The organism is Bacillus cereus group sp. N21, from assembly GCF_016483395.1.
Classification (GTDB): domain Bacteria; phylum Bacillota; class Bacilli; order Bacillales; family Bacillaceae_G; genus Bacillus_A; species Bacillus_A pseudomycoides.
On record NZ_JAEHBX010000025.1, the window covers coordinates 1 to 57,194 of the forward strand.

Here is a 57,194-nt window from a genome sequence, read left to right on the forward strand (position 1 = left end):
TATATTTCTTAGCTATAGCTGTTTGGCTACCTTCACCATTTAAATAACTTTTTACAACTTGTATCTTTAATTCATCTCAAATCCGCGTGAGTATCTTGTGCTACAATACCACCGTGGTCTCCAATACTTGCACCAGTGTTTCCGTCAGCTAAGCCCCAAGGTTGTCCATGGTCATAAGCAGGTGCGGGTGTATCGCCTCCATTATCGGCAGGTGCAGGTGTATCACCTATATTTAATGCTAAATCAGGTCTTTGAGGTGCAGGTGTGTCACCTTTGTTCAATGACGAAAATCCTGGGTTGTTGCTAACACCAAAAGTCATAATTCCAGCTAATGCTAATCCTGTTATTGTTAATCCAATCTTTTTCATTACTTTAACGCCCCTTTAGCTAATAATTTTTTTCTCGCTTCATTACTCATGTAGAAATATTTGCTTGATTTTAAATGGTTTTCCTCAGCATAAAATTTATTTGATAGTCGTTCGGTGTATTCCTCAATACAATCCCATAGTTCTTCTTTCCTAAAGTATGAAAATCTTGCCAATATAGCAGTTTCTAATTCTAGAGTATCGGATGACTTGTTTGGTTTTTCTGAAATCTTAAAGCGATATTGATACTCTTTGTTTTCTAACTCGTTACAGATATTTAAGCCTTTTTCGATTAATTGAGATGCGATTTCCATTTCACCTAATTTTATATTTTCATCAGCTTGTAAATATAAAGCTTTAAAATGGTTTGGCATATTTTCCGTAACTTCTGATAAGTGACGAATTGCTAAAGATGAAAGATTTTGATTCGCATACATTAATCCGATGTTATTTCTAACACGTAGTAGTAATGTTTTTTCATTTTTCTTGTTTAGGCTATCTATAGCAGTGTTAAAGCTTTCTTCGGCTTGTTCAAATTGTCTTAAATCTATACAAGATAGCCCGAAAATGTTATCACATAAAGCTACATTGATTTCGTAGCCCGCATGTTTAGAAAATATATCTTTTGCCATTCGTATGTGGTCAATTGCTAAAAGTGGTTTGTAAACTTGATAATAGAACGAAGCCAAACGATAATTAAACTCCGCTTCCTCTAATTCGTTGGATACAACATACATTAATAGCTTTTCTGCTTTTTCAAAATGTTCTCTCGCTTCATTGTAGTCTGCAAGAATTGTGCTGTGAACTGCTTTGAAGAAGTGGTAATAATAAGAAAGAAAGCTGTTATTAGGTATTTTGAAGGAATTAATTTTATCGAAGTTATCTTTTGTGATGTTAAGTCCATCTGTTAATACTTTATATCTAAAATCTAGTAACGAATAATATAATGATAAATGTTCATCTTCCTTGATATTGGAAAGTCTATCTTCTATTTCTTGTTTTAACTTGGTTGCCTGTATATTTTGTTGTGACAACATAGATTGATACCAGTCATTTAGCAACTTTGTAACCTGTTCATTCCCCTTCATTTGAACGTTCATGAAATCCTCTATCATTTTTTGAATATTCTTATAAATAATAGCAAGAATAAGATGTAAAGAAATTAAATTTACATATTTCTCAATATTTATGTAACAATTTTATGTTCAATTAGATAACTGACCATATTCATTCTACCTGTTTAGTAAATTCAAATATTTGGCACAGTAAAATTTTCTTATAAAATACTGTATAAAGAAGGAAGGTCAATAAATTTTGAGATGGGGGTCTTACTGCCCGCGAATAGTGGGATAAATATATTTCTGAAGTTTATGTAAGAATCTGCTTATGATATTATGATATATATATGGGTGGAAATATGGTGAATAGAGAAAATAAACAGTCCTGCAAAACAGGACTGGATTATTCTTCATCTTCATCTTTATTTTGTTTTTCTAGCTCAACTAACTTTTGAACTAAAATGTGCTGCGGCATATGCATAATTTGCTCAAGTGGAACACCTAGAGCTTTTGATAAACGAATTGCAGTATCCGGAGAAATTTGTAATGGTTTCATAGAAGTACCTCCTTTTTCGTATAGTATAGCATAAGATTGGGGGAGTGAGGATGACTCTTATATTCGCGCACCGCGGTGCGGCGGGGGCGTATCCAGAAAATACAATGATTTCATTTAAAGCTGCGGAATCGTTTCAGGCAGACGGGATAGAATTAGATGTTCAATTTACGAAGGATAAAAAAGTTGTTGTGATTCATGATGAAACTGTCAATCGTACAACGAATGGAAAAGGTGCCGTTCGTAATTACTTATATGAAGATTTGCGAAAATTGGATGCGAGTCACCAGTTTTCGGAAAAGGTAGGTTTTTGCAAAATTCCTTTATTAGAAGAAGTGCTAGAATGGCTAAAATCGAATTATTTGTTGCTCAATATTGAATTTAAAAATAATAAAATTCCATATTGTGGTTTAGAAGAAGAAGTTATAACACTTATACGAAAGTTTGGCCTAGAAGATCGAGTTATTTTTTCTTCTTTTAATCATTACAGTATGAAAAGATGTCATATGATGGCTCCGGATATTCAAACGGCCATTTTGTATCGAGAAGGTTTACATAGCCCGTGGGCGTATGCGCGAAAAATGGGGGCTACTGCGATTCATCCGAACTATCGTTATCTTCAGGATGCAATAGCTGAATTAACAATGGAGAGCGGAGTTGAAGTGCGGCCTTATACAATTAATGATGAAACGGTTATGCGTAAGTATTTTGATATGAACATATCGGCGATTATTACTGATTATCCAGAAACAGCGAGAGTGTTATTACAAGCGAAAAAATGAGACCTTTCACTAGAAGGGTCTCATTTTTATGTTCTTTTATCTTCTGAAACGAGCTTGTACTTTGTTTCGTTTACGATCACGATGTACAACAAAGCCTCCAAAGATATAAAAACCGATTGCAAAGCAGAATACACCTATTAAAAATTGTAACCATAATACAGGGATTGGAGATAAAAGAATACCAAATACAGTATCTCTCATCAATTTTATACCTAGCACTGCTAATGAGATGGGGATGAGTGCTAATAGAAGAGCAAGGTAACGCTGCATAGATAACGCTCCTTTTCAGATAATTTTGTATATATCAAATGATGTTATATAGAAAGGGGATTTGTCAAGTGATTGCTGAACGAGTAAGATAAAGGTGTGAAAAATCTTGCAGAGATACTTCGAGAGGAAGTGGGATGTGTGAAACAAAAAGTATTAATTATTGGAGCGGGCGAAGGCGGAAGTACGATTCTTGGTTTGCTGCAAAATTCGAATATATTTAAAGTCGTTGGGGTTATCGATATAAATCCGAATGCAAAAGGATTACAGATTGCGCAAGAACAAGGTATTGCAGTTGGAGAAGATTTAGATTCTTTTCTTACAGTGGATGTGGATGTAATTTTTGATATGAGTGGTGATTACCATTTACATAAGGTTTTATTCGCAAAAAAGCAAGAAAATACACTCCTTATACCAGGGGATGTTGCGAAGATCGTTACGAAGTTGGCACATGAGAAAGAGGATTTAATTGAAAAACTGAAAGGCCAAACGCAGCAAGGAAATTTGATTTTAAATTCTACTCATGATGGAATGATTGTCATTGATTCAGAAGGTTATGTGAAATTATTTAACAAAAGTGCAGAACGTATAACGGGTTATAAAGCGAAAGAAGCGACTGGGAAATATATTTTAGAAGTAATTCCGACTAGTAAGTTACTTCGTATTATACGAACGAAACAAATAGAAGTAAATCATGAATTGACGTTAGGAAATGAAAAGAAGATTATTACAACGCGTATTCCTATTTTAAAAGAAGATGGAGAGGTGCAAGGGGCATTTGCAATTTTTAAAGATATTACAGAAGTTGTAGATTTAGCGGAAGAAGTTACAGATTTAAAAGAAATTCAAACCTTATTGGAAGCGATTATTTATTCATCTGAGGAAGCGATTTCTGTTGTAGATGAGAAAGGAAGAGGTCTTGTCATCAACCCTGCTTATACAAAGTTAACAGGCCTTACAGAGGATGACATAATTGGAAAACCTGCAACGACTGATATTGTAGAGGGGGAAAGTATGCATATGAAAGTACTTCGGACGCGTAGGGCGGTACGAGGGATTCATATGAAAATTGGTCAGAAAAAACGAGATGTCATTGTAAATGTCGCACCGGTTATTGTTGATGGTATATTGAAAGGTAGCGTTGGTGTTATTCGTGACGTATCCGAAATTCAAAAATTAACGCATGAATTAAACCGGGCAAGACAAATTATTCGGACGCTAGAAGCGAAATATTCTTTTGAGGATATTGTAGGAACGTCTGATGAAACGATGGCTGCAATAGAGCAAGCAAAGCTGGGAGCAAACACACCAGCAACCGTATTACTTCGCGGGGAGTCAGGGACTGGTAAAGAGTTATTTGCGCACGCTATTCATAACGGGAGTAATCGGAAATACAATAAGTTTGTTCGTGTAAACTGTGCTGCTATCTCGGAAACTTTATTGGAAAGTGAATTATTTGGTTACGAAGAAGGAGCTTTTTCTGGTGCGAAAAGAGGCGGTAAAAGAGGTTTCTTTGAAGAAGCAAATAATGGGAGTGTTTTTTTAGATGAGATTGGGGAACTGTCTGCGAATACGCAAGCGAAATTATTGCGCGTTTTGCAGGAAAAAGAAATTGTAAAAGTTGGAGGAACAAAACCAATTCCTATTAATGTTCGGGTGATTGCAGCGACGCATGTAAATTTAGAAAAAGCAATTTTGGAAGGTGAATTCAGAGAAGATTTATATTATCGCCTAAATAAAATTCCAATTCAAATTCCGTCTCTTCGTCAGCGAAAGGCAGATATTCCAGCTATATCAGAACGATTGATTCAAAAAATTAATCAAGATTATGGCCGGAATGTAGAAGGGTTAACAGAATCGGCTATTGAATATTTGCGATCGTATGATTGGCCGGGGAATGTCAGAGAGCTTGAGAATATTTTGGGACGGGCGATTATTTTTATGAACTATAATGAGATGTATATTGATGTACATCATTTGCCTTCTTTGCATAAGGAAGACCAAGTGGAATTAAAAGGAAATAATTTATTGCCGGAATTAGAAGAAAAGCCCCTTGAACATTTGGTTACGGAGTTTGAAGGGAACATCATACATGAATATTTAGAGAAGTTTGGTGGGAATAAAACAAAGACAGCGAAAGTGTTAGGAATCTCAGTTCGAAATTTATATTACAAGTTAGAAAAGTATGACCATGCAAAAAATAGCATGCAATAAATTGCGTACTGTGCAATTTATTGCATGGTACGCAAAAAACAACAATTTAAGACAGAATATTATGTAATTTTCTAAAGTACTGATTTCACTGTATTTTGTATGCGTTTTCATAATTGGTATGACCAATTTGAAAAGTTGGCACGATATTTGCTTATTAAATAGACGAGGGACGACGGAAAGGGTTGATTACAAGATATGAAGTTAAAACACTTAATTGATCAAGCAGCAGGGCAGCCTAAAAAAACTGTGGCTGTAGCAGTGGCTGAAGATCATGAAGTAATTGAAGCAGTTGCTAAGGCAATTCAATTACAGTTAGCTCAATTTCGTCTATATGGAAATCAAGAAAAAATTATGGGTATGCTACAAGAGCATGACTTACAAGTTTCAGAACACGTTCAAGTGATTGCGGCATCATCAAGTGCTGAGGCCTCGGAACTTTCTGTTAAAGCTGTAAGAAATGGTGAAGCAGACGTACTTATGAAGGGGAACATCCCAACAGCAAGTATTTTAAAAGCAGTATTAAATAAAGAGTGGGGACTTCGCAAGGGTAGTGTGTTATCACATGTTGCAGCGTTTGAAGTTCCAAATTACGATCGCTTTATCTTTGTTACAGATGCAGCGATGAACATTGCACCTGATGTAGGGCAAAAAGCTGCTATTATACAAAATACTGTTGAAGTTGCCCGGGCAATAGGAATCGAATTGCCAAAAGTGGCTCCGATTGCAGCGGTGGAAGTTATTAATCCAGCGATGCAGGCGACAATCGATGCAGCGATGTTAACCCAAATGAATCGTCGTGGACAAATTAAAGATTGTATCGTCGATGGACCGCTTGCTTTAGATAATGCTGTATCACAAATTGCAGCAGAGCACAAAGGCATAGTAAGTGATGTAGCAGGTAAGGCAGACATTTTACTCGTCCCAACGATTGAAGCTGGAAACGTGCTATATAAATCGCTTGTCTATTTTGCAAATGCAAATGTAGGAGCGATGATTGCTGGCGCAAAAGCACCGATTGTTTTAACATCTCGTGCAGATTCAGCAGAAACAAAAGTATATTCATTAGCTTTAGCAGTTGCGACTGCTTCTAAATAAACCAAAAGGGTAAAACAATTAGGGGGAAATGACAATGACATTAGAAATCTTCGAATACTTAGAAAAATATGATTATGAGCAAGTAGTATTTTGTCAAGATAAAGAATCTGGATTAAAAGCAATCATTGCAATTCATGATACAACACTTGGACCAGCCCTTGGTGGAACAAGAATGTGGACATATGATTCTGAAGAAGCGGCGATTGAAGATGCATTGCGTCTTGCAAAAGGGATGACATATAAAAACGCAGCAGCTGGTTTAAACCTAGGTGGTGCAAAAACAGTTATCATCGGCGATCCACGTAAAGATAAAAGTGAAGCAATGTTCCGTGCATTAGGACGTTACATCCAAGGTTTAAACGGGCGTTATATTACTGCAGAAGATGTTGGTACAACTGTTGATGATATGGATATTATCCACGAAGAAACTGATTTTGTAACAGGTATTTCACCTTCATTCGGTTCTTCTGGTAACCCATCTCCAGTAACTGCTTATGGTGTTTACCGCGGTATGAAAGCAGCAGCGAAAGAGGCATTTGGTACAGACAGCCTAGAAGGTAAAGTAATTGCTGTTCAAGGTGTTGGTAACGTAGCATATCACCTATGCAAACATTTACACGCTGAAGGTGCACAACTAATCGTTACAGATATTAATAAAGAGGCGGTACAACGTGCAGTAGAAGAATTTGGTGCAACAGCAGTTGAACCAAATGAAATTTACGGTGTAGAATGTGACATTTATGCACCATGCGCATTAGGTGCAACAGTAAATGACGAAACAATTCCACAACTTAAAGCAAAAGTAATTGCAGGTTCTGCAAATAACCAATTAAAAGAAGATCGTCACGGTGACGCAATCCATGAAATGGGAATTGTATATGCACCAGACTATGTAATTAATGCAGGCGGTGTAATTAACGTAGCAGATGAATTATATGGATACAATAGAGAACGTGCATTAAAACGTGTAGAGTCTATTTATGACACAATTGCAAAAGTAATTGAGATTTCAAAACGTGATGGTGTACCAACTTATGTTGCAGCAGATCGTCTAGCTGAAGAGCGTATTGCAAGCTTGAAAAATACTCGTAGCACGTTCTTACGCAACGGCCATGACATTATTAGCCGTCGCTAATCTATCATATACAACTTCTACAAAAGCTGTGGTTACCTCTTACGAGGTTTCCACTTCCTTTTGAATTTATAGGTGGAGGTAGCAACATTGTCCTTAAATCGAATCCTTGTTATTAATCCGGGTAGTACATCCACAAAAATAGGTGTTTTTGATAATGAAAGACCCGTTTTAGAAGAAACCATTCGTCATGATGTGGATAAAATCGGTAAATATAAACGAATTATTGATCAATATGAATTTCGAAAAGAAACAATTTTAGAGGTTTTACATTCTCACGGTATTAATATTTCGAAATTAAACGCTGTTTGCGGCCGCGGGGGATTACTTCGTCCCATTGAAGGTGGTACGTATACAGTGAACGAAGCAATGTTAGAAGATTTGAAAAATGGATATAGCGGTCATCACGCTTCAAATCTTGGAGGTATTTTGGCGTATGAAATCGCTTCAGGATTAAATATTCCAGCATTTATTGTCGATCCAGTTGTTGTTGATGAAATGGATCCAATTGCTCGTATTAGTGGTATTTCTGGCATGGAGCGAAAAAGTATTTTTCATGCGTTAAACCAAAAAGCTGTGGCGCGTAAAGTTGCAGAGGAACTTGGTCGTAAATATGAAGATTTAAACCTATTAATTGCGCACATGGGTGGCGGGATAACGGTTGGTGCTCATAAGCAAGGAAAAGTTATTGATGTAAATAATGGTTTGAATGGTGAAGGTCCATTTAGTCCAGAACGTGCTGGAACAGTGCCGGTTGGACAGTTAATAGAAATGTGTTTCTCAGGTGAGTATTACCGCGATGAAATGATGAAAAAGATTGTTGGACAAGGCGGATTAGTAAGCCTTATTGGTACAAACGATGCAATTAAAGTTGAGAACATGGTTGAGAAAGGTGATCCTGAGGCAACACTTATTTATAAAGCGATGGCATATCAAGTTGCGAAAGAAATCGGCGGAGCTAGCGCGGTTCTTCATGGGAAAATAGATGCAATCGTTTTAACAGGAGGACTCGCATATAGCAAAATTCTTGTTGATGAGATCAAGGAGCGCGTTCATTGGATTGCTGATGTGATTGTGCATCCAGGTGAAGATGAATTACAAGCATTAGCAGAAGGGGCACTTCGTGTATTACGTGAGGAAGAAGCTTCAAAAGAGTATGTTGTACGAGAAAAAGAAACGGTAGCTAGGGGTTGAGATAATGGCAAAAGAATATGATTTAGTCATCGTTGGCGGCGGTACTGGCGGATATGTTGCTGCTATTCGTGCATCACAATTAGGGCTAAAAACAGCGCTTGTTGAAAAAGATAATCTTGGTGGCACTTGTTTACACAAAGGTTGTATTCCTAGTAAAGCATTGCTGCGCAGTGCTGAAGTATATGCAACGGCGAAAAAGAGTGAAGAGTTTGGCGTTGTAACGAGCAATGTAGAGTTGAACTTTGCTAAAGTGCAAGAGCGTAAAGAAAAGATTGTAACGCAGCTTCATAAAGGCGTTCAGCATTTAATGAAGCAAGGTAAAATTGATGTGTTTGAAGGTATCGGCCGCATTCTTGGACCTTCTATCTTCTCTCCAATGCCGGGAACAATTTCGGTTGAATTTGCAAGTGGAGAAGAGAATGAAATGTTGATTCCTAAAAATGTGCTTATTGCAACAGGTTCTCGTCCAAACTCTTTACCAGGGTTAGAACTAGATGGAGAATACGTAATGTCATCGGATCATGCCCTAAAAATGGAAACGCTTCCGGAATCAATTATCATTGTTGGTGGTGGCGTAATTGGAATTGAGTGGGCATCTATGCTTGCTGATTTCGGTGTTGAAGTTACCGTATTAGAATATGCAAAACATGTCTTACCGCTTGAAGATCAAGATGTTTCGAAAGAAATGCAACGTCTCTTGAAGAAAAAGGGAATTAAAGTGGTAACAGGTGCAAAAGTATTACCAGAAACATTGGTAAAAGATAATGGAGTAGCAATTCAAGCCGAACACAATGGTGAAAATAAAGAATTCAAGGCAGAAAAAATGCTTGTATCTGTAGGAAGACAAGCCAATACGCAAAATATCGGCTTAGAGAATACAGATATCATTGTGGAAAAAGGATACATTCAAACAAATGAGTTTTATCAAACGAAAGAATCACATATTTATGCAATTGGTGATGTAATTGGCGGTTTACAACTTGCGCACGTTGCTTCTCATGAAGGTATTGTTGCTGTAGAACATATTGCTGATAAAGAAGTTATGCCAATCGATTACTCTATGGTATCGAAATGTGTATACAGTAGTCCAGAAGTAGCTTCTGTTGGTTTAACAGAACAGGAAGCAAAAGAAAAAGGCTATAAGTTAAAAGTAGGTAAGTTCTCATTCCGTGCAATCGGAAAAGCACTTGTATATGGAGAATCAGATGGCTTTGTGAAACTTGTAGTTGATGAAGAAACAAATGATATTCTCGGTGTTCATATGATTGGCCCACATGTAACGGATATGATTTCTGAAGCGGGTCTTGCAAGAGTACTTGATGCAACACCTTGGGAAGTTGCACATACAATTCATCCGCATCCATCATTATCAGAAGCAATTGGTGAAGCTGCATTAGCAGTAGATGGAAAAGCGTTACACGCATAAAAATGTGGATTTAGGAGGTTATGAAAATGGCAGAAGTAAAAGAAAAGCGCCATGAAGAGCTTGGCTTAAGTGATGAGCAAGTAGTAGAAATGTATCGTACGATGTTGCTTGCACGTAAAATTGACGAACGTATGTGGTTGTTAAACCGTGCAGGGAAAATTCCATTCGTAATTTCTTGTCAAGGACAGGAAGCTGCACAAGTAGGCGCAGCATTTGCACTTGATCGTGAAAAAGATTATGCATTACCATACTACCGTGATATGGGTGTAGTACTAGCGTTTGGTATGACAGCAAAAGAGCTTATGTTGTCTGGCTTTGCAAAAGCAGGAGATCCAAACTCTGGTGGCCGTCAAATGCCTGGTCACTTCGGTCAGAAGAAAAACCGTATTGTGACAGGTTCATCACCAGTTACAACACAAGTGCCTCATGCAGTAGGCATTGCACTAGCAGGAAAGATGGAAAAGAAAGATTTAGTAACGTTTGTTACCTTCGGTGAAGGTTCTTCTAACCAAGGTGACTTCCACGAAGGTGCTAACTTTGCTGGCGTACACAAATTGCCTGTTATTTTCATGTGTGAGAATAACAAATATGCAATTTCTATCCCTGTTGAAAAGCAATTAGCATGTAAAAATGTATCAGATCGTGCAATTGGTTACGGTATGCCAGGATACACAGTGGACGGAAATGACCCACTTGCAGTATATAAAGCTGTAAAAGAAGCAGCGGATCGTGGCCGTCGCGGCGAAGGTCCAACTTTAATTGAAACAGTATCATATCGTTTAACAGCACACTCTAGTGATGACGATGATCGTGTATATCGTGATAAAGAAGAAGTAGAAGAAGCGAAGAAAAAAGATTCCATCTTTACATTTGCTGCTTACTTAAAAGAGGTTGGCGTGTTAACAGAGGAATCTGAAAAACAAATGTTAGATGAAATTATGCATATCGTAAACGAAGCAACAGAATATGCAGAAAATGCTCCGTATGCAGCACCTGAAGATGCATTGAAGCACGTATACGCAGAATAGGGGGGAACGTTTCATGGCTGTAATGTCTTATATTGACGCGATTACATTAGCAATGCGCGAGGAAATGGAACGCGATGAGAAAGTATTTGTATTAGGAGAAGACGTTGGTAAAAAAGGTGGCGTATTTAAAGCGACAAATGGATTATATGATCAATTTGGTGAAGATCGTGCGCTTGATACACCGCTTGCAGAATCTGCAATTGCAGGGGTAGCAATCGGGGCAGCGATGTACGGAATGCGTCCAATTGCTGAAATGCAATTCGCTGATTTTATTATGCCAGCAGTAAACCAAATTGTTTCTGAGGCAGCAAAAATTCGTTACCGTTCTAATAATGACTGGACTTGTCCGATCACTGTGCGTGCACCATTTGGTGGCGGCGTTCACGGTGCATTGTATCACTCACAGTCTGTAGAAGCAATGTTTGCAAACCAACCAGGTTTAAAAATTGTTATTCCTTCTACACCATATGATGCAAAAGGATTATTAAAAGCAGCAATTCGTGATGAAGATCCAGTACTATTCTTTGAACATAAACGTGCATATCGTTTAATTAAAGGCGAAGTACCAGAAGATGATTATGTATTACCAATCGGAAAAGCAGATGTAAAACGTGAAGGTGATGATATTACTGTCATCACATATGGATTATGTGTTCACTTTGCTCTTCAAGCTGCTGAAAAATTAGCGAAAGATGGCATTTCTGCTCACATTCTTGATTTACGTACTGTATATCCATTAGATAAAGAAGCGATTATTGAAGCAGCTTCTAAAACAGGTAAAGTTCTTCTTGTAACGGAAGATAACAAAGAAGGAAGCATTATAAGTGAAGTAGCAGCAATTATTGCAGAAAATTGCTTATTTGACCTTGATGCACCAATTGCACGTCTTGCAGGTCCAGACGTTCCAGCAATGCCATATGCACCAACAATGGAAAAATTCTTTATGGTAAATCCAGATAAAGTTGAAAAAGCAATGCGTGAACTTGCGGAATTTTAATCGGGGGGACTATACATGGCTGTAGAAAATATCACAATGCCTCAGCTTGGGGAAAGTGTAACGGAAGGTACAATTAGTAAATGGCTCGTAAATGTTGGCGATCACGTAAATAAATATGATCCGCTTGCAGAAGTAATGACAGATAAAGTAAACGCAGAAGTACCATCTTCTTTCACAGGAATTGTGAAGGAGTTAGTCGCTGCTGAAGGTGATACACTTGCTGTAGGTGAAGTCGTTTGTGTGATCCAAGTAGAGGGCGCGGATGAGGTAGCTGCGACAGCTGTAGAAGAGAAAACAAAAGAGGAACCAAAAACAGAAGTGGCTTCAGCTGAAAAAGCACCAAAAGTGAAGCAACCAACTGATGGCAAACCTCGTTTCTCACCAGCTGTATTAAAACTTGCAGGTGAGCATAATATTGATTTAGATGCAGTAGAAGGTACGGGTGCAAATGGTCGTATTACACGTAAAGATATTCTGAAGCTTGTGGAATCTGGAAACATTCCGGTAGTTGGTGCGAAGAAAGAAGCAGCACCTGTATCTATGCAGGCATCACAAGAAGCACCAAAAGTGACTGCACCATCAGCTCCAAAAACAGAAGCGGCAAAACCTGTATCTGTACCGACAGTACCTGGCGATATTGAGATTCCGGTAACAGGTGTACGTAAAGCAATTGCTGCGAACATGCTGCGTAGTAAACACGAAGCACCTCACGCTTGGATGATGATTGAAGTAGATGTAACAAATCTTGTATCATACCGTAATTCAATTAAAGGCGAATTTAAAAAGCGTGAAGGCTTCAACTTAACATTCTTTGCATTCTTCGTTAAAGCAGTTGCACAAGCATTGAAAGAATACCCACAAATTAACTCAATGTGGGCTGGTGACAAGATTGTTCAAAAGAAAGATATTAACCTTTCTATCGCTGTTGCAACAGAAGATGAATTATTTGTACCAGTTATTAAACAAGCAGATGAGAAAACAATTAAAGGTATTGCTCGTGAAATTACTGAACTTGCAGGAAAAGTTCGTACAAAATCATTGAAAGCAGACGAAATGCAAGACGGTACATTTACAATTAATAACACAGGATCATTTGGTTCTGTTCAATCTATGGGTATTATTAACCATCCACAAGCTGCTATTTTACAAGTAGAATCTATTGTAAAGCGTCCAGTTATTATGGATAATGGTATGTTCGGTGCACGCGACATGGTTAACCTATGTTTATCCCTTGATCATCGTGTACTGGATGGCTTAATTTGTGGTAAATTCTTAGGACGTGTAAAAGAAATTCTTGAAAATGTATCAGAGAATAATACGTCTGTATATTAATAAAAAGCTCGCGTCTGCGAGCTTTTTACTTTAGAAAAAATATATTTCTTCACTTTTTATCCCACAATAAAAAATGCCTTCCATTAATGTGACAATGAATAATAATGTATTATGAATTTACGAAAATACATTGCTGATATCCAGTATATAGATATACAATAAGAAAAGAATATTTTTTTGGAAAATCTTACTGATGAAACTGTAGTATAATGTATTGTATTGTTTAAAAAAGAAAGTTATTCTATATAAGTATTTTATAGATTAATGTGCAATCAGTCGTCAAAATATAAAGAATGTTGACTCCTGGTTTTTTATTTTGCCTTAACAATGTTTCAGGAGGATGTCATGAAGAGAAGTACCGAATTTCTAAAAAGTTTAGATGTAAAATTAATTTTAATTTTGTGTATATTATGCGTCACGAGTATAGCTGCCATATATAGCAGTCAACAAACAGGACAATATGGAAATTCAAATTTTGCAATGAAACAAGGGATTAACTATGTAATCGGTATTGTTTTATTACTACTTGTTGCAAGTATTGATTTAGATCAACTGCAAAAATTAGCGTGGCCATTTTATATTGTTGGGTTTGCTTCGATTATTATACTTAAGATTTCACCATTTAAAGCTTTAACCCCTGAAATATTAGGGGCAAAAAGATGGTTTAAAGTCCCAGTTCTTGGGGCGATCCAGCCATCAGAGTTTTTCAAAATTGCGTTGCTTATTTTAGTTGCTAGTTTAGCAGTCAAGCATAATGAAAAATATATGGTACGGACTTTTCAAACGGATTTAAGATTAATAGGTAAAATTATTTTAGTATCGATTCCACCTGCTCTACTTGTATATAGTCAGCCTGATACAGGGATGGTTTTCCTATATGCTGCAGGGATTGCATGTATTTTGTTTATGTCAGGTATTCAAAAGAAATTAATTGCAATATGTACAGTTATTCCACTGACCATATTGTCCACGTTAGTATTTATATTTTTGAAATACCCAGATATTTTTTTCAACAAATTGGTTACTTTACTAAAGCCGCATCAACAGTCACGAATTTTGGGTTGGTTGGATCCATTTGAGCACGTGGATCAAGGTTATCAAACACAGCAATCGATTTTAGCGGTTGGTAGTGGGGGAATGGATGGAAAAGGATTTGGATATGGAAGTGTATATATTCCTGAAAAGCATACCGATTTCATTTTTGCTACAATTGCTGAAGAAGGTGGATTTTTAATTGCAGCTTTTGTTGTATTTATGTTCCTGCTTCTTTTATATCGAACAATTATAATTGGGTATTCAGCAGATAATTTGTTCGGTACATTATTATGTGCTGGAGTAATTGGTGTTTTAACATTACAAATTTTCCAAAACGTTGGTATGATTGTTGGATTAATGCCGGTAAAAGGAATTGCGCTTCCGTTTTTATCATATGGAGGAAGTTCCTTATTCTCGAATATGATGATGATGGGGCTCGTCTTATCGGTACGGAAAACATACAAAAAGTATATGTTTTCAGTTAGTTAATTTTTATGTAAAAAGGCTGATTCGTTTTCATGCGAATCGGTCTTTTCTGTATAGATGATCTTAATCATCACAAACTAAAGGGAGTGTGAAAGTTTGTGATGATTAAGGAGTGCAAATTCATGCATATGCATATTTTTGAGGGAGCACATCATCTTTCTCATATAGAATGGATGATTCGAGCTATAATAGCATATATCTTTCTAATTATTGTTGCCAAAGCAATGGGACAACGCTCCATTGCACAACTCCGCTTCTTAGATGTGGTATTAGTTTTATTGTTAGGTGGAAATATTTCCAATGCACTATCCGATGAAAAAGTGGGTTTAACAGGCTCGATGATTACAACTTTTATGCTCGTTGTTCTTCATATCATAAGTTCGATTTTAATGTTGAAATGGGATCGGTGGAGACGTTTTTTAGAACCAGATCCGGTTATTCTCATACATAATGGTTCAATCGATTTTAGCAATTTGAAAAAAGCAAGAATTACGGTAGAGTATTTATTTTCTGAACTACGCTTACAAAATATTAGTGATATTAAAACAATAAAATTAGCATTATGGGAAGCAAGTGGTGTTGTTTCGGTATTTCAGTATCCAGAATATGAAACGGTATCTCGGCTGGATATGAAAGTAGCTGGTAAAAAATCACCTATTTCATTTATTCTTGTAAAAGACGGGAAAATTCAAAAGGATGTGCTTACTTTATTGGGGAAAACGGAAACATGGGCAAAGGAGGAATTATCAAAAAAAGTATCAATTGAATTGATTCAATTAGCAACGATAGATGAAATGGAAAAAATAAATATTTTGTTAAAAAAATGAAATGAATACGCATTTTACCATCTTATGCATATGATACAATAGTGTGGACAACGAAATAAAAAAAGAAGGGTTTGTTTCGATGGGATATGTAGAGGAGTTACGAAAAGTAGTTGGTCATCGCCCTTTAATTTTAGTTGGTGCTGTTGTTCTCGTATTAAATGAAGGTGGACATGTTTTATTACAACAACGAACAGAACCGTATGGAAAATGGGGATTGCTTGGTGGTTTAATGGAGCTTGGAGAATCCACAGAAGAGACAGCTTGCCGTGAAGTATATGAAGAAGCAGGAATTTATGTGAAAAATTTAAAACTCATTAATGTGTTCTCTGGAGCTAATTACTTTATAAAATTAGCGAATGGTGATGAATTTCAATCTGTAACGACTGCTTATTATACAAATGAATATGAAGGTTTGCTAGCTGTCAATAAAGAGGAAGCGGTTCAGCTTAAATTCTTTCCCGTTACAGAATTGCCTGAGTATATTGTAGGATCACATAAAAAAATGATTGAAGCATATGAGAAGATAGAAAAAGAAAGTAGAAATAATATATAATAGCTATAGAAATACAAAAACACAGTTCTGGTTGGTAGTCCAGACGCATACTAGTATGTCAGTAACCTTCCCCTCCGGGATGTCCAGTATTTCTAATTTTTTTCTAAGGAGGGGCTGTCGATGAAATTGACAGTATATCATGATGGTCAGTTTTTTGTAGGAATGATTGAGGATACACATAAAGGGATTTTGTATGCAGCGAGGTATATTTTTGGTGCTGAGCCATCAGACGAAGAGATACTTGTATTTGTAAGTAATACGATGCTAACGTATTTTAATCACTTTGCCAAATGCGGTGTTAAAGTGGAAGAGAAAAAGCGTCCGAAAAGTATAAAACGTATCATAAGAGAAGCTGCAAAAGAAATGCATACAAAAAGCTTTACGAAGGCACAAGAGGCGATTAGTTTATCTTATGAATTGCATAAGCAAGAAAAGCGAGTGCAATCTAAGGAACAGCGTGAAGCAGAAAAGCAGAAAAAACGCCTTATCAAAGTGCAAAAAGCAAAACAAAAGCATCGCGGACATTAAGAAAAAACGTCTTAGGACACTTGTTCTAGGACGTTTTTTCTATACGCATAAGAAGAATACAAGTAAGTTTACTTGTATTTCTAAAACGGTAACTGGTAAGATACAGAGAGAGAGATCTAGAGGAGGGAAAACATTGATTAACTTTAACTTTTTTATGAATGATGTTGTCCGTCAAGCGCGTGAAGAAATTGTTTCCGCTGGATATACAGAATTAACAACACCATCCGCAGTTGATGAGGCATTTAAGCAAACAGGTACGACACTTGTAATGGTAAACTCAGTATGCGGTTGTGCAGGTGGTATTGCTCGCCCTGCTGCTGCGCATTCCGTACATTATGATAAACGTCCAGATCACCTTGTAACAGTATTTGCGGGGCAGGACAAAGAGGCAACAGCACGTGCACGTGAATATTTTGAAGGATATCCACCATCTTCTCCGTCTTTCGCATTATTAAAAGATGGAAAGATTGTAACGATGGTTGAACGCCATGAAATCGAAGGCCATGAGCCAATGCAAGTCATTGCAAAATTACAATCGTACTTTGAAGAGAATTGTAAAGAGGTTTAATAGAAAATAAAAAAACGGTACATACACTTATAAGTGTATGTACCGTTTTTTTATTTTGTTCCATTTATTAGGATGTTTGTGGGCGGTAAAATCCTGATTGGTGAGGGCTAATAATCAATAGAAGTTAAAGAAAGTCCCCCTCTGATTAAAGTTTCACTTTATTAGGAGGTGAAGTTAATAACATTTGTTTATAATCATTTGTAATGAGAGGGAATATACATGAAATGTATAATTCATACACTAATTTATACATTAATTAACCTAGAAAAACCGTTTTAATAGAATTTGTAATTTATTTTTATTTTAATTGTTGCATAAAAATAAAATTACTGCTACAATACAAACATCGAATAAAAATTCTATAAAACTTTTAAATATACATTATTAGGGGGAAGAAATATGAAGAAGTTATTATCAATTTCATTTGCACTTATTTTAATAATAAGTATGTTTAGTGCTTGTAGTAAGGGAGAAACAAAGGAATCGAATACGAAGAAAGATAAGAAAGTACTCGTTATGGGTACTTCAGCAGACTATAAACCTTATGAATATGTGGAAGCTTCAAAGAGTGATGAAATTATCGGTTTTGATGTTGATATTGCAAAGTATATTGGGAAAGAACTTGGTTATGAAGTGAAAGTGAAAGATATGGATTTTGGAGGATTGTTAGCATCGCTTAGCTCGGGGAAAGTTGACTTTGTTATGGCTGGTATGACACCAACTCCAGAACGTAAGGGAAATGCGGATTTTACAGATATTTATTTTGTTGCTAAAAACATGATTGTTTCGAAAAAGGATTCAGGTATTAAGTCATTACAAGATTTGGAAGGTAAAAAAGTAGGGGTACAAACAGGTTCTATTCAAGAAGAAAAAGCGAATGAATTTAACAAGCAAGTGAACTTCCAGGCGGAGGGGCGTGACCGTATACCAGAAATCGTACAAGAAATTCAGGCTGGACGTTTTGATGCTGCTATTTTAGAAGATACAGTTGCTAAAAATTATTTAGAAAAAATCAAAGGTTTACAAGGGATTGAAATTCAGGAAGCTCCAGAAGAAGTAGGAGCAGCAATTGCCCTTCCGAAAAATAGTGACAAAACAGCAGAATTTAATAAAGTGATTAAGAAGATGCAAGAAAATGGTGAAATGGACAAATTAGTGAAGGAATGGTTTGGCAGCAAAAAATAAGCTGCCTTTCTCTTTTCTGTGAGAGGAATGACAAAAGATGAACTTAGATTTTTCGGCAATTACTCCGTCGATACCATATATATTAAAGGGACTAGAAGTTACACTGAAAATTGTAGCAGTATCTGCTTTAGTTGGTTTTATACTTGGAACGTTATTAGCACTTTGTAAAATTGCTAGAGTAAGAGTGTTAAATATCGCTGCTGATTTATATACATCGATATTTCGTGGTACACCACTTGTCTTGCAATTAATGATTATTTATTTCGGTGTTCCGCAAATGATTGGATATGATATACCAGCATTTTTAGCAGCAGTACTTGCATTTAGTTTAAATTCGGGTGCATATATGTCAGAGGTAATTCGTGCAGGAATTCAGGCTGTTGATAAAGGACAGACAGAAGCTGCGATGGCTCTCGGTGTTCCATATAGAAAAATGATGAAAAATATTATTTTACCACAAGCATTAAAAAATATATTACCAGCGCTTGTGAACGAATTTGCAACACTTACGAAAGAGTCGGCAGTAGTGACAGTAATTGGTGCGACTGATTTAATGCGCCGTGCATATATTGTAGGCGGTGAAACGTTTAAATATCTTGAACCGTTACTATTTGTCGGACTTGTTTACTATATTCTAGTAATTATTCTTACATTAGTCGGGAAAGCAATTGAAGGGAGAATGAAGAAAAGTGATTAAAATTGAAAACCTTCATAAATCATTTGGACAAAATGAAGTACTAAAAGGAATTACGACAACAATCGAAAAGGGCGAAATTGTTGCGATTGTTGGACCGTCTGGGTCAGGAAAATCAACATTTTTACGTTGTATGAACGTACTAGAAACACCTACAAATGGTCACATTTGGATTGGGAATGAAGAAGTGACCAATCCAAAAACAAATATTATGAGTGTTCGTGAAAATGTTGGAATGGTGTTTCAACATTTTCACTTATTCCCTCATATGACAGTATTAGAAAATATTACGTACGCACCAGTAAATGTAAAAGGTGTGGCAAAACCAGAAGCAGAGAAAAAGGCGAAGGAACTTCTTGAAAAGGTAGGATTGCTCGATAAAAAGGATGCATATCCAAACCGTCTTTCAGGTGGACAAAAGCAGCGTGTAGCCATTGCTAGAGCATTGGCAATGGAACCGGAAGTTATGCTTTTTGATGAACCAACATCGGCACTAGATCCTGAAATGGTAAAAGAAGTATTAGAAGTAATGAAATCTTTAGTGACTACAGGAATGACAATGGCAATTGTGACACATGAGATGGGATTTGCAAAAGAAGTAGCTGATCGTGTGCTCTTTTTAGATGGTGGAAAGCTTGTTGAAGATACAAGTCCAGAACAGTTTTTTACAGAACCAAAAAGCAAACGCGCACAAGAATTTTTACAAAAAATATTATAACATGTAAAAGTTACGTGAATAATAAGGAGAAAAGGATGACAGCTTGTCATCCTTTTTTTATACTTACTGTAAATACGTTTATACATATAGGAGCAATGATATGTTTAGAATTGGATATCGTACAGTGAAAACAGCAGTTGGAACAGGTGCGGCAGTTTTTATTGCGCAGCTATTCGGTTTGGAATTTTATAGTTCTGCGGGCATTTTGGTTATTTTGTGTGTGCAAAATACGAAACGAAAATCACTCCAAGCATCTTTGCATCGGTTTTTAGCTTGCTTATTATCGATGGTATTCTCGTTTTGTATTTTTGAAACAATTGGTTATACACCACTTGCTATTAGTTTGTTACTTCTTACTTTTATCCCAACAGCTGTTATGCTTAAAATTCAAGAAGGAATTGTTACAAGTTCAGTTATTGTCATGCATTTGTATTCATTAAAACATATCACATGGTTAGCGATTGGAAATGAAATTGCAATTTTAACAATTGGAATTAGTGTGGCTTTATTGGTAAATATGTATATGCCAAGTGCAGAAAAAAAATTAAAAGGGTATCAGGAAAAAGTAGAATGGAATTTTAAAACGATTTTATTTGAGATGGCTGTATATTTACGAAATCGAGATAGTACATGGGCTGGAAAAGAATTAATTGAAACAGAGGACATTTTAAAGCAAGCAAAAGAGTTATCCTTCAAAAAACTTGAAAATCAATTTATGCGAGAAGATGATTATTATTATCGGTATTTTGATATGCGTATGCAACAATTTGAAATTTTAGAGCGGATTATGCCGCTTGCAGCTTCCTTATCGTGGTCATATGAGCAATCAGATATGATTGCGGAAGTGATTGGAAATGTGGGGAATTCTATTCGTCCTGAAAGCACAGGTCTTATTTCACTTAGACAATTACAAGAAATGCGAGAGATTTTTAGAGAAATGCCACTTCCTAAGACACGTGAAGAATTTGAAATGCGTGCGAAGCTTGTTCAACTTGTTTATGAAATGGAGCAATATTTACTTATTAAAAGTAGGTTTAAAGGGAAGGATAATGTGAAAGAACTTATATAAATCCAAATTAAAAAGCCAACATCAAACCATTCTTTTTAGGTAGGCAAGAGCATCCGGCCATGCATAGAAGCGGTCAGTTCCTTTTTTCGCCCCATGCCGTGTGAAAATAAAAGAGGAAATAAGTGGAGAGTAGTTTTTGTTTTCATAGCCGCAGCTAATATGTCGAAAAATCAAAGTGGATTTATATATATAGGGAAGGAATGAATCATGTCGTATTTTCTGTCCTTACTATTATGTTTTTCTCTTTCACCGATATGGCCTCTTGGAGATAATCCGCGTGCTGGAAATCCATTTATTATTGTAAATAAGCAGACGAACAAGCTTGCTTATATTGATGATGGTAAAATACAAAAGGTCTTTCCTATAGCGACGGGAAAAACAAACGAGTTAACGCCAGAGGGAAGTTTTGATATTGTAATGAAGGCAAAAAATCCTTATTATATTGCGAAGGATATCCCTGGTGGTTCACCAAAAAATCCACTTGGCTCTAGGTGGATGGGATTTAATGCACGAGATACTGACGGGAGTAAATATGGTATTCACGGTACAAATCAGCCAAGCTCAATTGGAAAATATATTTCACAAGGATGCATTAGAATGAAAAAAAATGATGTGGAATATTTATTTGATCGCATTCCAATTGGAACAAAGGTATGGATTGTAAAATCGAAAAGAACATTTCAGCAGCTTGCAAAAGAAAAAGGAGCTCTGGTTTACGAAAAGGTCAACCGAACAAGTTGGCTTTTTCTTTCCATGAACTTGTCTTGACATGTGTACATATCCATGTATTAATGAGGATATACGAAGATTATTGGAAAAGGAGTTGCTCGTATGTATTTGAATCCAAGGCTTTCTTATATGCAGTTTTTTATTGGCTTTCTATTCATTGTGACTTTCATATTGGCAACTTTTAATGTATGTTCTTTTCTGGTGTCAATTGTGTTCATGGCACTTTTAAATGTAACTTTTGTTATAGGAGCGTTTCAGCAAAAACATTATACCAGCTTTGTTATGGCCCTTGTGATGGCTTTTTCATTTAGTATTGTAGCGCTTGTACTAATAATAAAATAAAATATAAATCATTCATTAAAATGATTGTGATTGAACAGGCTGTTTATTTTCTATCCAGGAGAATAAACAGCCTGTTTGTGCTAAGAAAGGACGACATTATATATCGTCCTCCTTACCAAAACATACTTGCTCCAGTGAGTAATGTTGTTACAAGCATTGAAATTAGCATAACGTATATCATAACTTTTTGTGCTTTCTTATTCATGTTAAACCTCCTTACAATCATTCCAACTCTCCCTCGCTATTTGCGGACAGTAACACTCCCACTTTAAAATTCAGCAAAAGCAAAGAAGTTAGGTGGGAGATGAACTGTCCGTAAAAGCCCAATTGGTGAGGATTAATAATTATTGGGGGAATGGAGAACCCCAAATAATTAAAGTTTCACTTTATTGTATCGAGAAATGGAAACATGGACAAGGGTATAGAGAAGACAAAATTCGAGAAGTGTATCTAAAATATAACAGGAAAATTTGAAATACACAGAGAATATAAACAGCATAGGACACAGTTTTTTCGGTGCCTTTTAAAAAAGTTTTGCAAGCTGAAGAATGGAGATACGATAATGAAAATATATGAAACAGAACGTTTGCAATTAAGAGAAATCGATGAGTCGTATGCAGAGCAAGTTCTTCAATATTACGACAAAAATCGTGAGTTTTTAAAGGCGTGGGAAGAATATCGACCAGATGATTTTTTTACATTGGATTATCAAAGAAAACGGTTGCAAAAAGATGAGAAAGAATTTGTAGAAGGGAAAATTATTCGATTATGGATTTTTAAAAAAGGTGATGATACGAATATTATCGGTTGTATTTCTTTCAATTTAATTGTGCGTGGAATTTATCAGTCCTGTGTTCTTGGTTATAAACTAGATAAAGATGAGTTAAACAAAGGTTATACGACAGAAGCGCTTAGAAAAGCAATTGAAGTGGCTTTTCAAGAATTCCAATTACATCGTATAGAAGCCCCGATTATGCCCCGTAACTTAGCATCTATTCAAGTTGTAACGAAGATTGGTTTTCAATATGAAGGGGTGTCCCGGAAGATGTTAATGGTAAATGGGGTTTGGGAAGATCATATGCGGTGGGTCCTTTTAAATGAGTAGAAGAAAGCAGATGGTTATCTAGATGTGTGAACCATCTGTTTTTTTAGCTTGTCTTTCGAAACTTTTGCGAAATTCTGTTATAATTAACGATGTTACATACTTAATGCAATGCAGGAGGCGCATTCTCATGATTAATCAAGAACGTTTAGTAAATGAATTTATGGAACTTGTGCAAGTAGATTCTGAAACAAAATATGAAGCAGAAATTTGCAAAGTGTTAACAGAGAAATTTACTGCTTTAGGTGTTGAAGTATTTGAAGATGACACGATGGGTGTAACTGGACATGGTGCAGGTAACTTAATTTGTACTTTGCCAGCGACGAAAGAAGGAGTAGATACAATTTACTTCACTTCTCATATGGATACAGTAGTTCCTGGTAAAGGAATTAAGCCTTCTATTAAAGATGGTTATATTGTATCAGATGGTACTACAATTTTAGGGTCAGACGATAAAGCTGGATTAGCATCCATGTTTGAAGCAATCCGCGTTTTAAAAGAAGAAAATATTCCTCATGGAAAAATCGAGTTTATTATTACAGTTGGTGAAGAATCAGGTCTTGTTGGGGCGAAAGCATTAGATCGTGAACGTATTACAGCAAAATATGGCTATGCATTAGATAGCAATGGAAAAGTGGGCGAAATCGTAGTTGCAGCGCCAACGCAAGCAAAAGTAAATGCGATTATTCGCGGGAAAACAGCTCACGCCGGTGTAGCACCTGAAAAAGGTGTATCTGCAATTACAATCGCAGCAAAAGCAATTGCAAAAATGCCACTTGGTCGTATTGATTCTGAAACAACTGCAAATATCGGTCGTTTCGAAGGTGGCACACAAACAAACATCGTTTGTGACCATGTGCAAATTTTCGCAGAAGCTCGCTCTTTAGTAGATGAAAAAATGCAAGAGCAAGTTGCAAAAATGAAAGAAGTATTTGAAACAACTGCAAAAGAAATGGGCGGTCAAGCAGATGTTGAAGTAAAAGTTATGTACCCAGGATTTAAATTTGCTGATGGCGATCATGTTGTAGAAGTTGCAAAACGTGCTGCTGAAAAGATTGGTCGTACACCTTCTCTTCACCAAAGTGGTGGCGGAAGTGACGCAAACGTAATTGCAGGGCATGGTATTCCAACAGTAAACTTAGCAGTTGGTTATGAAGAGATTCATACAACAAACGAGAAAATTCCTGTTGAAGAATTAGTAAAAACAGCTGAACTAGTTGTTGCAATTATTGAAGAAATAGCGAAATAATTGTAAGCATACGAAAAAAATGGCGTGTAAACCATCATAGGTTTACACGCCATTTTCATTTGGATTCGATTGCTTTTACAAGGCGAATGAGCCAATATAAAAAAATCCAGGGGAGTATATACGTTGTTGCAACACGTACTAAGTGAGGTAGCAGTGCGAAGGTATTCACATTAATATTAAAAATCGGCAGTAGTAAATAATTAATAGCAATAATTAATATAATAACGAGGAACGTGTAATTGAGTTTACTATGGTTTTTCATATCATCCTCTCCTTTTACATAATTATCCATTGATGATTTCAGTATATCAAAAAATAGTTGGAAAGAACGTGTTTTTGTGATTGAAAAGCTCCACTGTTTTTGAGGAATTTGATATAATAAATTCAGGAACAAACGTTCTTTTTTGGGGGTGAGAAACATGAGAGAAATGTATCCAAAAAACGGTTGTGTCATTCTACATGTTGATATGAATTGTTTTTTCGCGTCAGTTGAAATTGCCCATGATCCATCATTAAAAGGAAAACCATTAGCGGTTGCAGGGAATGAAAAAGAACGAAAAGGGGTTATTGTAACATGTAGTTATGAAGCAAGGGAATACGGAGTACGTACAACAATGCTCCTTTGGGAAGCGAAGCGGTTATGTCCAGAGTTAGTTGTGAAGCACCCGAATTTTAAATTATATCGCGAGGCGTCATTTGAGATGTTTCAAATTCTTTCACGCTTTACTGAAAAGATTCAGCCAGTTTCTATAGATGAAGGTTACTTAGATATAACAGATTGTTATGGATTAGGTTCACCTCTTGAGATTGCTAAGATGATTCAACAAACATTATTAACAGAATTACAGTTGCCATGCAGCATTGGAATAGCCCCAAATCTTTTTCTAGCGAAGACTGCGTCAGATATGAAAAAGCCGCTTGGTATTACTGTGTTTCGGAAACGAGATATTCAGGAATTACTTTGGCCACGTCCTGTTGAAGCAATGCATGGAATTGGTGAGAAAACAGCAGAAAAGCTAAAAGAAATCCATATACATACAATTGAACAGTTGGCAAAGGGAGAAGCGCATGTGATTCGTGCAAAAATAGGAAAGCACGGCGTTGATTTACAAAAACGCGCAAAAGGTATGGATGATAGAGAAGTCGATCCAAATCAAATGGGACAACATAAAAGTATCGGAAATTCAACAACATTTTCGAAGGATATGGATGAAGAGAAGGAATTGCTTGATATGTTAGAGCGCTTATCGAAATCAGTTAGCAAAAGGCTACAAAAACGGACTCTTGTCAGCTATAACATTCAAATTATGATGAAATACTATGATCGGCGTACAGTAACGCGGAGTAAACAATTAAAAAATGCAATTTGGGAAGAATGTGATATTTTTCAAGCTGCTTCACGTTTATGGAAGCAACATTGGGATGGCGATCCGATTCGATTGCTTGGTGTCACAGCTACGGAATTAGAATGGAAAACAGAATCAATTAAACAACTGGATTTATTTTCATTTGAAGAAGATGCGAAAGAAGAGCCACTATTAGCTGTGATTGACCAGATTAATGATAAATATGGAACTCCTGTTTTACAAAGAGGGAGTCAGTTATTTCGAAAGCAGGAGAAATCTTTTTGGCATAAATTGGAAAATAAATTTATGTAAAAAAGTGTCATGGTAATTTAGTACTCATGACACTTTTTATATTTAACTCGCTTCTAAATCTAATGAAGTTTTCCATCCTGCAGTCGTTACTCCAGATTCCAAAAGCATTTGATTTACTACTTTCTCGATTAAGGCTACTTGATTTGTTACCGAGAATTAGGAAATACTCTTCGAACGGTTTCGGTAAATTCTTCAAATAACCCTGTTACTGGTTTGCCTTGGTTAATTTTGTCCGCATAGTCTCTCATTCGATCTACAAAATCAGGATTTGAAGATACAAATACATGACGAATATCTGGGTCGGTAGCTCTAACTTGATCTGCAACTTTCTTTTCTAATTGCTTTGTGATTTGTCCTTTTACATTTTCACGTAAAACAACTGCAACATAGGCATTTCTATTTGTGACGATTACATTTGCCTTGTCTATTTCTTCTAGTTCAACGATTCGATCTGCCGCTTTATTTGCTATATGCAGTCGTGTTTCATTGTTCGTGACACCGTTCGTATTATTTTTTACTCTTTGAAGGTTAGTGTTGTTTCCTTCGTATGTAACATTTCGTACGCCATTGTTTTCGCGATTATCCAATGCTTTCTCCTTTTGCTTTCCTGCACATCCAAGCAATGAAATAATTGCCAAAAAAATGATTGAAAACATCTTTAATTTTTTCAATGATATCTCTCCTTTACAATACTATGTTTTTAAAATGACCAGTTGGCCATTTATTATTCATAGTAAAAAGGGGATGATATTTTGTATATTTTATAAAAACAAAAAAAGCATCGATTTTCGATGCTTTTTTATTTTTATCCCGCTATTTGCGGGCAGTAAGACCCCTATCTCAAATTTCAGTGAAAGCAAAGAAGTTAGATTGGGGATCAACTGTCCGTAAAAGCCCGGTTGGTGAGGGCTAATAATCAGTGGGGGATGAAGCGACACTGATTAAAGTTTCACTTTATAGATTATGAGATGGAAGGATTTTCATAAATCACAATCTCTGAATTGTTTGTTGTTGAAATACGTTGTGCATAATATGTGATAGATGAAGAAATGTATTCAGGTAACGTTCGATTTGTATGCGATGTGGTGTATTCATGAATTAACTCTTTTAAAGTCGTCCATTCTAGTGGTGCTGGGTGATCAGACACGAAAGAACTTACCCAGCGATCAAATGAAGATGAAAAATCAGTTTGTAAACGAAATACTTCTTTCATAGTTAAACGCTCCCTTTATTTGTAATACAATTATTTTACTATAAAACACGAACGATTGCTATTTTTGTATCGTTAACGTTCGTTTAATATAGTTGTCTAGATGAGTAGTTCATAGAAATTCATTTGCCATTTGAAATAACATTCCGTAAGATGAAAGATAGATTCTATAAAGAGCTGGAGGAAAGAAAGTGGAATTTGTATTTTTAGGAACTGGTGCAGGCGTCCCTTCAAAAGGGAGAAATGTTTCGGCAATCGCTTTGCAGTTGTTAGAAGAACGAGGTGAAACGTGGTTATTTGACTGTGGTGAAGCAACACAACATCAAATTTTACATACATCAGTGCGTCCACGTCGCATTGAAAAAATATTTATTACACATTTGCATGGAGATCATATTTTTGGGTTACCTGGTTTATTAGGAAGTCGTTCCTTTCAAGGAGGAACAACTCCATTAACAGTATACGGACCAAAAGGGATTAAGCAATTCATTGAAGTCGCATTATCGGTGAGTACAACACATGTTAAATATCCACTTGAAATTGTAGAAATTACTGAGGAGGGTATTGTTTTTGAAGACAAGCAATTTCATGTAGAAACGAAGAGGTTGTCACATGGAATTGAATGTTTTGGATACCGAATTGTTGAGAAAGACATACAAGGACATCTCCTTGTTGAGAAGCTGCTAGAAGCTGGCGTAAAGCCAGGGCCAATCTTTAAACGTTTAAAAGACGGTGAAGTAGTTGAATTAGAGGATGGAAGGGTTTTACACGGAAAAGACTTTATTGGTCCACCTCAAAAAGGAAGAATCATTACGATTTTAGGGGATACACGTTATTGTGAAGCAAGTAGAATCCTTGCGCAAGATGCAGATATACTTGTACATGAAGCGACATTTGCAGCAGCAGATGAAATCCAGGCACATGATTATTTTCACTCAACAACAGAACAGGCAGCAAGTATTGCATTGCAAGCGAATGTGAAACGGTTAATATTGACTCACATTAGTTCGCGTTATCAAGCAGATACATATAAGGAATTGTTACAAGAAGCTCAGTTGTTGTTTGCAAATACAGAAATAGCTATGGATTTGAAATGTTTTCCAGTAGAACGATAGCATTTTACAAACAATGGCAACATAAGTTTGCCATTGTTTTATTTTTTATAAAAAATTTTTTCTCTACAAGATAGTTGAAACTGTTATCATTTGATATCTATATGAACTAATACAGGGATTTTAAGATTTTTAGATGAATATGAGAAAAACACAAAACATCGGTCATTTTGAAAAACTGTTATATAGGTAGTTTGTCTTATTGTTACTACAAGAGAAGTAAAAAAAAAATTAATTCTGAAACTTTGAAATTCAACAAAAGTAAGCGTTTCATAAAAAACAAGCTATAATGAGGGCAAATTACAATTCGTCGGGAGTTACAGCGTGCATTTTAGCCATTTTTCGTAACGAAACGAAATTGACTAAAAGAGAGAGGGCATCATGGAGATTATTAAGGGAACGGTATTATTATTATTTGTACTCAGTCTTTTTTCACTCTTTAGTTTCTTGGAGAATCAGCAGGTAGTCTAGGCGGAGTAGCTGGTGCAACTCTTGTTGCGTTAGCAATGGGGGTATCACCTGTTTATGCTATGCTTGTAGGGGCTTCTGTGTTAAAATTTGGATTGCTACCAGGATTTATTGCTGGTTATCTTATTTCATTTTTAGTAAAGAAAATTGAAAAACGTGTACCAGAAGGATTAGATTTAATTGCATGTATCGTAATCGCTGCGCCATTAACAAGATTGATTGCAAAAGGAATGGATCCAGTTGTAACAGCAACATTGAAGCAAATCGGAGGAGTTATTACATCAGCTGCTGATGTAAGTCCGATTGTTATGGGGATTATATTAGGTGGTGTTATTACAGTTGTTGCGACTGCACCTCTAAGTTCAATGGCACTAACGGCACTTCTTGGTTTAACAGGGCTACCAATGGCTATTGGGGCATTAGCTGTAACAAGTTCATCCTTTATGAACTATGAATTCTTTAAGCGAATGAAGTTTGGTGATAAACGTACGACGATTGCGGTTGCAATTGAGCCGCTTACGCAAGCAGATTTAATTTCAGCAAATCCAATTCCAGTGTATGTAACAAACTTTATTGGTGGTGCGGTTGCCGGAGTTATTATCTCGATGTTCGATCTTATTAATAATGCAACAGGAACAGCAACGCCAATTGCCGGACTTATGGTTATGTATGGTTTTAATGATCCGATGAAAGTAACGCTATGTTTCTTATGTATTATGGTGTCTGGTATTATTGCAGGATATATTGGCTCACTTCTATTCAAAAACTATCCAATTCGTACAGCGGAGCAAATTCGTGGTACGGGAGGAAAGGCAACAGAATCGGCAGCTTAATAGAATAGTAGTAAGCAATTTTTTATAAAAGATTTAGGGGGAATCATGATGAAATATCGCTCAGTATTTGATATTATCGGTCCAGTTATGATTGGGCCGTCCAGTTCACATACAGCAGGTGCAGCAAGAATGGGGCAAGTTGCTCGTCAACTTTTCCGTCATGAACCAAAAAGAGTTACGATTTCGTTATATGGCTCGTTTGCAAAAACATATCGTGGTCATGGAACGGATGTAGCATTGATTGGTGGTATACTAGGATTTGAAACAGATGATACACGTATCCCAAGTGCGCTAGAAATTGCAAAAGAGCGTGGGATTGAAGTGGACTTTATTGAAGAAGAAGCGAATGCACCACATCCGAATACAGCGAGAATTCGTTTGTATAAAGGAGAAGAGGAGATTGAAGTGGTCGCTTGTTCAATTGGTGGTGGAAAGATTGAAGTGGTGGAATTAAATGGGTTTGATTTACAACTATCAGGAACAAGTCCGGCACTTCTTATTGTAAATAATGATCGCTTTGGAGCGATTGCATCTGTAGCTTCTATACTTGCCAAACATGAAATTAATATTAGTACGATGAGTGTCTCACGTAAGGAAAAAGGAAGAAGAGCGCTTATGGTCATTGAAACAGATGAATTGTTGGCAGATGAAGTTATCGAAGAAATTAAAGGACAATCTAATATTTGTCAAGTAACTATTATGGATTAATTGCAGGGGGGACACACCATGTTTCGGAACGCAGCGGAACTAGTGGCGCAAGCTAAAGAACAGAATGTAAAAATTGCAGAAATTATGATTCAATGTGAAATGGAGACAAGAAGTATCTCTCGTGAAGAAGTACTTGCAGGCATGGAGAAAAACTTAGTCGTGATGGAACAAGCGGTAGAGCGTGGTATTAAAGGTGTGAAATCACCGACTGGTTTAACTGGCGGAGATGCGGTGAAAGTACAAGAGTATATGAAGAGCGGAAAAGGTTTATCTGGGCATACGATGTTGGATGCAGTGAGCAAAGCGGTTGCAACAAACGAAGTAAATGCAGCAATGGGAATCATTTGTGCAACACCAACAGCTGGATCAGCTGGGACTGTACCAGGCGTACTATTTGCGCTCAAAGAAAAATTACAGCCAACACGTGAAGAAATGATTGAATTTCTATTTACAGCAGGAGCATTTGGGATGGTTGTTGCCAATAATGCTTGCATTTCAGGTGCAGCTGGAGGTTGTCAAGCTGAGGTTGGTTCAGCAAGTGGAATGGCAGCAGCGGCAGCTGTTGAAATGGCTGGAGGAACACAAGAGCAAGCAGCTACAGCGATGGCGATTGCTTTAAAAAATATGCTAGGGTTAGTATGTGATCCAGTTGCTGGACTTGTAGAAGTACCTTGTGTAAAACGTAATGCAGCAGGTGCATCAAATGCTATGATTGCAGCGGATTTATCACTAGCTGGTGTAACAAGTACAATTCCATGCGATGAAGTTATTGAAGCGATGTTTAGAATTGGGCAAACAATGCCAGTTGCACTTCGTGAGACAGCTGAAGGTGGACTAGCAGCAACACCAACAGGGCGTCGCCTTCAAGAAGAGATTTTTGGAAAGAGTAGCAAATAAGAGAATACAATCGTGATAAAAGAACGGAGCTCAGATCTATTTTCTGAGCTCCGTTTATTATTTTTCGTTTGTTAATTGTTCTAATGTTTTTCCAAGTTCATGTGATCGTTTTGTAGCTTGTGTAATACATGCGACGAGTGCTTGTTGAAAATTAAAACTTTGAAGAACCTCGATCCCAGCTTCTGTCGTTCCACCAGGAGAGGTGATTTCTTTTCGTAAGATAGAAGGGTGCTTAGTATTAGCTTTAAGCATTTCAGCGGCACCGATCATTGTTTGTAAAATAAGTGATTTAGCCACAGACTCTTCTAAGCCGATCTGTTTTGCGGCTTCTTCCATTGCTTCAACTACGTAATACACGTACGCAGGGCCACTCCCAGATAGTGCAGTAACAGCATGCATATGTTCTTCTTCCACCACTGAAACAAGGCCAATTGTTTCAAATAAAGATTTAGCAATGTAAATGTGCTGCTCTGTTGCATGCAAGGATGGAGAAATAGCTGTGGCTGATTTTAAAATAGCGGCTGATGTATTTGGCATTGCTCGGATAATCGGAACATTTTTTTGAAGCAGGCTTGTAATAGAACTTGTAGAAACACCTGCTAATAATGAAATAACGAGTTGATTATTCGTTATATATTTTTTTATAGGTTGAAGTGCTTCTGCGACGTCTTTTGGCTTCATTGCAAGGAAAATAATATCCGCATGAGCAAGTAGTTCTTCTTTGTTATGTGTTCCTTTGACACCGTATTTTGTATGTAATTCCTGTAATCTTGTTTCATTTGAGCGGTTACTTACTGTAATTTGTTCACCCGTTACAACCTTCGCATCTAATAAACCGGCGATGATTGCTTCAGCTATAGATCCGGCACCTAGAAAGGAAATATTTTGAATAGACATGATGAAGCCTCCTTAATTTTTGTAAGAAAAACTTATAAATTTACATACATTCGTTTTATTATAGAAAACACCTTCTTTTTATCTGAAAATAATGACAAATTTTTAAAGAAGTTGTAAACTGAAGAGGGATTCATTTTTGAACCGGAGAGAGACGGGGGGCATAAACATGGTAGCAATTCATCGAATGGAGATTCCTGTTCCATTTGCAGTTGAGACAGTTAATGTGTTTTTAGTAAAGGGAGAATCATTAACATTAATTGATACAGGGACAAATACAAAAGAGGCCAGGGCAGCATTAGAAAAACAATTAAGGACTTTAGGATATAGGATAGAAGACATTGAAACAGTAGTGATTACACACCATCATGCTGATCATTGTGGACTTTTAAATACATTTTCTGAGAAGACAAATATTGTGGGCCATCCTTGGAATGAGCCGTGGATTACGCAGGATTCTCAATTTTTGAAACGTTATCAACAATTTTTTAAAGAAGCCGCATTACAGTTCGGAGTTCCAGAAGCATTTTTGAAGAATGAAGCATTACTTACGACGAAAACACTTAAATATTCTTGTAATAGATCGTTAACACATACTGTACGAGAGGGAGACAGTATTGAATCGTTACCGGAGTTTACAGTTATTGAAACACCTGGGCATGCTTCGACTCATATTTCGTTATACAGGGAGCGTGATGGACTATTAATTGGTGGGGATGCTTTAATCAGTCATATTTCCTCCAATCCGATACTAGAACCGCCATATGAAGGACAGACAGAGCGAGCGCAACCTTTACTACAATATAATCAAACATTAAAACGTTTAAGTAACATGAAGATTTCACGCATTTTATCAGGTCATGGAGAAGACATTGTGAATGTGAAAGAGCTGATAGAGGGAAGATTGCAAAAACAAGAAACACGTGCTTTCAAAGTGTTAGAATTATTAAAAGAAAAACCGATGACAGCCTTCGAAGTATGTGTGAAATTATTTCCTGTATTATATAAAGAACAATTGCCACTTACGATTTCGGAAACAGTTGGACAATTGGACTTTTTAGCATATAATCAACAAGTGATGATTGATGAATCGTCGCCACAATTGATTTATTATGCAAAGTAGGTGACAGCGATGACGGGACGTTTACAAGAAAAAGTAATCGTCATTACAGGAGCTTCTAGTGGAATTGGAGAGCAAGTTGCGATGCAAGTTGCAGCGCAAGGCGCGATTCCTGTATTAATAGCGCGGACAGAGGAAAAACTACGAGTATTAGCTGGAAAGATTAAATCGACTTACAATACGCCTTGCTATTATTACGTATTAGATGTAAGTGAAGAAGCAGAGATTGATACTGTTTTTGCAAGAATATTAAAGGATGCAGGGCAGATTGATATATTGGTAAACAATGCTGGTTTTGGTATTTTCAAAACGTTTGAAGAAGCGTCCATGACTGAAGTGAAAGATATGTTTCAGGTCAATGTATTTGGATTAGTAGCTTGTACGAAAGCAGTATTACCTCATATGTTAGAGAGAGATAGTGGACAAATCATTAATATTGCTTCGTTAGCAGGGAAAATTGCAACGCCAAAATCTAGTGCGTATGCAGCAAGCAAACATGCGGTATTAGGATTTACGAATAGCTTACGCATGGAGCTCTCAAATACAAATATTCATGTAACAGCGATTAATCCAGGGCCAATTGACACAAACTTTTTTGATATTGCTGATCAATCAGGTACATATGTAAAAAATATGGGACGTTACATGTTAAAGCCAACATACGTAGCAGAGCAAATTGTAGAAGCGATGCAAACGAAAAAGCGTGAAGTGAATTTGCCAAAATGGATGAGTGTTGGGCCTAAACTTTTTGCGTTATTTCCAGTTTTTTTTGAACGTATAGCAGGTAAATCATTAAGTAAAAAATAGGGGATTTCCATTTGGAAATCTCCTATTTTTTATTTTCCCGTAATATATTCATAAACAATATCCTCAATTGCTTCATATACATCGATATCGGGTTCCGAACCAATGGTTGTTTGGACACTTTGAATTAAAGTTTCCCGATCCTCTTTTGAAATAGGTTTACATTGATATTGCCGAAAACTTTTTATCAACATCTTTTCAATTAATTTTTCATTCATGTTTTTCCCCGCTTGCATGTATAAATGTATTGTTTTTATTGTACTTGAAGTATAGAAAAAATACTAGCGTACATCAAAGGTGTATAAAAATTCATGTATAATTATTATTTTTCTAGAAAAATTACGTTTTTAAAACTTTTAAAATTAATAAATATTTAATTGACTCTATAAATATACAATATTATAATCATATTTAATTTAAAGAATCGATATAAGGAGGAGCATATGAAAGTCGCGATTATTGGAGCAACTGGATATGGAGGAATTGAGTTAATAAGGTTGTTACATCATCATCCATATTTTTCGATTACATCTGTCCATTCTTTTTCACAAGTAGGGGAACGAATAACAAATGTATATCCGCACTTACAAAATTTTATTGTCCATACGTTACAAGAAATAGACGTGGATGTAATAGCGAAGGAGGCTAGTATTGTATTTTTAGCGACACCGGCAGGGGTTTCGGCGGAGCTGACGCCACGCTTGCTAGCGTCTGGTTTAAAAGTTATTGATTTATCAGGTGATTTCCGTATGTTGAATCCTTGTACATATGAAACATGGTATAAAAGGCCTGCTGCAAAGGAAGAAATTCTTCAAAAGGCAGTGTATGGATTAAGTGAATGGAAAAAGTTAGCTATTAAAGAAACGGAATTGGTTGCAAATCCAGGATGTTTTGCAACAGCGGCACTACTAGCAGCTGCGCCATTAATGCGGGGCGGGATGATAGAGGAAGACTCACTTATTATCGATGCGAAATCAGGGGTGTCAGGAGCGGGAAAAACACCGACAACAATGACTCATTTTCCGGAGCTGTATGATAATTTCCATATTTATAAAGTGAATGAGCACCAGCATGTTCCAGAGATTGAACAAATGCTTGGTGAGTGGAATAAACAGGCAAAACCAATTACATTTAGTACACATTTAATTCCGATATCGAGAGGGATTATGGTTACTCTCTATGCAAAAGCAAAACGAGATATCCATGCACAGATATTAGAGAAGTTATATGAAGAAACGTATTGTCATGCTCCTTTTGTTCGTATCCGTTCTAAAGGAGAGTTTCCAAGTCCAAAAGAAGTAAGGGGTTCAAATTATTGTGACATTGGAGCGGCTTATGATGAACGAACAGGACGTATTACAGTTGTATCCGTTATCGACAATATGATGAAAGGAGCGGCTGGGCAAGCAATTCAAAATGCAAACTTATTAGCAGGTCTGGAGGAAACGGCTGGATTACAATATATGCCGCTCTATCCATAAGGAGGAGGAATGATGATTGGAACAGATTCTATTATAAAAGTTGCAAGTGGATCAATTGTAACGCCAAAAGGTTTTGCAGCGATTGGTACCCAGGTAGGGTTGAAAAAAGGGAAAAAAGATATGGGAGCAATTGTTTGTGATGTTCCTGCTAATTGCGGAGCTGTTTATACAACAAATCAATTTCAAGCTGCGCCAGTACAAGTTACAAAAGAAAGTATAGCTGTGGAAGGAAAGCTACAAGCAATTGTTGTAAATAGCGGAAATGCAAATGCATGTACAGGTGTACAGGGGTTACAAGATGCGTATGAAATGAAAACGTTGGCTGCGAAACAATTCCAGGTAAAAGAAAATCATGTGGCAGTTGCTTCAACAGGTGTCATTGGAGTTTCTTTACCAATGGAAGCAATTCGTACTGGTATTTCCTATCTCGTACCGTCGAAAGAAAAAGAGAAGGCAGCTTCCTTTTATGAAGCGATATTAACAACGGATCTTGTTATAAAGCAATCATGTTATCAGTTTATGATTGAAGGAAAAGAAGTGACGATTGCAGGGGCAGCAAAAGGTTCTGGTATGGTTCATCCGAATATGGCAACGATGCTTAGTTTTATTACAACAGATGTAAATATAGAACAAGAAGCACTCCAGCTAGCATTATCACAAGTTACGAATCATACATTTAATCAAATTACTGTGGACGGTGATACATCTACAAATGATATGGTCGTTGTAATGGCAAGTGGGTTATCAGGAACAACTGCTATTCATACGAATCATACGGAGTGGGAGAAGTTTATGTTTGCTTTGCAAAAGGTATGTGAGGACTTAGCGAAGCAAATTGCTAAAGATGGTGAAGGTGCTACTAAGTTAGTTGAAGTAAATGTATACGGAGCACGAACAGTAGAAGAAGGGAATAAGATTGCGAAACAAATTGTTGGCTCAAGTCTTGTGAAAACTGCAATGTATGGTGAAGATGCAAATTGGGGCCGCATTATTAGTACGATTGGTCAAAGTGGAGTTGTTATTGATCCTATCGCTGTTGATATTGCTATTCAGTCTATTTCTGTTTTACAAAGCAGCGAGCCACAAGCGTTTTCTCAAGAGGAAATGAAACAAAAATTAAAGGAATCTGAAATTGTTATTGATGCTCATTTGCACCTTGGAGGGGAGAAAGGAAGAGCTTGGGGCTGCGACTTAAGCTATGACTATGTGAAAATAAATGCTTGTTATCGTACGTAAGGAGAGAGAAGATGAGCGAGTATATCGTAGTAAAATGCGGTGGTAGTATGCTAGAACGTTTAGACCATGTGTTTTTTGAATGTATAGAGCAGCTGAAGAAAAAATATCAAGTTATTGTTGTTCATGGCGGTGGACCAGAAATTGATGCAAAGCTAAAGCGATTTAATATTCCAATTGAAAAGAAGAATGGGTTACGTGTGACGACAAAAGAAGTGATGAATGTTGTTCAAATGGTTTTATGCGGAAGCACGAATAAAAAAATGGTGATGAATTTTCAAAAGCATGGCTTGCATGCAATCGGAATCTCTGGTTGTGATGGGGAATTACTTCAAGTTCAGCCTCTTGATGAGGATATTGGATATGTTGGTGAAGTTAGCGGTGTAGAGACTTCACTATTAAAAGGGTTACTAGATTTGAATTATATTCCGGTTATTGCTCCAATTGGGGTAAGAGGAAACCAGGTTTATAACATAAATGCAGATACAGCCGCAGCCGGAATTGCAGCTGCGCTGGGGGCGAAAGAACTTATTTTTATTACGGATGTAGATGGGATATTGTTCGAAGGGAAGTTGTTAACGAAAGCGGATGAAGCTGAGATCCTACGTCTGATAGAAAAAGAAGTTATTACAGGGGGGATGATTCCGAAAGTACAGGCTGCTCTCACCTCAATACAGATGGGAGTCGAGTATGTCAGCATTGTAAATGGTACAAAACATTTTTTAGGAACATCAGGGGAGTGGGTTGGAACGACGGTAACAAAAGGGGTGAATGTCGTATGAATAGTCAAATATTTCCGGTATATAGGAGGCGCAATGTTGAAATTGTTCAAGGAACCGGAACAAAAGTGATAGATGAAAGTGGGGAAAAGTATTTAGATTTTACTTCTGGAATTGCTGTATGTAATTTAGGACATTGTCATCCTGTACTTGTAGAAGCAGTAAAAAAGCAATTACAGGAAATTTGGCATATATCAAATCTTTTTCCGCACAAGGTCCAAGAAAAGGTAGCTGAATTGCTAACAGAGAGGCGTGAGTTAGATTACGTGTTTTTTTGTAATAGCGGGGCAGAAGCCAATGAAGCAGCGCTTAAACTAGCGCGGAAGCATACGGGGAAATCTCTTGTTTTAACATTCCAGCAATCTTTCCATGGAAGAACATTTGGAACGATGAGCGCAACGGGGCAAGAGAAAGTAAAAAAGGGATTTGGTCCACTTCTTCCATCTTTTTCACATATTCCCTTTAATGATATAGCCGAGCTCAGGGAGACAATGAATGAAGAAGTAGCTGCAGTTATGGTGGAAGTTGTTCAAGGTGAGGGTGGCGTCTTACCTGCTGATATTTCCTTTTTGCAAGAGATTGAGAAGTTATGTAGACAATATGGTGCTCTTTATATAATCGACGAGGTGCAAACGGGTATGGGAAGAACGGGAACGTTGTTTGCTTATGAACAGACCGGAACATCTCCAGATATCGTTACAGCGGCAAAAGCGCTTGGAAATGGGATCCCGGTTGGGGCAATGCTTGGAAAGAAAGAGCTTATGACTGCTTTTTCAGCGGGGACCCATGGTTCAACATTTGGCGGAAATTACATTGCAATGACAGCAGCAAAAGAAGTACTACAAATTATAAAACAACCTTCATTTTTACAAGAAGTAAAAGAAAAGGGAGAATACTTCCTGCAAAAATTAAAGCAAGAATTACTTGATGTTGAATGGATTACTGATATTCGAGGGAGAGGACTTATGATTGGAGTCGTTTGTAAGTGTGACGTCACATTCATTATAGAACAGTTAGAAAAAGAGGGGCTTCTTGTATTGCAAGCTGGAACAAATGTTTTACGGCTTTTACCACCACTCATTGTAACGAATGAAGAAATAGACGAAGCAGTAAATATGATAAAAAGAGTGATTTGTACACAAAAATCACCAATATTATAAGGGGGAAATTCTATGTCAACTATACAAGTACCGAAATTACAAACGAAAGATCTTTTAACATTAGAAGAACTGACGCAAGAGGAGATAATTGCGCTAATTGAATTTGCAATGTATTTAAAAAAAGAGAAACATGAACCTTTATTAGAAGGGAAAATATTAGGTTTAATTTTTGATAAACATTCAACTCGTACGCGTGTTTCTTTTGAAGCAGGAATGGTACAACTCGGTGGACATGGAATGTTTCTAAGTGGAAAAGAAATGCAACTTGGCAGAGGGGAAAGTGTTTCAGACACAGCAAAAGTATTATCTCATTATATTGATGGAATTATGATTCGTACATTCTCGCACGCAGATGTAGAGGAGCTTGCGAAAGAAGCAAGTATTCCTGTTATTAATGGATTGACAGATGATCATCATCCGTGTCAAGCATTAGCTGATTTGATGACAATTTATGAAGAAGTTCATACATTTAAAGGGATTAAACTTGCTTACGTAGGGGATGGAAATAATGTATGTCACTCTTTACTGCTAGCAAGTGCAAAAGTCGGTATGCATATGACAGTGGCGACTCCCCCAGGGTATGAACCGAATGAACAAATTGTAAAGCGTGCGCTAGAAATTGCAAATGAGACGGGAGCAAATATTGAAGTTTTGAATGATCCGGAGTTGGCAGTGAAAGGTGCTGACTTTGTCTATACCGATGTTTGGATGAGCATGGGGCAAGAAGATACGGAAGGGAAATACCAATTATTTCAACCGTTTCAAGTGAACGAAAAACTTGTTCAGCATGCGAAAGCAACGTATCGCTTCTTACATTGTTTACCCGCTCATCGTGAAGAGGAAGTAACAGGAGAAATTATAGATGGATCGCATTCTGTTGTCTTTGAGCAGGCAGGGAATCGATTGCACGCTCAAAAAGCATTATTGGTAAGTCTGCTTCAAAACATCAAAAAACCTTCCTAATTGGGGAGGTTTTTTGTTACGAAATGTCTGATGTATATTTGGTGAATGTTCTTTGTATCATTTATAATAAGATGAAGTTAGTATAAGTGAAGTTAAATAGGGTTGTTTGTGTCGTAGTATTAAGTTCATACTACGAAGAGAAAAAACTATTAAAGAGATGATAATTGTGCAAACAGGTAAAAAAACATATTCATTTTTTCAACGTATTTGGAGAGTGCTTAAATTTCATTATTATAAGTTGCTTCGGTCGCCAGAAGGAGCGAAGAAAGTGTCACGTGGATTTGCGATTGGATTTGCTTTGGAAATGTTGGTGATTTATACAGCGTCACTTGTTTATCTTATTTTTTATCCAATTGTACGCTTAGCAAAGGGATCTTTTCCAGCAGCGGTTATTGGTAATATTATCGGAAAAATATCATTTCTTCCGGTAATTTTGTTTCCGTTTGCATATGCATTAGGGAAAACTTTATATCCATTTGAAATAAAGGTAATTCAGCATAAACCATATACAATATCTGATCTTTTCTCGAGTAATATTTTTATTATGTTAAAGAGCTTATTACAGAGTGAAGTATATGTATTAATTGGGATGACAATTTTCGGGGGTGTATTTGGAGTAATATCTTATTTTGTTGTGCATTATTTATATGAAAAGAACCGTAAGTTACGTTTGAAAAAAAGAAAAAAACGCGCGAGAGAACCACTTGTACAAATATAAAGAATGTCACATTCATTTTCCGCCTTGAATATGCTTAAAAAAGGAGGGAGAATGAATGTATTATTACTATGTACCTCAAGCATACTCATATGTGTATTATTATCCTGTTCCTTATACAAGGCAACAGTTTGAAACATATCAGCAAGCGCAGCCTTCTCCGGAGCAAAAACCATACTTAACAACATGGCCGTATTCAAATGTATATTATGGAAACTATTATGAATCATAAAGCTGCTTCCTTTGGAAGCAGCTTTATACGTTTGTTTTCAAAATTAAATTTTGAATCGTTTGAAGCGAGTGAATGAGTTGTTCACGATCGCTTTCCGATAATGTTTGAAAGTTTTCTTTTAGTTTGTCTAAAATGAATTGTTGATATTGACTTACTAACGATTTCCCTTCTAGTGTTAGAGAAATTAAAATGACTCGTCGATCTTTTTCGCTGTAATGACGCTCTATAAGTTCTTCTTGAATCAATTTATTTAATAGAGGTGTCATGTTGGGCCTTGAAATCGCTAATCGCTTTCCGATTTCTGACACTGCTAATGTGCCACGTTCATGCAATAGCAGTAACACCTGTGTATGTGACGGTGGCATGTGCCTTTGTGAAGAAAACTCTCCAGGAAGCATAAATTTGCGATAAAAAAGAGGCACTAACGAAAGAAGATGATCAACAATACGTTCCCATTCGCGTGATTCCATATAAAGGCCCCCTTCCATTATCATTGTAACAAAAAAAGGTACCGTATAAAAATAGAATTGTTCGTTTTTGTTTTAATATTTGTAGGATAGAACTTGTTTAGTAAACGCGTTGGCAATAATTTCATAACCTTTATCATTTGGATGTACTTGATCGTACAGTAATTCTTTTTTATCATTTGGTATTAATTTTCGAATTGGTAAAACAATGGACGGTTGATTCGCTTTTGAAATTGAGTAAACCGCATCATTCCAGCCATCTAAAAACATATCTGCATAAGAAGCAATTGAATCATCGAGTTGTAAAGGGTTATAAAGTTCAGATAAAATAAGTAAGGCATTTGGATTGAGAGTTCGAATTGTTGTTACGATGTCTTTTACATCTGTTTCAAAATGATTTTTTTCTTTGTTTAACATTTGCATACCATCTATAACTCCTACATTACGATTTAAGCGAAATAAATTATTTCCGCCAATACTAATGGTAATTAAATTTGCTTTTTGAATTTTTTGTTTTACTTCTTCTGATTGAACCTTCTGAACAAGACGATCCGTTGTTAACCCGTTTACACCGAGGTTTTCTACTGTAATTGGTTTATGAATTTGTTCCCCTATTTGATTAGAGGCTAGCTCCGCATATCCCCCTTGTGTAGAGCCATATCCTTTTGCGAGAGAATCGCCTAGGACAAGATGATAGAAGGAATCATTTGTTTGTTTATCAATCCAACGAGGGGCAGATGTTGTTTCTTTTTCCTTTTGTTTTGTCTCATCGTTCTTTTCGAAATACGAATAAGAAATGATTAGAAGGAGGAGACAAAGTATAGTTAAGATGACTTTTTTCATAAAATTATCCTCCTTGTAATTGGTTATTGTATCATATTTAGCTGTATAAGCAATGGAAGGTTATATTATATCTTTATGTAAAGTTTACAATAACTTTACATAAAATTTGTAGAAGTATGTCAAAAATTATTGACGATATGAAAGTATGTTCGATATGATAATGTCAGATAAGGTGAAACTTCCATTAGTGGGGGATTTTCTTCATCCCTTCACCTGATGGTTAGTTGAACCAATCGGGCTTTTACGGGCAGTTGATCCCCCATCTAACTTTTTTGCTTCTGCTAAATTTTGAGGTGAGGATCTTACTGCCCGCAAATAGCGGGATAAGTGAATAGGCGTCACTCTAATATTCTAATATGAGGAAATAAGAGAATGAAGGTAGAGAATACTTTATTAGAGTTTGATGAAAAGTTCATTTTATTTGTTTTTAAAGGGACAATTTAATAAGGGGGATTTTTTGTGAAGAAATCAAAGAAAGCGCTAGCAGGAGCGACGCTTGCATTAGGTGTTATCGCACCTCAAGTAATGCCAACTATTGCTCATGCAGAGGAACAAGCAGGAGAAAGTACAGTTAAATTACGAATCTTAGAAACTTCTGATATTCATGTTAACTTAATGAACTACGACTATTATCAAACGAAAACAGATAATAAAGTTGGTTTAGTTCAGACAGCAACTCTTGTAAATGAGGAACGTGCAAAAGCGAAAAACTCTGTACTATTTGATGATGGGGATGCTCTACAAGGGACGCCGCTTGGGGATTATGTGGCGCAAAAAGGTTTGGATGGAAACTATGTTCACCCTTTATATCGTGTAATGAATTTAATGAAGTATGACGTCATTTCTCTTGGAAACCATGAGTTTAACTACGGTTTGGACTACTTGCATAAGGCAATTAGTAAAACACAGTTCCCAGTTATTAACTCAAATGTTTTTATAGATGATCATGATAATAATGAAGAGAACGATAAAAATGCATTTGAAAAGTATCATATTTTTGACAAAGTAGTAACAGATGAAGCTGGCAAAACACAAACAGTGAAAATCGGTGTAATGGGCTTTGTACCACCACAAATTATGGGTTGGGATAAAGCGAATTTAGAAGGAAAAGTAAAAGCGAAAGACATTGTACAAACGGCAGAGAAATTGGTTCCAGAAATGCAAGCTAAAGGTGCAGATATTATTGTTGCATTAGCTCACTCTGGTGTCGATAAAAGTGATTATAAACCTGGTATGAAGAATGAGAATGCATCCTATTATTTAGCAACAGAAGTTCCTGGTGTTGATGCAGTGTTAATGGGACACTCCCATACGGTAGTAACGGACAAGTTTAACGATGTTCCAGTTGTAATGCCTGGTGTTTTCGGAAGTAATCTAGGTATCATTGATATGGAACTGAAAAAAGTAAATGGCAAGTGGGAAGTACAAAAAGATAAATCGGTTCCAAGCGTTCGTCCAATTTCTGATAGTAAAGGAAATGCATTAGTAGAATCTGATAAGAATTTAGTTAATGAAATAAAAGACGATCATGAAGCAACGATTAAATATGTAAATACACCTGTCGGTAAAACAACAGCACCAATTAACAGTTATTTTTCACTTGTACAAGATGATCCATCTGTACAGCTTGTAACGAATGCTCAAAAATGGTATGTAGAAAAGCTATTTGCAGAAAATGAACAATACGATAAATATAAAGGAATCCCAGTTTTATCAGCAGGTGCACCTTTTAAAGCAGGCGGCCGAAATGGTGCAACTTATTATACTGATATTCCAGCAGGAACTTTAGCGATTAAAAACGTTGCTGATTTATATGTATATCCAAATACACTGTATGCTGTAAAAGTAAATGGTGCACAAGTAAAAGAATGGCTTGAAATGTCTGCAGGTCAGTTCAATCAAATTGATCCAGCTAAAGCAGAAGAACAGTCGTTAGTAAATGTGAACTACCCTACATATAACTTTGATATTTTAGATGGCGTAAAATACGAAATTGATGTGACACAACCAGCAAAATATGATAAAGATGGAAAAGTAGTAAATCCAAATGCGAATCGTATTGTGAACGTATCATATGATGGGAAACCAATCGCTGATGATCAAGAATTTATTGTTGCTACCAATAACTATCGTGGCAGCAGTCAAACATTCCCTGGTGTAAGTAAAGGTAAAGTTGTGTATCAATCTCAAGATGAAACGCGTCAAATCATTACGAAATATATGAAAGAAACACCTGTTATTAATCCAGCGGCAGATCAAAACTGGGCGTTTAAACCAATAGCTGCTGAAAAATTAAATACTACATTTGACTCTTCACCAAATGCGCAAAAGTACATTACAAAGGATGGGAAAATCTCTTATGTTGGTCCATCTGAAAATGAGTTTGCGAAATATGCAATTGATTTAACGAAAAAGAACGATGGAGACAAACCAACAACGCCACCAACGACAGGTGAAGGGAATGATGGAGACAAACCAACCACACCGCCAACACCAGGTGAAGGAAATGATGGAGATAAACCAACCACACCGCCAACACCAGGTGAAGGAAATGATGGGGATAAGCCAACAACACCGCCAACGACAGATGAAGGAAACGGTGGGGATAAACCAACATCACCTACTGAAGGTGAAAATAAAGATACGAAAGAACATACAAATGTAAGTGAAGATAAAGAAACAAACGAAGTAGAGCGTGATTTACCAAAAACGGGAGCGAGTGTCTTCTCTACAATTGGAGCGGGACTTGCGTTTGTTGGAGCAGGCGTGTTTATGTTATTTAGACGAAAAAAAGCAAATAGATAATAACGTTCGCAAATAGAGGAATAAGGAAAAAAGGGATTACCGATAGTGGTAATCCCTTTTTTCCTTATATTTCATTTAAGAAACTGAAACAGTTTTTTCTTTTTTCCATGAAAGCCCGAATCCTGTGAATCCAACGATAATTGTAACGATTGGGCAAGCTAAGCAGAAGATTGAGTATGGAACATAATCAATTGTTGGAACGCTTAGTACGTTTGCTAAGAAGACGCCGCTTACGCCCCATGGTACAAGAGGATTAACAACTGTGCCTGCATCTTCTAGTACGCGTGATAAATTACGGCGTTCTAAACCGACTTCATCGTATTTGTTAGCAAATGCTTGTCCTGTTAAAACGATAGATAAGTATTGCTCACCAAGCAAGAAGTTAACTCCAATTGCTGTTGAAGCGGTAGAAATAATTAAACGAGTGCTTGTCTTAACGAAATTAGAAATAATGTTCATAAGCTGAGTAATAATGCCAATTCCTTGTAGTAACCCACCCATAGAAAGAGCAAGGAAAATAAGTGCAATTGACATAAGCATACTTTGTAATCCACCGCGTGATAATAAACTATCAATATCTTTTATGCCTGTCTTAGCAACATAGCCATCTTGCATAATTTTCATCAAATCAGCAAGTGATGTACCCGGCTTGAAAATAAAGAGAATGATAATACCAGCTACAATGCCAGCAAGTAAAGTTGGAACAGCCGGTACTTTTTTAAATGCGCATACGAATAGTAATAGAATCGGAATAAGTGTGACAATTGAAATGATTGTATTCTTTTCTAGCGCATTTGTAAAAGTAGAGAAATCAACATTTCCTGAAGAACCACTTCCTAAAATGAAGAAAGCGATAAAGGCAATAATGAAAGCAGGAATTGTTGTCCAAAGCATGTTACGAATATGTTCAAATAGATCCACTCCTGTTACAGCAGGAGCTAAGTTTGTTGTATCCGATAAAGGAGACATCTTATCCCCGAAGAAAGCTCCAGAAACAATTGCACCAGCAATAAGTGCTGGATCGTATCCAAGAGCAGTACCCATTCCCATAAAAGCAAGTCCTACTGTCGCTGCTGTTGTAAATGCGCTGCCAATACTTGTTCCAACAATTGCACAAACAACAAAGACTGTTGGAATGAAAACCTTTGGAGATACAAGCCCGAAGCCGTATACCATTAATGTTGGAATTGTTCCAGCGGCAATCCAAACACTAATTAGAACACCAACAAGTAAAAAGATGAAAATGGATGGAATACCAGCTGAAATACTACTTATCATTCCTTTTTCCATAGTAGACCAAGGGATTTTTTTAATAAATCCAAATGCTAATAATACAATAATGCCAAATAAAATTGGAATGTGTGGTGATGTTCCTAATTGAATAACGCTAAAGCCAATACAGAAAAAGATGAAAAATGTTAAAAGAATAGATTCAATTTTTGAAACCATTGTTTGCCCCTCCTAATAATCTAAAATAGTTCTTTTTTATATAAAATTCGCTAATATTGTATATTTCCTTCTAAAATTTAGAATTTTGAGACAAATTACCGGTAATTGTTTAGCATCATAAAAAAACGTCCCTGCATATAAATATGCAGGGACGAAAAGAATCGCGGTACCACCCTAGCTTGTGAAATGAACGTAGCACAAAATAAAGGGTCGTATAATATGCACCAACAGAAAATAAAAAACGCCCCTGCAGTATATGCAGGGACGAAAAAAATCGCGGTACCACCCTAAATTGTGAAACAGTTTCATTTCACCACTCTGTAGAAATAACGGTCCATAACCGTCTTTCACTACTCCAAACGTTTCGTAAAAGAAGCTCCAGGGGGTAATTCATAATTCGCTCTGTACTGGTTCGCACCGACCACCAGCTCTCTGAAATCAGGAAACGAAATACTACTAAATCCTATCATCGCCGATTCATATGATGTTAGTTAAATTTTTATCACATATCTATCACATATGTCAACACATATACTTATTATTTTTTTTAGGAAAATAACGAGAGAATGTTTTTTTAGTTCTTATTTGTGCGTTATAATGAAAATAGAAAGGAGGGGAGTGAATGAAGAAAAAATTATTTCTTTTGACAACCTTACTTGTTCTTGGTGGAGGTGCTGGAATTTATACAGTATTTGCGGCATCACCAGATCAACCGAAATTAAAGGTTGAGCAAAAAGTAGAAACAAAGGAATTAGAGAAAGTCAAAGAAGAAAAGAATAGAGAGAAAACAGCTGCTAAATTAGGTGTTCCTCTTGAAGGGAAAACAGAAAAAGAAATTCAAAAAGAGTTAAATACAGCAAGGTTTGAAAAGCGTCATGAGCTGCTTATAGAACATGCAAAACAACTTGGAATTGATACTGAAGGGAAAAAAGACGAAGAGATTATTTTGGAAATCGGAAAGATTCAGCATGGAAAATAAAACGACTTATCTTATGATAAGTCGTTCTTTTTTAAGAACATTTACCTTTTAAAATAATTGACAGTATTTTAATTTTAATGTTAACTATATTTATATAAAAGTTAACATTAGGGGTGGCAATTGTGACTGTTAGTAGCAATACAAGTAAAAAAACAACCTATACATATGAAGAGTTGGCTGAGAAAAATAAAGCATACGTATGGCATCCATTTACGCAAATGAAGGACTATTTAGCGGAAGATCCAGTTATTATTGAGCGAGGAGAAGGCCGTAAATTATATGACGTAAATGGGAATGGTTATTGGGATGGCGTTTCATCCATTTGGCTTAATGTTCATGGACATCATGTTCCTGAATTAGATAATGCAATTCGTGAACAATTAAATAAAGTCGCGCATTCGACTATGCTAGGACTTGCAAATGTGCCATCGATTTTACTTGCAGAAAAGATCATTGAAGTTGTTCCGGAAGGTTTGAAAAAAGTATTCTATTCAGATTCTGGTTCTACAGCTGTTGAAATTGCAATTAAGATGGCTTTTCAATATTGGCAGCATAAAGGAAAACCTAAAAAACAAAAGTTTATTACATTAAAAGAAGCATATCATGGAGATACAATTGGAGCTGTTTCAGTAGGAGCGATTGACTTGTTTCACCAAGTGTACAGTTCGCTCTTATTTGAAGCAATAAAAATGCCATATCCATATACATATCGTTCTCCTTATGGGGATGACAAAGAACAAATTGTTCAAAAACATTTGGAAGAAATGGAAGAGTTATTAAAAGAAAAACATGATGAGATTGCAGCGATTATTGTAGAGCCGTTAATGCAAGGTGCAGGCGGTATGATTACAATGCCGAAAGGATATTTAAAAGGTCTTCGAGATCTTTGTACAACATATAATGTTTTATTTATTACAGATGAGGTGGCAACGGGATTTGGTCGTACTGGAAAAATGTTTGCTTGTGAACATGAAAATGTTACACCGGATATTTTAACAGCTGGAAAAGGCTTAACCGGTGGGTATTTACCGGTAGCTATTACTGTGACAACAGATGAAATTTATGATGCTTTTTTAGGTAGCTATGAAGAGCAGAAAACATTTTTCCATGGTCATAGTTATACCGGCAATCCATTAGGTTGCGCAGTTGCAATTGTTAATTTAGAACTTTATGAAAAAACAAATCTAGTAAAAGATGTTGCATACAAAGCAGAATATGTAGGGAAACAATTGGAAGCACTTTATGAATACAAACATGTTGGAGATATTCGTCAGTGTGGATTGATGGTAGGAATTGAACTTGTGAAAAATAAAGAAACGAAAGAGCCGTTTGAGTGGACGGAGCGAGTAGGCGTGGAAGTGTGTAAGCGATCAAGAGAACTAGGAATGATTTTACGTCCGCTTGGTAATACCATTGTATTTATGCCACCGTTAGCATCTCAAGTAGATGAGATTGATGAAATGCTGCACATTTTATATCAAGCAATTGCAGATATTACGGAGGGAGAATAATGGGTGGCTTTTTTATAACGGCAACGGATACGGAAGTGGGAAAAACAGTTGTTACAGGTGCATTAGCAGGAGTATTTAGAAATCGCGGGTATAACGTAGGGATATATAAACCATTGCAAAGCGGACACATCGCTTCGAATCCAGAAGGGGATGCAGTTAGATTGAAAATGGCATCAGGAGTAATGACAGAGGCTGATCGCATTTGTCCTTATTCTATTGAAGAACCTCTCGCGCCAAGATTGGCAATGCGGCGAGCAGGAAGAACTGTGACACTAGCACAAATTACGGCTCATTATAATGAGTTAATGACAGAATTTGATAGTTTGTTTGTAGAAGGTGCAGGTGGTCTTGCAGTTCCATATACAGAAGATGCTTTAGTGGTTGATTTTGCAAAGGAATTGAAATTACCACTTATTATTGTCGCGCGTCCGGCGTTAGGTACTGTGAATCATACCATTTTAACGATTTCGTATGCGAAAGCCCATGGTTTAACAGTTGCGGGTGTTATTTTATCCGGCTGTAAGGAATGTGAGAAGGAACGTGTGCAAGAGAATAAAGAAATGATTGAGGAGTTAAGTGGTATTCCGGTTTTGGGTTTACTACCAGAGCTTCAAGAAGGGTTTACGCGTGAAGAACTATTGAGAGCAGCAGAAGAGAATATTACGATTTCAAATTTAGAGGAGTTCGTCAAACATGGATCAAACGTGGAATCTACACTTTCACTCTAGTTTAAATCGTTTGAAAGAGAAATCACAATATCGACATGTAGTTATGACTGAGCAAGCTGAAGAACCATGGCTTATTAGGAATGGAAAACGTATGTTAAATTTAGCTTCGAATAACTATCTAGGCTTGGCGGGAGATAGACGATTAAAAGAAGCGTCTATTGTAGCGACAAAGGAATATGGAGTAGGAGCGACAGCATCACGACTTGTTGTAGGAAATTATGCACTATATGAAGAGGTCGAACAGAGTGTTTGTGATTGGAAAGAAACTGAAAAAGCAATCATTGTGAACAGTGGATATTCAGCAAATGTCGGGGCAATCTCTTCTTTAGTTGGGCGTCACGACATTGTTTTTAGCGATAAGTTAAATCATGCCAGCATTGTTGATGGGATTATGCTTAGCGGTGCAGAACATAAAAGATATCGACATAATGATTTAGAATATTTGGAAAGATTGTTGCGGATGGCACCTGTTGCAAAGCGAAAGTTAATCGTAACAGACACGGTTTTCAGCATGGATGGAGATGTTGCGCATCTAAAAGAGTTGATTATGCTGAAAGAAAAATATGGAGCATTATTGATGGTTGATGAGGCGCATGCAGGTGGAATATATGGAAAGCATGGTGCTGGTTTAGCGCATGTAGAGCAGGGGATTTCTGAAGGAATCGACATTCATATGGGAACGTTTAGTAAAGCGCTAGGGTGTTATGGAGCTTATTTAGCAGGTGATGCAATTTGTATCGATTATATGAAAAACACGATGAGAAGCTTTATTTTCACAACAGCATTACCGCCAGGGACACTTGGCGCAATGAAACGTGCAATTGAAATTGTGAAGGAAGATGAGGGAAGACGGCAGCGGCTCTTAGAAAATGGAGCTTATTTCCGCAATGCTTTAGAAGAAGTTGGTTTCAATATTGGTGATAGTTCAACACATATAGTACCAATTATTGTGGCGTCGAATGAAGCTACGCTACATTTTAGTGAAAAACTGCAGGAGGCAGGAATTGCTGCAATTGCTATCAGGCCACCAACTGTTCCATATAATAGTTCGCGAATCCGATTCGCAGTTACATCTGAACATACAAAAGCTGACTTACAATGGGCTATTGAGCAAATCATTCGAATTGGTAAAGAAGAGGGGGAATGAGATGAAACAGCCCGAGCTTATTTTCATTCCTGGATGGGGGATGGAAAAACAAGTATGGGATCCATTACTTCCATATTTTCAGGAATATTCTGTCTGGCATGTTGAATGGCGTGGTGTAAAAGAACTTAGTGAGTTTGCAGAACGAGTAGCAGAAGCTGCAAGAGGGCAGGATGTGATTTTGATTGGATGGTCACTTGGTGCATTAGCTGCCCTTCAAGCATGTGATAGAGTGCGGGTAAAAGGGATGATTTTAATAGGTGGTACAGCAAAGTTTACAGTGGATGAAAATTACGAGAGTGGATGGAAACTTCCTTTTGTAGAGCGGATGAAAAGAAGTTTAGTGAAGCGAAAGGACCACACATTGGAGCGTTTCTATAAAAGTATGTTTACAAAACAAGAGATAAAAGATAGTGAACAATTTGAAGACATTGCAGAACGTTTTCAAGGTGATTTCATTGAATCTTTACAGCTGGGACTTGATTATTTAATAGAGATGGATATGAGAAGTCAGTTAAAGCATGTAAAGATGCCGGTATTACTTCTTCATGGAGAACAGGATGCGATATGTCCACTATCTGCTGCTCGCTATATACAAGAAAATACGAATGGGGCGCTTAAAGTAATAAATGGAGCTGGGCATGCACTTTGTGTAACTGATTCCGAATATTGCGCAAATGAAATCATCCAGTTTGTAGAGGGGATACAAAATGATCAACAAAACGTTATTACAAAAACGATTTAATGGGGCAGCTGTATCCTATGATCAATATGCAAGTGTACAAAAAAAGATGGCGCAACAATTAATTTCTATAATGAAAAAACACTATCACAAGATGTCGTCCATCCGTATTTTAGAACTCGGATGTGGCACAGGCTATTTGACTGAGCAATTAGCTGTTTCCTTTCCAAATGCAGCAATTACTGCAATTGATTTTGCTGAAAGTATGATTGCTGTTGCGAAAACGAGAAATCACGTGGAATCTGTGACATTTCGGTGTGAAGATATTGAACATCTTACATTAAGTGAGTCATTTGATGTCATTATTTCAAGTGCAACATTTCAATGGCTAAACGATTTGCAAACAACGGTGAAACGTTTATATCATTATCATTTATTTGAGGATGGCTTGTTGTTATTTTCAACATTTGGAGAGCAAACATTTCAAGAACTTCATACGGCATTTCAAAGTGCTAAAGAAGAAAGAAATATGCAAAATGATGCATCTGTTGGACAACATTTTTTAACGAGAGAACAGCTGCAAGATGTATGTGAAAGTGTAACAGGGGATGTTCATGTTTCTGAAACATGTTACATAGAGAAGTTTGCTACAGTTCGTGAGTTTCTGCAATCGATTCGGAAAGTAGGCGCGACGAATAGCAATGCAGAATCTTACTGTCAAAGCCCGTCTATCTTTCGAACTATGCTCCGCATATACGAAAAAGATTTCACGGAAGAAGGGCAAATTGTAGCAACGTACCATGCTTTATTTGCGTATATTGAAAAAGAGGGGAAGAGAAGAAATGAAACAAGTACAAACAAAAGTAGATTGGAAGCAAATTGCATCTGAAGTAGTAGAGGGCAGAAGTATAACGAAAGAAGAAGCGATAGCTATTTTAGAAGCAGATGATACAGAAGTATTAGAGATTATGAATGCAGCTTATATCATACGTCATCATCATTTTGGTAAAAAAGTAAAATTAAATATGATTATTAATACGAAGTCTGGATTATGCCCAGAAGATTGTGGGTATTGCTCACAGTCTATCGTTTCAGAGGCACCAATCGATAAGTATGCATGGTTAACACAGGAAAAAATTATTGAAGGTGCACACGAAGCAATTCGCCGTAAAGCGGGTACATACTGTATTGTTGCATCTGGTCGTCGTCCAACTGATAAAGAAGTAAATCATGTTATCGGTGCAGTGAAAGAAATCCGTGAAACAACGGATTTGAAAATTTGCTGCTGCTTAGGTTTTTTAAATGAGGATCAAGCAGGACGCTTAGCAGAAGCAGGTGTTCACCGTTATAACCATAACTTAAATACACATGCAAACAATTATGATAGCATTTGCTCAACACATACGTATGATGATCGTGTAGATACAGTAGAAAAAGCAAAGCAAGCGGGTATTTCCCCATGTTCTGGTGCGATTTTTGGAATGGGGGAAACGAAAGAGCAGCGCGTTGAAATTGCGCTTGAATTACACCGTATAGATGCGGATTCTATTCCATGTAACTTCCTTGTTGCTGTAAAAGGAACACCGCTTGAAGGACAGAAAGAATTAACACCAGTAGAATGTTTAAAAGTACTAGCGATGATGCGATTTGTCAATCCATCAAAAGAAATTCGAATTTCCGGTGGCCGCGAAATTAATTTGCGCTCTGTGCAGCCGCTTGGCTTATTCGCAGCAAATTCAATCTTTGTTGGTGATTATTTAACAACAGAGGGGCAAGAGCCAACAGCAGATTGGAATATGATTGAAGATTTAGGGTTTGAGATTGAGGAATGTGCGCTGTAAAAATGAGGGGGAAAGCCCCTTTGTAGATTAGAATAATCGAATAAAGTTTATACAAAACAGCCATTTTTTCATGGAATATTTATGAAAGGATGGCTGTTTTATGGTTTCCATTACAAAGGAAAATATTTTCTTTTGTGTACAAACACCTTTTTCCACTAACAAATAACACATATGGAAAATGAAGGAGGGGTAATCGCTAAAGAATTGACAGATGATAAATGTACTTCCGTGCTAGTTCTTGAAGCAGGGACAAATATGACGAATCAATTAAGTAATCCTTCTGTGGTGAATGCACTTACCTTAGCTACTGATAATAAGTTTTCATTTAATATTTTGTCTAAAATAGAGCAAGTAATTGGGCGGCAACTTAGATTGCCAGATGGTAATCCTTCTATGCCTGCACAGATAATCGCTTTAAATGCAGTGCGATTTATCATATTCCGACAGAAGACCCCTTCCTCAAAAATGCGAAGGTGTGAAACACCAATTTTAGGTGGGAGATGAATGGCGGTAGGCGCAAGCCTATGTTTTTTAGTATACTTTAGGTATCATACCAAAAAGTGAGGTGCAACCCGTGTTAGTAAATAAGGCATATAAATTTCGTATCTATCCAAATAAGAAACAAGAAATATTAATTGCTAAAACGATTGGGTGCAGTCGCTTTGTATTTAACCATTTTCTTGCTCTTTGGAATGATACCTACAAAGAAACAGGAAAAGAATTAACCTATCCTTCTTGCTCCGCCAAGCTCATTCAATTAAAAAATAAGCAGGATACGATTTGGTTAAAAGAAGTCGATAGTATTGCCCTTCAATCCACATTAAAAAACCTCGCAGATGCTTTTTCACGTTTTTTCAAGAAACAGAATGATATTCCACGATTCAAGTCTAAAAAGAATAAAGTTCAGTCATACACAACCAAGCAAACGAACGGCAATATTGCAATTGTAGGCAACAAAATGAAATTACCTAAACTTGGCCTTGTTCGCTTTGCCAAAAGTCGTTTTTTCTTGTGAACGTTTTCTATTACTTCGTCTTAATTAAGTAATAATTGTGAAATATTAACATTAGATTTCTTAGAAATTTATCTTATTTCAACATCGTTCAAGTTTTGAACGATGTTACTTAATTAAGCGATGAATAAAAATTGATTGTAGCTTTATGAATGTAGTCTTTCGTGAAAATTTATTGTAAATAAAATGTAATAAAGTACCTTCAAGTCTTCGGATAAGCGGATTTTCGTGAAAAAATTAATTGCGTGGACGAATTTTCCATCCTGTAATTGTACATAGTAAAGGTGTAATTTATCTCGGGTTGGAGGATTTCACATGCACAAATATATATTAGCTATTATGACTTTTCTTATTTTATTAAAGGCAATAAGTACTGACCCTGTTAAGGCAGCTGAAAATCCGGAACAGAAAGAAATGCAGCAAAGAATCGAACAGCATTTTCGAACAAAAGCTGAGCATTTTGGTATTGAAACTGAAGGGAAGGATCTAAAAGAAGTAAGAAAAGAGCTACATATTGTAGAGGAAGAAAAGAAGCGAGAAAATGTCTGGAAAACAGCTCAAAATCTTCGTATTAAGACAGAAGGAAAAACGATGGCTGAATTGATAAAAGATGTGCGGAAAAAAGTGGGAAAATAAATAGAAGAAAAAAGAGGCGAAAGCCTCTTTTTTTATGCCCATTGTTTTGATAAATGAGCCATTTCAATCGCAGCAACTGCAGATTCATATCCTTTGTTGCCAGCCTTTGTACCAGCACGTTCAATTGCTTGTTCAATTGTTTCAGTCGTTAATACGCCGAAAATAACTGGGGTGTCTGTTTGTAATGATAAAGAGGCAACACCTTTTGCAACTTCATTACAAACATAATCATAATGAGTTGTAGCACCGCGAATGACTGTACCTAGTGTAATGACAGCATCGTATTTGCCGCTGTTTGCCATTTTCTTTGCGATTAATGGGATTTCAAATGCGCCTGGAACCCATGCAACATCAATATCATTTTCTTCTACACCATGTCGTTTTAAACCGTCTAGTGCACCGCCTAGTAGTTTGCTCGTAATAAATTCATTGAAACGTCCAACAACAATCCCTACTTTTAATCCTGTACCAACTAAATGACCTTCGAATACCATAATATATCTCTCCTTTAATTATAATTAATAGATTATAAGTTTAATAGGTGACCTAATTTTTCTACCTTTGTTTGTAAATATGTTTTGTTTTCTTCTTTTGTTGGCATTTGCAATGGTACGCGTTCGACAACTTCTAAATCATAACCTTGCAAACCTGCGATTTTTCTTGGATTATTCGTTAATAAACGCAATTGCTGTAACCCTAGATCTTTTAAGATTTGGGCACCAATGCCGTAATCGCGAAGATCGGCAGGAAATCCTAGTTTTTCATTTGCCTCAACAGTATCTAATCCTTCTTCTTGTAATTTGTATGCACGGAGCTTATTCAGCAAGCCAATCCCGCGGCCTTCTTGGCGCATATAAAGAAGAACACCTTTTTCTTCTCGTTCAATGTGAGAAAGAGCAGCATGAAGCTGTGGACCACAGTCACAGCGGCATGAACCGAAAACATCGCCAGTTAAACATTCAGAATGCACACGAACGAGAACAGGTTCACCAGTAGAAATGTCTCCTTTTACGAGAGCGATATGTTCTTTCTGATCCAATGAGTTGGAATAACCGATTGCATGAAATGTACCGAAATCTGTCGGTAATGTAATTTCAATCTCCCTTGTTACGAGCGTTTCATGATGGCGGCGATAGGCGATTAAATCTTCAATCGTAATCATTTTTATATTAAATTGTTTTGCAACTTGTACTAAATCAGGAACACGTGCCATCGTGCCGTCTTCATTTATAATTTCACAAATAACTCCGGCTGGTTCTGCGCCACATAATTTTGCTAAATCAACAGCTGCCTCTGTATGCCCAGTGCGGCGCAGGACTCCACCTTCTTTGGCGATTAAAGGAAAGATATGACCCGGGCGATTAAAATCTGTTCCTTTTGAATCCGGATTTAATAATTCGCGCACAGTCGTTGCACGTTCGTAAGCACTAATACCTGTTGTTGTAGAAATATGGTCAACGCTTACTGTAAACGCAGTATGATGAGAATCTGTATTATGAGAAACCATAGGCTCTAACTGTAAGCGTTCCGCATATTGTTCTGTAATCGGTACACAGACAAGGCCACGGCCATGTGTAATCATAAAATTAATTGTTTCTGGTGTAATGTTCTCTGCTAAAGCGATGAAATCTCCTTCGTTTTCACGGCTTTCATCATCACATACGATGACGACTTTTCCTTGTTTTAAATCTTCTAGTGCTTCTTCAATACGATGAAACATTGTGCTTCCTCCTTATAGAAATCCGTTTTCTTGTAAAAAGCTTTCTGTAACTGAAGTGCTTCGCTTTGTTGGCTTTGAAATAAAACGTTCGATATATTTTCCAATCATGTCACATTCAATATTCACAATATCTCCCGCCGCTTTTTTACCAATGATAGATTCGCTTACGGTATGTGGAATGAGCGAGATTGTAATGGAAGATTCATCTATATCAAATATTGTTAAACTTGTGCCATCAACAGCAATGGACCCTTTTTGTAAACAATAACGGAGTAAATCATCTGGAATTCCAATTTTGTAATATATAGCATTGTAGTGCTGTTTTTTATTTAAAATGGTTCCAATTCCATCGATATGCCCTGTGACGAAATGTCCACCAAAGCGTCCGTTTGCAGCCATTGCTCGTTCTAAATTTACTTTAGAACTGGTGCCGAGCATACGTAATGATGTCGCTCGCACCGTTTCAGGCATCGCATCAACAGTAAAAGAAGACGCTGTAAAAGAAGTGACGGTTAAACAGATCCCATTTACAGCAATACTGTCTCCTAGTTTTACGTCTGACAAGATTGTGTTTGCTGTAAT

61 protein-coding genes, 3 pseudogenes and 1 other annotated feature (1 of these 65 running past the window's edge) are annotated in these 57,194 nt (G+C 36.8%); of the genes and pseudogenes, 47 read left to right on the plus strand and 17 right to left on the minus strand.

Annotation, left to right across the window (positions count from 1 at the left end):
* Window positions 1–71: 71 nt before the first annotated feature.
* The 3 genes from JDS96_RS15255 to JDS96_RS15265 form a co-directional block, all read right to left on the minus strand.
* On the minus strand, window positions 72–368 hold the full coding sequence (locus JDS96_RS15255) for a Phr family secreted Rap phosphatase inhibitor (RefSeq protein ID WP_199667285.1): 297 nt from the start codon (window positions 366–368) through the stop codon (window positions 72–74).
* Entirely contained in the window at window positions 368–1,465 is a 1,098-nt protein-coding gene (locus tag JDS96_RS15260; protein ID WP_199667286.1) for a response regulator aspartate phosphatase, read from the minus strand. The genes JDS96_RS15255 and JDS96_RS15260 overlap by 1 nt, the downstream gene beginning before the upstream one ends.
* A 361-nt stretch (window positions 1,466–1,826) precedes the next feature.
* A complete protein-coding gene (locus JDS96_RS15265; protein WP_199667287.1) occupies window positions 1,827–1,979 on the minus strand; it encodes a YycC family protein in 153 nt (50 codons plus the stop codon).
* Window positions 1,980–2,029: 50 nt separating this feature from the next.
* Between JDS96_RS15265 and JDS96_RS15270 the strand changes: the two genes are divergently transcribed.
* Complete coding sequence (locus JDS96_RS15270) at window positions 2,030–2,758, plus strand: glycerophosphodiester phosphodiesterase (protein ID WP_199667288.1); 729 nt, start codon at window positions 2,030–2,032, stop codon at window positions 2,756–2,758.
* A 36-nt stretch (window positions 2,759–2,794) separates the two neighbouring features.
* Here the strand turns inward: JDS96_RS15270 and JDS96_RS15275 are convergent, their stop codons facing one another.
* Window positions 2,795–3,028 (minus strand): DUF2627 domain-containing protein, encoded by a 234-nt coding sequence (locus JDS96_RS15275; protein WP_003200204.1) that lies wholly within the window; start codon window positions 3,026–3,028, stop codon window positions 2,795–2,797.
* 138 nt (window positions 3,029–3,166) lie between these two features.
* Between JDS96_RS15275 and JDS96_RS15280 the strand changes: the two genes are divergently transcribed.
* From JDS96_RS15280 to JDS96_RS15370, 19 genes are all read left to right on the plus strand, one after another.
* Window positions 3,167–5,239 carry a sigma 54-interacting transcriptional regulator gene (locus JDS96_RS15280; RefSeq protein ID WP_199667289.1) on the plus strand — a complete coding sequence of 691 codons (2,073 nt, stop codon included), beginning with the start codon at window positions 3,167–3,169 and terminating at the stop codon, window positions 5,237–5,239.
* Window positions 5,240–5,434: 195 nt separating this feature from the next.
* Window positions 5,435–6,334, plus strand: coding sequence for a phosphate butyryltransferase (gene yqiS / locus JDS96_RS15285; protein ID WP_018766147.1), 900 nt, complete (start codon window positions 5,435–5,437; stop codon window positions 6,332–6,334).
* Between the two features lie 34 nt (window positions 6,335–6,368).
* A complete protein-coding gene (locus tag JDS96_RS15290) occupies window positions 6,369–7,469 on the plus strand; it encodes a leucine dehydrogenase (protein WP_018766146.1) in 1,101 nt (366 codons plus the stop codon).
* Between the two features lie 87 nt (window positions 7,470–7,556).
* Window positions 7,557–8,660, plus strand: a complete 1,104-nt coding sequence (gene buk / locus JDS96_RS15295; RefSeq protein WP_018780791.1) for a butyrate kinase — start codon at window positions 7,557–7,559, stop codon at window positions 8,658–8,660.
* 4 nt (window positions 8,661–8,664) lie between these two features.
* Window positions 8,665–10,086 carry a dihydrolipoyl dehydrogenase gene (lpdA, locus tag JDS96_RS15300; RefSeq protein WP_003200196.1) on the plus strand — a complete coding sequence of 474 codons (1,422 nt, stop codon included), beginning with the start codon at window positions 8,665–8,667 and terminating at the stop codon, window positions 10,084–10,086.
* A gap of 26 nt (window positions 10,087–10,112) precedes the next feature.
* Window positions 10,113–11,114: a 3-methyl-2-oxobutanoate dehydrogenase subunit alpha gene (gene bfmBAA / locus JDS96_RS15305; protein WP_018766143.1), complete on the plus strand. Its 1,002-nt coding sequence runs from the start codon at window positions 10,113–10,115 to the stop codon at window positions 11,112–11,114.
* Window positions 11,115–11,127: 13 nt separating this feature from the next.
* Window positions 11,128–12,111, plus strand: coding sequence for a 3-methyl-2-oxobutanoate dehydrogenase subunit beta (gene bfmBAB, locus JDS96_RS15310; protein WP_003200187.1), 984 nt, complete (start codon window positions 11,128–11,130; stop codon window positions 12,109–12,111).
* A 15-nt stretch (window positions 12,112–12,126) separates the two neighbouring features.
* On the plus strand, window positions 12,127–13,443 hold the full coding sequence (locus JDS96_RS15315; protein WP_199667290.1) for a dihydrolipoamide acetyltransferase family protein: 1,317 nt from the start codon (window positions 12,127–12,129) through the stop codon (window positions 13,441–13,443).
* A gap of 345 nt (window positions 13,444–13,788) precedes the next feature.
* Complete coding sequence (locus tag JDS96_RS15320; RefSeq protein WP_018780792.1) at window positions 13,789–14,967, plus strand: FtsW/RodA/SpoVE family cell cycle protein; 1,179 nt, start codon at window positions 13,789–13,791, stop codon at window positions 14,965–14,967.
* 119 nt (window positions 14,968–15,086) lie between these two features.
* Window positions 15,087–15,791 (plus strand): DUF421 domain-containing protein, encoded by a 705-nt coding sequence (locus JDS96_RS15325; protein ID WP_199667291.1) that lies wholly within the window; start codon window positions 15,087–15,089, stop codon window positions 15,789–15,791.
* A gap of 79 nt (window positions 15,792–15,870) precedes the next feature.
* Window positions 15,871–16,344 carry an NUDIX hydrolase gene (locus JDS96_RS15330; protein WP_018766140.1) on the plus strand — a complete coding sequence of 158 codons (474 nt, stop codon included), beginning with the start codon at window positions 15,871–15,873 and terminating at the stop codon, window positions 16,342–16,344.
* Window positions 16,345–16,464: 120 nt separating this feature from the next.
* Window positions 16,465–16,872: a YjdF family protein gene (locus tag JDS96_RS15335; protein WP_199667292.1), complete on the plus strand. Its 408-nt coding sequence runs from the start codon at window positions 16,465–16,467 to the stop codon at window positions 16,870–16,872.
* A 154-nt stretch (window positions 16,873–17,026) separates the two neighbouring features.
* The gene (locus JDS96_RS15340) at window positions 17,027–17,440 is read left to right on the plus strand and encodes a BrxA/BrxB family bacilliredoxin (RefSeq protein WP_003208428.1); all 414 of its coding nucleotides are present in this window, start codon (window positions 17,027–17,029) and stop codon (window positions 17,438–17,440) included.
* 399 nt (window positions 17,441–17,839) lie between these two features.
* Complete coding sequence (locus tag JDS96_RS15345) at window positions 17,840–18,625, plus strand: transporter substrate-binding domain-containing protein (RefSeq protein ID WP_199667293.1); 786 nt, start codon at window positions 17,840–17,842, stop codon at window positions 18,623–18,625.
* Window positions 18,626–18,662: 37 nt separating this feature from the next.
* Complete coding sequence (locus JDS96_RS15350) at window positions 18,663–19,322, plus strand: amino acid ABC transporter permease (protein WP_003200153.1); 660 nt, start codon at window positions 18,663–18,665, stop codon at window positions 19,320–19,322.
* Complete coding sequence (locus JDS96_RS15355; RefSeq protein ID WP_033797228.1) at window positions 19,315–20,037, plus strand: amino acid ABC transporter ATP-binding protein; 723 nt, start codon at window positions 19,315–19,317, stop codon at window positions 20,035–20,037. Before JDS96_RS15350 ends, JDS96_RS15355 begins: the two co-directional genes overlap by 8 nt.
* A 100-nt stretch (window positions 20,038–20,137) precedes the next feature.
* Window positions 20,138–21,106 (plus strand): aromatic acid exporter family protein, encoded by a 969-nt coding sequence (locus JDS96_RS15360; protein ID WP_003200157.1) that lies wholly within the window; start codon window positions 20,138–20,140, stop codon window positions 21,104–21,106.
* Between the two features lie 207 nt (window positions 21,107–21,313).
* Complete coding sequence (locus JDS96_RS15365) at window positions 21,314–21,874, plus strand: L,D-transpeptidase (RefSeq protein WP_199667294.1); 561 nt, start codon at window positions 21,314–21,316, stop codon at window positions 21,872–21,874.
* A 63-nt stretch (window positions 21,875–21,937) separates the two neighbouring features.
* Window positions 21,938–22,177, plus strand: coding sequence for a DUF3894 domain-containing protein (locus JDS96_RS15370; protein ID WP_016116232.1), 240 nt, complete (start codon window positions 21,938–21,940; stop codon window positions 22,175–22,177).
* A gap of 112 nt (window positions 22,178–22,289) precedes the next feature.
* On the opposite strand, the gene prli42 is transcribed toward JDS96_RS15370, so the two are convergent.
* Window positions 22,290–22,382, minus strand: a complete 93-nt coding sequence (prli42, locus tag JDS96_RS15375) for a stressosome-associated protein Prli42 (protein WP_018780796.1) — start codon at window positions 22,380–22,382, stop codon at window positions 22,290–22,292.
* Window positions 22,383–22,739: 357 nt separating this feature from the next.
* On the opposite strand from prli42, the gene JDS96_RS15380 reads away from it, so the two are divergent.
* Window positions 22,740–23,282 carry a GNAT family N-acetyltransferase gene (locus JDS96_RS15380; protein ID WP_003200165.1) on the plus strand — a complete coding sequence of 181 codons (543 nt, stop codon included), beginning with the start codon at window positions 22,740–22,742 and terminating at the stop codon, window positions 23,280–23,282.
* Between the two features lie 127 nt (window positions 23,283–23,409).
* The gene (locus JDS96_RS15385) at window positions 23,410–24,528 is read left to right on the plus strand and encodes a tripeptidase T (RefSeq protein WP_003200167.1); all 1,119 of its coding nucleotides are present in this window, start codon (window positions 23,410–23,412) and stop codon (window positions 24,526–24,528) included.
* Window positions 24,529–24,583: 55 nt separating this feature from the next.
* On the opposite strand, the gene JDS96_RS15390 is transcribed toward JDS96_RS15385, so the two are convergent.
* Window positions 24,584–24,790, minus strand: a complete 207-nt coding sequence (locus JDS96_RS15390; RefSeq protein WP_029426860.1) for a hypothetical protein — start codon at window positions 24,788–24,790, stop codon at window positions 24,584–24,586.
* Window positions 24,791–24,947: 157 nt separating this feature from the next.
* On the opposite strand from JDS96_RS15390, the gene JDS96_RS15395 reads away from it, so the two are divergent.
* Entirely contained in the window at window positions 24,948–26,186 is a 1,239-nt protein-coding gene (locus tag JDS96_RS15395; RefSeq protein WP_199667295.1) for a DNA polymerase IV, read from the plus strand.
* A gap of 42 nt (window positions 26,187–26,228) precedes the next feature.
* Here the strand turns inward: JDS96_RS15395 and JDS96_RS15400 are convergent.
* From JDS96_RS15400 to JDS96_RS15410, 3 genes and pseudogenes are all read right to left on the minus strand, one after another.
* A pseudogene (locus tag JDS96_RS15400) lies at window positions 26,229–26,333 on the minus strand (MgtC/SapB family protein); the annotation flags it as partial.
* A complete protein-coding gene (locus tag JDS96_RS15405) occupies window positions 26,333–26,857 on the minus strand; it encodes a YhcN/YlaJ family sporulation lipoprotein (RefSeq protein ID WP_018766132.1) in 525 nt (174 codons plus the stop codon). The gene JDS96_RS15405 and the pseudogene JDS96_RS15400, both read right to left, overlap by 1 nt.
* Before the next feature lie 290 nt (window positions 26,858–27,147).
* Window positions 27,148–27,399 (minus strand): DUF3932 family protein, encoded by a 252-nt coding sequence (locus tag JDS96_RS15410; protein ID WP_003200148.1) that lies wholly within the window; start codon window positions 27,397–27,399, stop codon window positions 27,148–27,150.
* Between the two features lie 188 nt (window positions 27,400–27,587).
* On the opposite strand from JDS96_RS15410, the gene rnz reads away from it, so the two are divergent.
* The 4 genes and pseudogenes from rnz to sdaAA all read left to right on the plus strand — a co-directional run bounded on the left by rnz (window position 27,588) and on the right by sdaAA (window position 31,414).
* The gene (gene rnz, locus JDS96_RS15415) at window positions 27,588–28,511 is read left to right on the plus strand and encodes a ribonuclease Z (RefSeq protein ID WP_003200147.1); all 924 of its coding nucleotides are present in this window, start codon (window positions 27,588–27,590) and stop codon (window positions 28,509–28,511) included.
* Between the two features lie 378 nt (window positions 28,512–28,889).
* Window positions 28,890–29,809 (plus strand): annotated as a pseudogene (locus tag JDS96_RS15420) (PTS sugar transporter subunit IIC).
* 48 nt (window positions 29,810–29,857) lie between these two features.
* Window positions 29,858–30,517, plus strand: a complete 660-nt coding sequence (sdaAB, locus tag JDS96_RS15425; protein ID WP_016116224.1) for an L-serine ammonia-lyase, iron-sulfur-dependent subunit beta — start codon at window positions 29,858–29,860, stop codon at window positions 30,515–30,517.
* Window positions 30,518–30,535: 18 nt separating this feature from the next.
* The gene (gene sdaAA, locus JDS96_RS15430; RefSeq protein ID WP_003208393.1) at window positions 30,536–31,414 is read left to right on the plus strand and encodes an L-serine ammonia-lyase, iron-sulfur-dependent, subunit alpha; all 879 of its coding nucleotides are present in this window, start codon (window positions 30,536–30,538) and stop codon (window positions 31,412–31,414) included.
* Between the two features lie 57 nt (window positions 31,415–31,471).
* Here the strand turns inward: sdaAA and proI are convergent, their stop codons facing one another.
* Entirely contained in the window at window positions 31,472–32,311 is an 840-nt protein-coding gene (proI, locus tag JDS96_RS15435; RefSeq protein ID WP_016131979.1) for a pyrroline-5-carboxylate reductase ProI, read from the minus strand.
* 166 nt (window positions 32,312–32,477) lie between these two features.
* Between proI and JDS96_RS15440 the strand changes: the two genes are divergently transcribed.
* Together JDS96_RS15440 and JDS96_RS15445 are read left to right on the plus strand one after the other, a co-directional pair.
* Window positions 32,478–33,431, plus strand: coding sequence for an MBL fold metallo-hydrolase (locus tag JDS96_RS15440; RefSeq protein WP_018780803.1), 954 nt, complete (start codon window positions 32,478–32,480; stop codon window positions 33,429–33,431).
* A gap of 9 nt (window positions 33,432–33,440) precedes the next feature.
* Window positions 33,441–34,235, plus strand: a complete 795-nt coding sequence (locus JDS96_RS15445) for an SDR family NAD(P)-dependent oxidoreductase (protein ID WP_199667296.1) — start codon at window positions 33,441–33,443, stop codon at window positions 34,233–34,235.
* A gap of 29 nt (window positions 34,236–34,264) precedes the next feature.
* Here JDS96_RS15445 and JDS96_RS15450 read toward each other — a convergent pair whose 3' ends face one another.
* On the minus strand, window positions 34,265–34,450 hold the full coding sequence (locus tag JDS96_RS15450; RefSeq protein WP_199667297.1) for a YqzH family protein: 186 nt from the start codon (window positions 34,448–34,450) through the stop codon (window positions 34,265–34,267).
* 225 nt (window positions 34,451–34,675) lie between these two features.
* On the opposite strand from JDS96_RS15450, the gene argC reads away from it, so the two are divergent.
* From argC to JDS96_RS15485, 7 genes are all read left to right on the plus strand, one after another.
* Window positions 34,676–35,713: an N-acetyl-gamma-glutamyl-phosphate reductase gene (gene argC / locus JDS96_RS15455; RefSeq protein WP_003208399.1), complete on the plus strand. Its 1,038-nt coding sequence runs from the start codon at window positions 34,676–34,678 to the stop codon at window positions 35,711–35,713.
* Window positions 35,714–35,725: 12 nt separating this feature from the next.
* A complete protein-coding gene (gene argJ, locus JDS96_RS15460) occupies window positions 35,726–36,949 on the plus strand; it encodes a bifunctional glutamate N-acetyltransferase/amino-acid acetyltransferase ArgJ (protein ID WP_199667298.1) in 1,224 nt (407 codons plus the stop codon).
* Between the two features lie 11 nt (window positions 36,950–36,960).
* Entirely contained in the window at window positions 36,961–37,728 is a 768-nt protein-coding gene (gene argB / locus JDS96_RS15465; protein WP_199667299.1) for an acetylglutamate kinase, read from the plus strand.
* Entirely contained in the window at window positions 37,725–38,885 is a 1,161-nt protein-coding gene (locus tag JDS96_RS15470) for an acetylornithine transaminase (protein WP_199667300.1), read from the plus strand. Before argB ends, JDS96_RS15470 begins: the two co-directional genes overlap by 4 nt.
* A gap of 12 nt (window positions 38,886–38,897) precedes the next feature.
* Window positions 38,898–39,848: an ornithine carbamoyltransferase gene (argF, locus tag JDS96_RS15475; RefSeq protein WP_199667301.1), complete on the plus strand. Its 951-nt coding sequence runs from the start codon at window positions 38,898–38,900 to the stop codon at window positions 39,846–39,848.
* Window positions 39,849–40,014: 166 nt separating this feature from the next.
* Entirely contained in the window at window positions 40,015–40,566 is a 552-nt protein-coding gene (locus JDS96_RS15480) for a DUF2062 domain-containing protein (RefSeq protein ID WP_199667302.1), read from the plus strand.
* A 55-nt stretch (window positions 40,567–40,621) separates the two neighbouring features.
* Window positions 40,622–40,795, plus strand: coding sequence for a hypothetical protein (locus tag JDS96_RS15485; protein ID WP_199667303.1), 174 nt, complete (start codon window positions 40,622–40,624; stop codon window positions 40,793–40,795).
* 23 nt (window positions 40,796–40,818) lie between these two features.
* On the opposite strand, the gene JDS96_RS15490 is transcribed toward JDS96_RS15485, so the two are convergent.
* Both JDS96_RS15490 and JDS96_RS15495 read right to left on the minus strand, forming a co-directional pair.
* A complete protein-coding gene (locus JDS96_RS15490; protein WP_097794383.1) occupies window positions 40,819–41,265 on the minus strand; it encodes a MarR family winged helix-turn-helix transcriptional regulator in 447 nt (148 codons plus the stop codon).
* 72 nt (window positions 41,266–41,337) lie between these two features.
* The gene (locus JDS96_RS15495; RefSeq protein WP_003208409.1) at window positions 41,338–42,105 is read right to left on the minus strand and encodes a GDSL-type esterase/lipase family protein; all 768 of its coding nucleotides are present in this window, start codon (window positions 42,103–42,105) and stop codon (window positions 41,338–41,340) included.
* Window positions 42,106–42,564: 459 nt separating this feature from the next.
* Here JDS96_RS15495 and cpdB point away from each other — a divergent pair, with 459 nt between their 5' ends.
* A complete protein-coding gene (gene cpdB, locus JDS96_RS15500; protein ID WP_098101234.1) occupies window positions 42,565–44,910 on the plus strand; it encodes a bifunctional 2',3'-cyclic-nucleotide 2'-phosphodiesterase/3'-nucleotidase in 2,346 nt (781 codons plus the stop codon).
* A 75-nt stretch (window positions 44,911–44,985) separates the two neighbouring features.
* Here the strand turns inward: cpdB and nhaC are convergent, their stop codons facing one another.
* Window positions 44,986–46,359 carry a Na+/H+ antiporter NhaC gene (nhaC, locus tag JDS96_RS15505; protein WP_097786607.1) on the minus strand — a complete coding sequence of 458 codons (1,374 nt, stop codon included), beginning with the start codon at window positions 46,357–46,359 and terminating at the stop codon, window positions 44,986–44,988.
* 257 nt (window positions 46,360–46,616) lie between these two features.
* Window positions 46,617–46,838 (minus strand) — a binding site (T-box leader).
* Between the two features lie 143 nt (window positions 46,839–46,981).
* Between nhaC and JDS96_RS15510 the strand changes: the two genes are divergently transcribed.
* From JDS96_RS15510 to JDS96_RS15555, 10 genes and pseudogenes are all read left to right on the plus strand, one after another.
* Window positions 46,982–47,338 (plus strand): hypothetical protein, encoded by a 357-nt coding sequence (locus JDS96_RS15510; protein WP_003200096.1) that lies wholly within the window; start codon window positions 46,982–46,984, stop codon window positions 47,336–47,338.
* 122 nt (window positions 47,339–47,460) lie between these two features.
* The gene (gene bioA / locus JDS96_RS15515; protein WP_199667304.1) at window positions 47,461–48,849 is read left to right on the plus strand and encodes an adenosylmethionine--8-amino-7-oxononanoate transaminase; all 1,389 of its coding nucleotides are present in this window, start codon (window positions 47,461–47,463) and stop codon (window positions 48,847–48,849) included.
* Window positions 48,849–49,577, plus strand: coding sequence for a dethiobiotin synthase (gene bioD, locus JDS96_RS15520; RefSeq protein WP_199667305.1), 729 nt, complete (start codon window positions 48,849–48,851; stop codon window positions 49,575–49,577). The genes bioA and bioD overlap by 1 nt, the downstream gene beginning before the upstream one ends.
* Window positions 49,543–50,724: an 8-amino-7-oxononanoate synthase gene (bioF, locus tag JDS96_RS15525; RefSeq protein WP_033796406.1), complete on the plus strand. Its 1,182-nt coding sequence runs from the start codon at window positions 49,543–49,545 to the stop codon at window positions 50,722–50,724. The genes bioD and bioF overlap by 35 nt, the downstream gene beginning before the upstream one ends.
* Window position 50,725: 1 nt before the next feature.
* The gene (locus tag JDS96_RS15530) at window positions 50,726–51,466 is read left to right on the plus strand and encodes an alpha/beta fold hydrolase (RefSeq protein ID WP_018780814.1); all 741 of its coding nucleotides are present in this window, start codon (window positions 50,726–50,728) and stop codon (window positions 51,464–51,466) included.
* The gene (gene bioC, locus JDS96_RS15535) at window positions 51,432–52,292 is read left to right on the plus strand and encodes a malonyl-ACP O-methyltransferase BioC (protein WP_199667306.1); all 861 of its coding nucleotides are present in this window, start codon (window positions 51,432–51,434) and stop codon (window positions 52,290–52,292) included. The genes JDS96_RS15530 and bioC overlap by 35 nt, the downstream gene beginning before the upstream one ends.
* Complete coding sequence (gene bioB, locus JDS96_RS15540) at window positions 52,246–53,244, plus strand: biotin synthase BioB (RefSeq protein ID WP_097846866.1); 999 nt, start codon at window positions 52,246–52,248, stop codon at window positions 53,242–53,244. Before bioC ends, bioB begins: the two co-directional genes overlap by 47 nt.
* A gap of 255 nt (window positions 53,245–53,499) precedes the next feature.
* A complete protein-coding gene (locus JDS96_RS15545; RefSeq protein WP_242479911.1) occupies window positions 53,500–53,748 on the plus strand; it encodes a hypothetical protein in 249 nt (82 codons plus the stop codon).
* 70 nt (window positions 53,749–53,818) lie between these two features.
* Window positions 53,819–54,247: pseudogene (locus JDS96_RS15550) on the plus strand (RNA-guided endonuclease TnpB family protein); the annotation flags it as partial.
* Window positions 54,248–54,571: 324 nt separating this feature from the next.
* Window positions 54,572–54,892, plus strand: a complete 321-nt coding sequence (locus tag JDS96_RS15555; protein WP_018766113.1) for a hypothetical protein — start codon at window positions 54,572–54,574, stop codon at window positions 54,890–54,892.
* Window positions 54,893–54,924: 32 nt separating this feature from the next.
* Here the strand turns inward: JDS96_RS15555 and ribH are convergent, their stop codons facing one another.
* The 3 genes in view from ribH to ribE are tightly spaced (at most 32 nt apart) and all read right to left on the minus strand, a layout consistent with a single transcriptional unit that may run on beyond the window.
* A complete protein-coding gene (gene ribH, locus JDS96_RS15560) occupies window positions 54,925–55,386 on the minus strand; it encodes a 6,7-dimethyl-8-ribityllumazine synthase (RefSeq protein ID WP_003208313.1) in 462 nt (153 codons plus the stop codon).
* Between the two features lie 32 nt (window positions 55,387–55,418).
* Window positions 55,419–56,612 carry a bifunctional 3,4-dihydroxy-2-butanone-4-phosphate synthase/GTP cyclohydrolase II gene (locus JDS96_RS15565; RefSeq protein ID WP_199667307.1) on the minus strand — a complete coding sequence of 398 codons (1,194 nt, stop codon included), beginning with the start codon at window positions 56,610–56,612 and terminating at the stop codon, window positions 55,419–55,421.
* 12 nt (window positions 56,613–56,624) lie between these two features.
* Window positions 56,625–57,194 carry the 3' portion of a riboflavin synthase gene (gene ribE, locus JDS96_RS15570; protein WP_018766111.1) on the minus strand. The gene runs 75 nt beyond the window's last position, so the window shows 570 of its 645 coding nt (coding positions 76–645); its start codon lies off the right edge, out of view; it ends in the stop codon at window positions 56,625–56,627.

Bases quoted from the DNA above. Each gene is read 5' to 3' on its own strand.
- JDS96_RS15255 (WP_199667285.1), bottom strand. From the start codon at position 368: ATGAAAAAGATTGGATTAACAATAACAGGATTAGCATTAGCTGGAATT.
- JDS96_RS15260 (WP_199667286.1), bottom strand. From the start codon at position 1,465: ATGAACGTTCAAATGAAGGGGAATGAACAGGTTACAAAGTTGCTAAAT.
- JDS96_RS15265 (WP_199667287.1), bottom strand. From the start codon at position 1,979: ATGAAACCATTACAAATTTCTCCGGATACTGCAATTCGTTTATCAAAA.
- JDS96_RS15270 (WP_199667288.1), top strand. From the start codon at position 2,030: ATGACTCTTATATTCGCGCACCGCGGTGCGGCGGGGGCGTATCCAGAA.
- JDS96_RS15275 (WP_003200204.1), bottom strand. From the start codon at position 3,028: ATGCAGCGTTACCTTGCTCTTCTATTAGCACTCATCCCCATCTCATTA.
- yqiS (WP_018766147.1), top strand. From the start codon at position 5,435: ATGAAGTTAAAACACTTAATTGATCAAGCAGCAGGGCAGCCTAAAAAA.
- JDS96_RS15290 (WP_018766146.1), top strand. From the start codon at position 6,369: ATGACATTAGAAATCTTCGAATACTTAGAAAAATATGATTATGAGCAA.
- lpdA (WP_003200196.1), top strand. From the start codon at position 8,665: ATGGCAAAAGAATATGATTTAGTCATCGTTGGCGGCGGTACTGGCGGA.
- bfmBAA (WP_018766143.1), top strand. From the start codon at position 10,113: ATGGCAGAAGTAAAAGAAAAGCGCCATGAAGAGCTTGGCTTAAGTGAT.
- bfmBAB (WP_003200187.1), top strand. From the start codon at position 11,128: ATGGCTGTAATGTCTTATATTGACGCGATTACATTAGCAATGCGCGAG.
- JDS96_RS15315 (WP_199667290.1), top strand. From the start codon at position 12,127: ATGGCTGTAGAAAATATCACAATGCCTCAGCTTGGGGAAAGTGTAACG.
- JDS96_RS15320 (WP_018780792.1), top strand. From the start codon at position 13,789: ATGAAGAGAAGTACCGAATTTCTAAAAAGTTTAGATGTAAAATTAATT.
- JDS96_RS15325 (WP_199667291.1), top strand. From the start codon at position 15,087: ATGCATATGCATATTTTTGAGGGAGCACATCATCTTTCTCATATAGAA.
- JDS96_RS15330 (WP_018766140.1), top strand. From the start codon at position 15,871: ATGGGATATGTAGAGGAGTTACGAAAAGTAGTTGGTCATCGCCCTTTA.
- JDS96_RS15335 (WP_199667292.1), top strand. From the start codon at position 16,465: ATGAAATTGACAGTATATCATGATGGTCAGTTTTTTGTAGGAATGATT.
- JDS96_RS15340 (WP_003208428.1), top strand. From the start codon at position 17,027: ATGAATGATGTTGTCCGTCAAGCGCGTGAAGAAATTGTTTCCGCTGGA.
- JDS96_RS15345 (WP_199667293.1), top strand. From the start codon at position 17,840: ATGAAGAAGTTATTATCAATTTCATTTGCACTTATTTTAATAATAAGT.
- JDS96_RS15350 (WP_003200153.1), top strand. From the start codon at position 18,663: ATGAACTTAGATTTTTCGGCAATTACTCCGTCGATACCATATATATTA.
- JDS96_RS15360 (WP_003200157.1), top strand. From the start codon at position 20,138: ATGTTTAGAATTGGATATCGTACAGTGAAAACAGCAGTTGGAACAGGT.
- JDS96_RS15365 (WP_199667294.1), top strand. From the start codon at position 21,314: ATGTCGTATTTTCTGTCCTTACTATTATGTTTTTCTCTTTCACCGATA.
- JDS96_RS15370 (WP_016116232.1), top strand. From the start codon at position 21,938: ATGTATTTGAATCCAAGGCTTTCTTATATGCAGTTTTTTATTGGCTTT.
- prli42 (WP_018780796.1), bottom strand. From the start codon at position 22,382: ATGAATAAGAAAGCACAAAAAGTTATGATATACGTTATGCTAATTTCA.
- JDS96_RS15380 (WP_003200165.1), top strand. From the start codon at position 22,740: ATGAAAATATATGAAACAGAACGTTTGCAATTAAGAGAAATCGATGAG.
- JDS96_RS15385 (WP_003200167.1), top strand. From the start codon at position 23,410: ATGATTAATCAAGAACGTTTAGTAAATGAATTTATGGAACTTGTGCAA.
- JDS96_RS15390 (WP_029426860.1), bottom strand. From the start codon at position 24,790: ATGAAAAACCATAGTAAACTCAATTACACGTTCCTCGTTATTATATTA.
- JDS96_RS15395 (WP_199667295.1), top strand. From the start codon at position 24,948: ATGAGAGAAATGTATCCAAAAAACGGTTGTGTCATTCTACATGTTGAT.
- JDS96_RS15410 (WP_003200148.1), bottom strand. From the start codon at position 27,399: ATGAAAGAAGTATTTCGTTTACAAACTGATTTTTCATCTTCATTTGAT.
- sdaAB (WP_016116224.1), top strand. From the start codon at position 29,858: ATGAAATATCGCTCAGTATTTGATATTATCGGTCCAGTTATGATTGGG.
- sdaAA (WP_003208393.1), top strand. From the start codon at position 30,536: ATGTTTCGGAACGCAGCGGAACTAGTGGCGCAAGCTAAAGAACAGAAT.
- proI (WP_016131979.1), bottom strand. From the start codon at position 32,311: ATGTCTATTCAAAATATTTCCTTTCTAGGTGCCGGATCTATAGCTGAA.
- JDS96_RS15440 (WP_018780803.1), top strand. From the start codon at position 32,478: ATGGTAGCAATTCATCGAATGGAGATTCCTGTTCCATTTGCAGTTGAG.
- JDS96_RS15445 (WP_199667296.1), top strand. From the start codon at position 33,441: ATGACGGGACGTTTACAAGAAAAAGTAATCGTCATTACAGGAGCTTCT.
- JDS96_RS15450 (WP_199667297.1), bottom strand. From the start codon at position 34,450: ATGAATGAAAAATTAATTGAAAAGATGTTGATAAAAAGTTTTCGGCAA.
- argC (WP_003208399.1), top strand. From the start codon at position 34,676: ATGAAAGTCGCGATTATTGGAGCAACTGGATATGGAGGAATTGAGTTA.
- argJ (WP_199667298.1), top strand. From the start codon at position 35,726: ATGATTGGAACAGATTCTATTATAAAAGTTGCAAGTGGATCAATTGTA.
- argB (WP_199667299.1), top strand. From the start codon at position 36,961: ATGAGCGAGTATATCGTAGTAAAATGCGGTGGTAGTATGCTAGAACGT.
- JDS96_RS15470 (WP_199667300.1), top strand. From the start codon at position 37,725: ATGAATAGTCAAATATTTCCGGTATATAGGAGGCGCAATGTTGAAATT.
- argF (WP_199667301.1), top strand. From the start codon at position 38,898: ATGTCAACTATACAAGTACCGAAATTACAAACGAAAGATCTTTTAACA.
- JDS96_RS15485 (WP_199667303.1), top strand. From the start codon at position 40,622: ATGTATTATTACTATGTACCTCAAGCATACTCATATGTGTATTATTAT.
- JDS96_RS15490 (WP_097794383.1), bottom strand. From the start codon at position 41,265: ATGGAATCACGCGAATGGGAACGTATTGTTGATCATCTTCTTTCGTTA.
- JDS96_RS15495 (WP_003208409.1), bottom strand. From the start codon at position 42,105: ATGAAAAAAGTCATCTTAACTATACTTTGTCTCCTCCTTCTAATCATT.
- nhaC (WP_097786607.1), bottom strand. From the start codon at position 46,359: ATGGTTTCAAAAATTGAATCTATTCTTTTAACATTTTTCATCTTTTTC.
- JDS96_RS15510 (WP_003200096.1), top strand. From the start codon at position 46,982: ATGAAGAAAAAATTATTTCTTTTGACAACCTTACTTGTTCTTGGTGGA.
- bioD (WP_199667305.1), top strand. From the start codon at position 48,849: ATGGGTGGCTTTTTTATAACGGCAACGGATACGGAAGTGGGAAAAACA.
- bioF (WP_033796406.1), top strand. From the start codon at position 49,543: ATGGATCAAACGTGGAATCTACACTTTCACTCTAGTTTAAATCGTTTG.
- JDS96_RS15530 (WP_018780814.1), top strand. From the start codon at position 50,726: ATGAAACAGCCCGAGCTTATTTTCATTCCTGGATGGGGGATGGAAAAA.
- bioC (WP_199667306.1), top strand. From the start codon at position 51,432: ATGATCAACAAAACGTTATTACAAAAACGATTTAATGGGGCAGCTGTA.
- bioB (WP_097846866.1), top strand. From the start codon at position 52,246: ATGAAACAAGTACAAACAAAAGTAGATTGGAAGCAAATTGCATCTGAA.
- JDS96_RS15545 (WP_242479911.1), top strand. From the start codon at position 53,500: ATGACGAATCAATTAAGTAATCCTTCTGTGGTGAATGCACTTACCTTA.
- JDS96_RS15555 (WP_018766113.1), top strand. From the start codon at position 54,572: ATGCACAAATATATATTAGCTATTATGACTTTTCTTATTTTATTAAAG.
- ribH (WP_003208313.1), bottom strand. From the start codon at position 55,386: ATGGTATTCGAAGGTCATTTAGTTGGTACAGGATTAAAAGTAGGGATT.
- JDS96_RS15565 (WP_199667307.1), bottom strand. From the start codon at position 56,612: ATGTTTCATCGTATTGAAGAAGCACTAGAAGATTTAAAACAAGGAAAA.